Origin of the sequence: Anaeromyxobacter sp. SG64, assembly GCF_022690745.1 — a bacterium.
GTDB classification, from domain to species: domain Bacteria; phylum Myxococcota; class Myxococcia; order Myxococcales; family Anaeromyxobacteraceae; genus Anaeromyxobacter; species Anaeromyxobacter soli.
On record NZ_JALCZB010000032.1, the window covers coordinates 1 to 46,107 of the forward strand.

The window sequence follows — 46,107 nt, forward strand, 5'->3', positions numbered from 1 at the left end:
CTCGACCGCGTCTCAGCCGTGCCCGCGGGGCTCTCGGCGCGCATCGCCGTCGCGACGCGCACCGGCGGCCAGGTGGACGAGCACTTCGGGCACGCCCGCGAGCTGCTCGTCTACGACGTGAGCCGCGCCGGCGCGCGCCTCGTCGGGCGGCGCGCGGTGGACCGGTACTGCGTCGGCGGGGAGGGGGAGGAGGACGCGCTCGCGACGATGCTGCGCGCGCTCGAGGGGTGCCGCGCGGTGCTCGTCGCCAAGGTCGGGCGCTGCCCCAGGGAGCAGCTCGCCGCCGCGGGCATCGAGCCGGTGACGGAGCAGGCGTTCCGCCCGATCGAGGCGGCGGCGCTCGCCTGGTTCGAGGGCTTCGCGGCGCGAGTCGCCGTCGGCGAGGTGGCCGCCCCGCCGGCGGTCGCGGCGGCGCCGCGCGCGGAGGTCGCGTGAGCCCGCGCGAGAAGGAGGGGGCCCCCGGCGCGGCGCTGCCGGCGCTGCCGGCGCTGCCGGAGCTCGAGGGGCTCGAGTCGGCGGAGGACTTCTTCGCGGCGCTCGGCGTGCCGTTCGACTCGCGCGTGCTCGCGGTGAGCCGGCTCCACCTCATGAGACGCTTCGGGCTCGCGATGCAGGCCTTCCTCCTCGAGCGCCCCGCCGCGAGCGAGGGAGAGCGGCGGGCCGCCCTGCGCGCCGCGCTGCGGGAGGCGCACGCGCTCTTCGCCCGGTCGACGCCGCTCGAGTCCGGGGACTTCGGCGTGCTCCGCGGGGCGCGGCCGGTGAAGCTCGGAAGGCGTGAGTGAGGCCGCCGGACTAGAACCGCGGGGTGCCCGCCCCGCTTCCGGTCGACCTCCTCGCCGCCGCCGACTGGAGCGTGAGCGAGCGGAAGCGCTGGCTCGCCCTCGCGCAGCGCGGCGCCGACGGCCGCTGGCGCGCGGGAGGGGCGCGCCCGGTCGGTCGAGCCGAGACGCTCGTCGCGCGGCTCGCGCGCCGGGCCGGGACGCGGCGGCGCGCGCTCCTCGGCCTCGACCTCCCGATCGGCGTCCCCGCGGCGTACGGCGCGCGCGTCGGGGCGGACTCCTTCCTCGCGTGGGCGCCCGGCCTGGGCGCGCCGCCCTACGAGGCGTTCTTCACGCCCGCCGCGACCGCCGCCGAGATCACGCTTCACAGACCGTTCTATCCGGAGCGCGCCCGCCGCGCCGGCGTGGTCCGGCAGGCGGAGCTCTGCGCCGCGCTCGGGGTGCCGGGCTTCGACGCGCTCCGGCGTGCCTGCGACCGCGCCCGCCCGGGGCGGCGCGCGGCGGAGGCGCTCTTCTGGACCGTGGGCGGGAAGCAGGTCGGAAAGGCCGCGCTCGCAGGCTGGCGTGACGTCGTCCTGCCCGCGCTCCGCGACGCCCGCGCCGCGATCTGGCCGTTCCAGGGCGAGCTCGCGACGCTGCTGCGACCCGGCGCGGTGGTGCTCGCGGAGATCTACCCGGCCGACGCGTGGCGCCGCCTGGGCGCCGCGCCGGTCTCGAAGCGCGATCCGGCCTCACGGCTCGCCGCCTGCGCCGCGCTCGGGCGCTGGCTCCGGGCGGCGGGGGTCTTTGCCTCGCGCCGGCTGTCCACCCAGCTCGCGGAGGGGTTCGGTCGCCGACCGGACGGCGAGGACGCGTTCGACGCGGTGGTCGCGCTGCTCGGGATGCTCGACGTGGTGCTCGGCCGGACCGCGCTGTTCGAGCCCGAGCAGGAGGCGCGCGCGGTGGAGGGGTGGATCCTCGGGCTCGATCCGGGGTGAGCTCTCGAGCTCGGGCGGACGAGACGGGGCCCCGCTCAGTCCTTCAGGAGCCCCGCCGCGCGCGCTGCCTGCTCGATCGCCGCGTAGTTCCCGGGCGCCGTCGGGATGAACTTCTTCGTGCGCTGGAGGTCCAGGATCTTCCGGTGCTCGGGGTTCGCGTAGTCGAGCGCGAGGAAGGCGGCGCGGAGCTGCTCGACGACCTTCGGATCGAGGTCGCCGCGGACCGTCCAGCTGTAGTCGTGGAACTCGGGCGTGGTCCACAGCACGCGGACCTTGGTGGGATCGATCTTCTTCTCGTCGAGGAGGCGCTGCCAGATGGACTCGTTGAGCGCGCCCGCGTCCACCTTGCCGGCCTCGACCCACTTCGCGGTCACGTCGTGCGCGCCGGAGTAGGCGACCTTCGCGAAGTCCTTGTCCGGGTCGAGACCGTTCTGGAGCAGGAAGTAGCGGGGCATGAGGTGGCCGGAGGTGGAGCTCACCGAGCCGAACGCGAAGGTCGCGCCCTTCAGGTCCTGGAGCCTCTGCGCCTTCGAGGCGGCGGGGACGATGATCTTGGAGTGGAAGCGGGCGTCCTCCTCGCGCTGTACGAGCGGGATGGCGGTGCCGGTGCGGCGGCGGGCCTGGACGAACGTGAAGCCGCCGTACCAGACGAGGTCGAGCTTGCCGGCGGCGAGGCCCTCGACCGTGGCGGCGTAGTCCGTCACCGGGGTGAACTTCACCGGCCGGCCGACCGCCGCCTCGAGGTACTTCCCGAGCGGCTCGAACTTGCGCAGGAGCTCGGTGGGCGACTCGTCGGGGATGGCGGAGACGCGGAGCGGCTCCGCGCCCGCGGCGGAGAGCGGGAGGAGCGGAAGGACGAGGGCGAGGAGGCGGCCGAGACGGTGCAGGTGCATGGAAGGCTCCTGGCGCGCGGCGGACTGCCGCGCGCCGGACGAGGGTTCCGGGACGACGACGACGGGAAGGTCCTTCACCACGCGTCCACCACCGCCGGGACCGCCGGCTCGGGGCCTTCCTCGGCGCGCTCGGAAGGGCCTTCCACGAGCCGCCGCCGAAGCGCGCCGGAGAGCAGGTCGACCGCCGTGACGAGCAGCACGATCACGAGCAGCAGCGTGAGGGTGCGGTGGTGGTGGAACAGGCTCAGGGAGACGTGCAGGAGCCCGCCCAACCCGCCCGCGCCCACGACGCCGAGCACCGCGGAGGCGCGGATGTTCACCTCCCAGCGGTAGAGCGTGTAGGCGACGAGCTGCGGAAACGCCTGCGGCAGGACCGCGAGCGCCGAGGCCGCTGCGTCGCTCGCGCCCGCCTCCCGCAGGGCCGCGAACGGCGCGGTGGGGACCTCCTCGAGCGCCTCCGCGTAGAGGCGGCCGAGGACGCCCGCGGTGTGGACGCCGAGCGCGAGCGCCCCCGCGAACGGGCCGAGCCCGACCGCGAAGATGAGGACGAGCGCCCAGAGCAGCTCGGGCAGCGTCCGGCCCAGGTTCAGGATGCCGCGGGCCGTCCACGCGACGGCGGCGAGCGTCACGCCACGAGCGAACGCGGGGCGGCCGCCGCCCGCGAGCACGTGGAGCCGGAGGGCCGCCGGGTACGCGAGCAGGAGCCCGAAGAGCGCGCCGAGCGCCGTGCCGAGCACGCTCACCGCGAAGGTGACGACCGCGGCCGGCGCGAGCTGGCGCAGGAACGCGGGGTCGAGGTCGGGCGGCCACAGCGAGGCCGCGAAGCCGCCGACGCTCGCGAGGGCGGAGGGGGAGAGGACGTCGCGCCAGGACAGGTCGAGCACCCGCGCCGCTCCCCACGCGGCGAGCGCCCAGATCGCGAGGCCGAGCGCACGGGCGCGCAGGGCGCCGAGCCCGAGCGGGAACAGGCCACGGCTCCGGTGGATGCGGCGGCGCACGAGCTGGGAGAGGAGATCGACGCCGGCGACCAGCACGAACAGGGCGATCACCATCGCCGCGACCTCGTCGTACGCGAACATCTTGAGCGAGAGCTCGAGCTGCACGCCGAGCCCGCCCGCGCCCACGAGCCCGAGCACCGCCGAGGCGCGGAGCGCGCAGTCGAACCGGTAGAGCGTGTAGGAGGCGAGGAGCGGGACCGAGCCGGGGAGCACGCCGAACGCGAACGCGCCGAGGGGCGGCGCGCCCGCGGCGGAGAGCGCCGCGGCGGGTGCCCGCGGCGCCGACTCGAAGATCTCGGCCATCACCTTGCCGAGCACCCCCGCGTAGCCGACCCCGATGGCGAGCACGCCCGCGAGCGGCCCCATCCCGAACGCCCGGACGAACACGAGCGCCCAGACGAGCTCGGGCACCGAGCGCATGAGGTTCAGGAGGACGCGCGCCGCGAGCCACGCGGTGCGGCGGGGTGCGGCCGGCGGATCGCCCGGGGTGGCGAGGACGCGCGGCGAGACCGCGAGGAACGCGAGCGGCGCCGCGAGCGCGAGCGCGAGCGAGATGCCGAGGAGGGCGATGGCGACCGTCTCGGCGAGCGGGCGCGCGAGGGAGGAGAGAAACGCGGCCGAGTGGGCGGGCGGCCAGAAGCCGCGCGCGAAGTCCGCCATCGCCCGGCGCGCCCCGGGCGCGAGGAGCGCGCCGAGATCGCCGCCCGCGATGCGATAGGAGACGACGACGGCGGCCGCGAGCGCGAGCCCCGGCCAGGAGAGGAGCGCCGGGAGCGGCGGGCGCCGCGCCCTCACGCGCCGCCCTCCGCGCCGGGCCTCACGGCGGCCCGGGCGACCTCGACGAAGCGCCGCGCCGCCGGCGACGGCGTCGCGTCGCGCCGCCACGCCACGAAGAGCCGCCTCGGGATGCGCACCCCGTCGATGCGGAGCGCGCGCAGGTGCCCGCGCTCGAGCTCCTCCCGGACGGCGAGCCGGGAGGTGAACGCCACGCCGACGCCCGAGAGGACCGCCGCCTTGAGCCCCACGAGCGTCCCCACCTCCAGCGCGACCGCCGCGGGATCGAGCGGCACGCCGAGGTTCGCGAGGTGGTCCTCCACGACGGCGCGCGTGCCGGAGCCGGCCTCGCGCTCGACGCGCGGCAGCCGGGCGGCGAGCGCGGGAGGGATCGGCTCGGCCGGGAGCCCCTCCTGCGCGGGCGAGGCCACGAGGACGATCTCGTCCTCGACCAGGTCCTCGAAGTGGAGCTCGGGGTGCGGTGAGCGGGCGCCGACGAAGCCGACCTCCACGTGGCGCGCCAGGAGGTCGGCGGTAACCTCTGCCGAGTCCTTCACCGCGAGGCTCACCCGCACGCCCGGGTACGCGCGTACGAACGCGCGGACCGCGCCGGGCAGCAGGAACTCGCCCGGCGTGTTGGACGCGCCGAGGGCGAGGACGCCGGCTGGCGCGGCCGGGCTCGGGGTGCGGGGCGCCGCCGGGGATGGGCTCACCGCCGCGCCCTTGCGGGAGGCATAGAGGCGCGAGAGGTCGTCGAGCGTCAACGCCGCGACGGGCGCGTCGAACGCCACCGCCCCGTCGCGCAGCCCCACCACCCGGGTGACGATGGGGAGGAGCGGCTCGAGCCGGTGGGTGGAGACGACGAGCGTGCGCCCGGCGAACGCGCGCCCGAGCAGCGCGGCGATCTCCACCGCGCGCGCGGGGTCGACCGAGGCGACGGGCTCGTCCGCGATGACGATCTCGGGATCCTGGTACAGCGCCCGCGCGATCGCCACCCGCTGCTGCTCGCCGCCGGAGAGCCGATCCACCCGCTCGTGGAGCCGCTCGGCGATGCCGACCTCCGCGAGCACCGCGCGGACGCGCTCCGCCTCGGCGCGCGAGACGAGCGCGGCGAGCGCGCGCGCGAGCGACATGCGCCCGAGCCGCCCCGCGACCACGTTCTGCATCACGCTCGCCTGGGGGACGAGGTGGAGCTGCTGGTGGACGGTGCCGATCCGCGCGCGGACGGCGCGGAGCGCGCGCGGCGCGAGCCCCGCCACGTCACGCCCGAAGAGCTCGACCGCGCCGCACGACGGCGCGAGGGAGGTGGCGAGCAGTCGCAGCAGGGTGGACTTGCCGGCGCCGCTCGGGCCCACGACGGCCACGCGCTCGCCCTCCCGGATCGCGAGCGACAGCGGGAGCAGCGCGTCGCGGCGGCCATAGCGCTTCCCGGCGCCGGTGAGGGCGAGGGCGGGCACCGGGACGGCGGAGGCGCGCACGGGCGCGCGAGCGGGCGCGGGCGCCTCGCTCATGGCGCGCTCGCGCGCCGGGCTCGCGGCGCGTCCGGTCCGGGGGCCGCGTCCCGCCGCGCGAGGGGGCGCACGGGAGCGGCGGCCACGCGGGCGGCGAGGAGGGAGCGCATGGGACCATGTCTTATCGGGCGCCCGCCGCCCGCCGCAACCACCGCGTCGGTCCTCACGGCTCCCGCGCAGGCCGCGGGTCCCACCACACCTCTCCCTTGCCGCGGATCGCCTCCGCCGCGCGCCTGCGCGTGTCCGCGCGCTCGTCCGCGCTCATGGGCCGAAACCCCTCCGCCGCCGCGAACGCGGCGTCCTGCTCGTTCGGGAACGACAGGCCGAGCAGCGCCACGTCCGGGTCGAGCGTCAGGGTGTAGCGCAGGCACTCCTCGACGGAGAGGCGCGGCAGGGCAGGGGCGGCCGTGTCGGCGCCGCCGGAGGAGACCTTCCCCCGCGGGCGCTGGGCGAGCGGGCGACCGTAGCCCTCGGTGTCGCCGACGAGCTTCCCGGCGCCGAAGGTCTTGAAGCAGACGGTGCCGACGCCGCGCGCCTTCGCGGCGGGCAGGATCTCGTCGACGTAGCGCGGGTGGCAGTACGGTCCCACCGGGAACATGACCACGTCGCACAGGCCGGAGGCGAGCGCGTCGGCGAGCACGTCCGGGTGGTGCGACGAGATCCCGCGGAACCGCGCGCGCCCGCGGGCGATCTCCTCCGCGAGCTCCGCCATCGCCCCGCCGGGCGCCTTCGCGCGCCGCCACGCCTCGGGCTCCGAGCAGGAGTGGAGCACGAGGAGGTCCACCGACGCGACGTCGAGCCTGCGCAGGCTCTCGTCCAGCTGCGGCGCGACGGGACGGTCGAGGTGGTCGATCTTGTCGACGAGGAGGACGCCCGCGCGTCGGCCGCGGAGCGCCTCGCCGACGATCTCCTCCGAGTAGCCGTCCTCGTACATGGGCGCGGTGTCGACGACGTTCAACCCCGCGTCGAGCGCGCGCCGCAGCGTCGCGACGCAGCGCTCCTTCGGGACGGAGCGATCGGCGAGATCACCTGCTCCGAGGGCCGTGGCGACGAAGCCGGTGCGGCCGAGCGCGCGCCGGGGCGTGAAGCGGCGGGCCATGCGCTCGTCGCCGACTACTTGCGCTTGCGGAGGACCTCTATCCGGACGACCTGCAGCTCGTCGCCGGTCCGGTCGAGCGACGCCCGTACCTCCTCGCCGCGCTTCAGGTCCGAGAACTTCCCCGCGGACCCGTCGATCGTGATCTTCGCTTCCTTCGCGACCTTCACCTGCGTCGTCGCGTCGCCGGCGTCGAGCACGATCTCGCGCTGCGCCTCGTCCACGTGCGCGATTCGCCCGCGCACCTCCTGCTGCTGCCGCGGGGCGGCGCTTGCGGCGCCCGGCGTGCCGCCCTGCGCGGCGGCGGTTCGGGTCCAGCCGGCGGCGCCGAGCACCAGGGCGACGGCGACGAAGAGTCTCGCGTGCATGGGGTCTCCCTCCGAGAGGCTCACGATGCGCGCGCCGCGGAGGGCGCGCACGCCGGGGGGGAGGCGACGGGACGGACGCCCGCGCGTCGCCTCACCGCAGCATGCCGAAGAGCATCACCGCGAAGAAGACGGGCACGAGGAGCGCGACGACGCCGCCCACGACGAGCGCGGTGATGACGGCCGCGCGCGCCGGGCCGCTCGTGGGGAGCTGTCCCGGAGGCGAGCGCTGGTCGGGCTTCACGCCGCCATCCTAGCCGATCCCGGCGCAGGCGGCGGCCGGTCCTCGTGTCCCACGGCTGCTCGCTTGTGCGCCGGCGAGCCGAGCGCTCAGAATGTACGCGCTCCAGGGGGGGTGCCGTGTCCAAGTTGCTCGCGAGCCTGCGCGTTCGCCTGCTGTTCCTCGTGCTCGTCGCCGTCGTCCCCGCGCTCGGGATCCTGACCTACGCCGCGCGCGAGCATCGTCGGCTGCTGGAAACCGGGGTCGAGCAGGAGTCGCACGCGATCGCGCGGCTCATCGCCGAGCGAAACGGCCGCGTGATCGAGCGTGCGCGCGGGGTGCTCATGGGCATCTCGCGGCTGCCGAGCGTGCGCGCGGCCGACGCCGAGGCGTGCTCGCGCGACCTCGCGCCGCTGGTCGCCGGCGCGATCGACCTCGGTAACCTCGGCGTGGTCGCGCTCGACGGCGAGTACTTCTGCCGGGGCGGCGGCGGCCGGCGCGTGAACCTGCTCGACCGCGACAACGTCCGCGTGCCGCTCGAGACCGGCGAGTTCGCGGTGGGCGCGTACCGCGTCTCGCGCTCGCGTGGCGTGCCGACCGTCGGGCTCGGGCTCCCGGTGCGCAGCGACGAGGGCCGGGTCACCGCGGTCGCGATCGCGATGCTCGACGTGGCCACGCTCCAGCGCGACCTCGACGACATGGACCTCCCCGAGGGCGGGGCGGCGGTGGTGCTCGATCGCGACGGGACCATCCTCGCGCTGCGCCCGTACGACGTGCGGCAGGTGGGGACGAGGCTGCCACCCGCGCTGCACGCGGGAGCGATGGAGGACCGCGCTCGCCGCGCGGTCGGGCCGGACGGCGTGGAGCGGATCTACGGCTTCCACGACGTGTGGGCGGGGCCGGGGCCCGCGGTGCTGCACGTGGCGGCCGGCGTCCCCATCGCCGCGGCGTACGCGCCGGTGAACCGCATCCTCCGGCGGACCTTCCTCGCCTTCGGCGGGATCGCGCTGCTCGCGCTCGCCGCCGCGGGCATCGCCGGCGAGCGGCTCCTCGTCCGCAAGCTGCGGGCCCTCCTGGCAGCGGCGCGCCGGATCGCCGCCGGCGACTACTCGGCGCGGGTGGGCCTGGAGCCCGGGCGCGAGGAGCTCGGCCAGCTCATCGGCGCGTTCGACGAGATGGCCCATTCGCTCGAGTCGCTCTCGCGGCAGAACCGGCTCATCCTGGACTCCGTCGACGAGGGGATCCTGGGGGTCGACCGCGAGGGGCGCATCGTCTTCGCGAACCCCGCCGCGGCGCGCGCGCTCGGGCGGAGCGTCGAGGAGCTCCTCGGCCAGGACGGACACGCGGTCGTCCACCCGACCCGGCCGGACGGCTCGCCGATCCCCGCCGCCGAGTGCCGCGTCCTGGCGGCGATGCGCGACGGGAGGGTCCGGCACGGGGTGGACGAGGCGTTCCGGCGGCGCGACGGGAGCGCCTTCCCCGCGGAGTTCGTCGCCTCGCCCCTCGTGGACGGCGGCGCCATCGTCGGGCTCGTGCTCGCCTTCCGCGACGTGGGGGAGCGGCGCCGGCTCGAGGAGCAGCTCCGCCACTCCCAGAAGATGGAGGCGGTCGGGCAGCTCGCGGGCGGAGTCGCCCACGACTTCAACAACCTCCTCACCGCCATCGTCTCGTTCGCGCGGCTCGTCCAGGAGGCGCTCCCGCCGGGCCACGAGAGCCAGCCCGACGTGCGCGAGATCCTCGTCGCCGCGGATCGCGCGGGGACGCTCACCCGGCAGCTGCTCGCCTTCAGCCGCCGCCAGCGGCTCGCCCCGCGCGTCGTGGACCTCGCGGGGGTCGTGCGCGGGATGGAGCCGATGCTGCGGCGGATCCTCGGCGAGACCGTGGCGCTCGAGGTGGCCGTCCGCGCGCCGGGGACGGTGGTCGCCGATCCCGGCCAGCTCGAGCTCGCGGTGCTGAACCTCGCGGTGAACGCGCGCGACGCGATGCCGGACGGCGGCCGGGTCGTCATCGAGGTGGACGAGCGCGCCGCGCCCGAGCCGAGCGCCGACGACGGGGCGCTCCTTCCCGGGCCCGTCGCGCTGCTCTCGGTGCGGGACGGCGGCGTGGGCATGGACGACGCGACGAGGGCGCGCGTGTTCGAGCCGTTCTTCACGACGAAGCCGCTCGGGAAGGGGACCGGCCTCGGTCTCTCGACCGTGTACGGGATCGTCTCGCAGAGCGGCGGCGCCATCCGCGTCCGCTCGGCGCCCGGCCAGGGCTCCGAGTTTCGCATCCTCCTGCCGCTGCACGCGGAGGAGGCGGCGCCCGAGCGCGAGCTGCGCCCAGGGCCCGCGGCGGGGGGCCCCGAGACGATCCTGCTCGTCGAGGACGACCCCGCGATCCGGGCGGTCGCGCGGCGCGCGCTCGACGGAGCCGGCTACCGGGTCGTCGACGCGGCCTCCGCGGAGGCGGCGCTCACCGCCGCCGACGCGCTCCAGGGACCGCTCCACCTGCTCGTGTCGGACGTGATCCTCCCGGGACGCAACGGCTGGGACCTGGCGCGCGCGCTCGAGGAGCGCCGCCCCGGGGTCCGCGTGCTGTTCGTGTCCGGGTATGCCCGCCACGCCTCCGGCGTCGCGCTCGTGCCCGCCGACGCTCCCTTCCTCGCGAAGCCGTTCGCGCCGGACGACCTGCTCCGCGCCGTGCGGAGCGCGCTCGACGCCCCGGAGCGGCCCGCGGCCGCGGCCGGGATCAGCTAACGGCTATCCTGATTCGCGACCAGGCGAGCGAAGCGAGCCCGCCGGGGCGACGCCGCGGAAGCGGCGAAGCCGCTCGCGGCGGCGCACGGGACCCGGCTGTAGGGGTGGGGCATCGATCGGAACGCGCGCACGAGCGCGCGGAGCTTCGCTCGGCGGGGCGGGGGCGCAGCCGGCGCAGCCCCCGTTAGAAATGAGCCGTGGGGTACCGCTCTGCGGGCGCGACGAGCGCGGCCATCCGGAGCGCGTACTCCGGGCCGCGCGCCGCGTCCTCGTGCTTGAAGAACACGAACGCCTCGTCCCAGCGCTGCGCGAGCACGCGCTCCGCCCAGCCCGCGAGCTCGGCGTCGCCGTAGGTGGTGCGGCGCAGGCGCAGGTAGCCGAAGGACGCGGTCGCCTCGAGCGGCGTGGTCGCGTCGTCCGTGTCGGCGATGCACAGCGCCGCGCCCGCGTCGGCGAGCGTCCGGCGGACGTCCTCCGCCTGCCAGCTCTCGTGGCGGAACTCGAACGCGATGCGCGCGCCTGGCGGGACGAGCTCGAGGAGGTCGCGCAGACGCGCCACGTCCCGCTCGAACGTGGGAGGGAGCTGGAACAGGACCGGGCCGAGCGAAGGACCGAGCTCCACCGCGGCGCGGAAGAAGCGCGACACCTCCTCGCCGACGCCCTCGATCCGCTTCTGGTGCGTGATGCGCCGCGAGGCCTTGAGCGCGAACGTGAACCCGGCGGGGACCTGGGCGCGCCAGAGCGCGAGGGTGGACGCGACAGGCATCCGGTAGAACGTGGCGTTCACCTCGACGGTCTCGAGCCGGGTGGCGTAATGGCCGAGGAACCCGCGCGCCGGGAGCGCGGGAGGGTAGAAGCGCCCCTTCCAGGCGGGGTAGCTCCACCCGCTCGTTCCGGTGCGCACGCGCATCGCTCTCCGATACGCAGGGACGAGCGCCCCCGCCGCCCCTCGCGACGGGACGGCTCCCACGGAGCAGCGTCCTGGCGAGCAGGCGCCCGATCGCCGCGGGAGGCGGGTGGCGGCTGGACCCTCGGTAGGTCCCCCCCGAAACGCTCGACAGCGGGCCGGAGCCGGTGCAGCTTTCTTCGGATCTCCGCCTTCCAGCGGTTCGGGGGCTCGCGCCGGACGGCGCCGGCCCGCGGTCGCGTCACCACTCCCCGGAGCAACACACGTGCAGGGTCCCGACCTCTCGCCCATCCAGCGTCTCGTCCTCGCCTTCTATGCCTTCTTCGCCATCCTCTTCCAGGCCGACGTGGCGGCCGCGTTCTACCGCGTGCGCGAGGCGCGCCGAGCCGGCGCGCCGCTGCCCGAGCCGACTCCGGGGACGCCGCCGCGGGTGACGGAGCTGCCGAGCGCGCCGCCCGCGCCCGCGGGCGCACCGCCGCAGGCGAAGGCGACGGCCCCGGCGCCGGCGGCGAAGCCCGTCGAGCTGCCGAAGACCGTCGAGCCGCCCAGGCCGGCCGAACCGCCGAAGGGCATCGAGGCGCCGAAGCCCGTCGCAACGGCGAAGCCCGTCGGGGCCCCGAGGCCGGCGGAGGGCGCGAAGGTGGCGCCCGAGGCGGCGAAGCCGGCCGCCCCCGCGGTGGTGAAGGCCCCCGAGCCGGTCCGCGCGGTCGCCGCGCCCGTTGCGCCCGCTGCGCCCGATCCTCGCGGTGCGCTCCAGCTCCTCGCGGTGCTCCAGCGAGAGGGCCGCCTCGTGGACTTCATCGAGGAGGATCTCTCCGGCTTCCCCGACGCCTCGATCGGCGCCGCGGCGCGCACCGTTCACGCCGGGTGCAAGCGGGCCATCGAGGAGTACTTCCGCCTCGAGCCCGTGTTCCGGGAGCCCGAGGGCGCGCGCGTCACCGTCGCTGCCGGGTTCGATCCCGCCGCGATCCGGCTGACGGGCAACGTCGTGGGCGCCGCGCCGTTCCAGGGCGCGCTCCGCCACCACGGCTGGCGCGCCCGCGAGGTGCGGCTCCCGCTCGCGAAGGACGGGGGCGATCCGACGCTGGTCGCCCCCGCCGAGGTCGAGCTGTGACCCTCGCGGTCGGCATCGACCTCGGCACGACCCACACCGCGCTCGCGCACCGGCCGCTCGACGGCGACGGCCCCGTCGAGGTGTTCGAGATCCCTCAGCTCGTCCGGCCGGGCGACGTGCGCCCCCGCGCGCTCCTCCCCTCGTTCCTGTACCTCCCCCACGCAGAGGAGCTGCCCGAGGGCGCGACGCGCCTGCCGTGGACGCCCGAGCCTCCGGCGTTCGCGGTGGGCGAGCTCGCGCGCAGCCTCGGGGCGCAGACGCCCATCCGGCTCGTGTCGTCCGCGAAGAGCTGGCTGTCCCACGCGGGCGTCGACCGGCGTTCCGCGACGCTCCCGGCGGGCGCGCCGCCGGAGGTGCCGCGCGTGTCCCCGCTCGACGCGTCGGCGCGCTACCTCGCGCACCTGCGCGACGCGTGGGATCACGCGGTCGCGCAGGGCGATCCGGCGCGGGCGCTCGCCGCGCAGCGGGTGACGCTCACGGTGCCGGCCTCGTTCGACGCCGTGGCGCGCGAGCTGACCGTCGAGGCGGCGCGCCAGGCGGGGCTGCCGGACGTGGTGCTCCTCGAGGAGCCGCAGGCCGCCCTCTACGCGTGGGTCGAGGCGATGGGCGACCGCTGGCGCGAGGCGGTGCACCCCGGCGACCTCGTCCTCGTGGTGGACCTCGGCGGCGGCACGACCGACTTCAGCCTCATCGCGGTGGTCGATCGCGGCGGGGACCTCGGGCTCGAGCGCGTGGCGGTCGGCGACCACATCCTGCTCGGCGGCGACAACATGGACCTCGCCCTCGCGCACGCGCTCTCGGAGAAGCTCGCGCGCGAGGGCCGCAAGCTCGACCGCTGGCAGCTCGTCGCGCTCACGCACGGCGCCCGCCAGGCGAAGGAGGCGCTCTTCGGCGACGAGAGCCTCGCGGCGGCGCCGGTCGCCGTGCCGGGCCGCGGCTCCTCGCTCGTGGGGGGCGCGCTCCGGACCGAGCTCACGCGCGCGGAGCTCGTCGACGTCCTCGTGGACGGGTTCTTCCCGCGGGTGGACGTCTCGGCTGCCCCCGTCGCGGCGCGGCGCGTGGGGCTCACCACCCTCGGGCTCCCCTACGCCGCCGATCCGGCGGTGACCCGGCACCTCGCGGCGTTCCTGACGCGCCATCGCGCCGGCCTCGCGGGCGCGAGCGCCCCGGTGCCGCTCGCCGGCGAGGCGTTCCTGCACCCCACCGCGATCCTCTTCAACGGCGGCGTGATGAAGGCGGAGCCGCTCGTCGGCCGCCTCCTCGAGGTCGTCGGCGGGTGGCTCGCCGGTGAGCGCGCGCCGCCGCCGCGGGTGCTGCCGGCGGCGGATCCCGATCTCGCGGTGGCGAAGGGCGCGGCGACCTACGGCCGCGTGCGCGCCGGCCACGGCATCCGCATCCGCGGCGGCACCGCCCGGGCGTACTACGTCGGCGTCGAGGCGGCGACGCCCGCGGTGCCGGGGCACGCGCCTCCCATCCGCGCGGTGTGCCTCGCGCCGATGGGCATGGAGGAAGGGACGACCGCCGATCTGCCGGGCGAGGAGATGGGCCTCGTCGTGGGCGAGCCGGTGCAGTTCCGGCTCTTCGGCTCCACGAGCCGCCGCGAGGACCGGCCGGGCGACGCGGTCGAGGACGAGACGGAGCTGGAGGAGGGGACGCCGGTCGAGACGACGCTGCCGCCCGACGGGCGCGCGGCGGGGGAGGTCGTCCCGGTCCGGCTCCGCGCCCATGTGACCGAGATCGGCACCCTCGAGCTCGAGTGCGTGGACCGCGGCGGCAAGGCCTGGCGCCTCGAGTGGAACCTGCGCAAGGCGCCGGAGGGCGCGAGCGAGGCGGAGGCGGGCGCGCCGGCGTGAGGCGATGGCGGAGGCGCGCTACCTCGTCGGCGTCGACCTCGGCACGGTGAACTCCGCGCTCGCCGCGGTGGATCTCGCGCGGGAGGGCGACCTCGCGGACGCGGTCGAGCCGTTCGCGATCCCGCAGCTCGTCGCGCCCGGCGAGGTCCGGGAGCGCCGCCTCTTGCCTTCGTGCGCCTACCTGCCGGGCCCGGAGCTCGCGCCGGAGGCGACGCGGCTCCCGTGGGGCGAGCGTCCGGTGGTGGTGGGCGAGCTCGCGCGCGAGCAGGGCGCGCGGGTGCCGGGCCGGCTCGTCACCTCCGCGAAGAGCTGGCTCGCGAACCCGCGCGCCGATCGGACCGCGCCCATCCTCCCCTGGGGAGCGCCCGAGGGCGTGCCGCGCCTCTCCCCGGTGCAGGCGTCGGCGCTCTACCTCGGCCACCTGCGCGACGCGTGGGATCACGGCCACCCGGGCGCGCCGCTCGCCGCGCAGGAGCTGGTCCTCGCCGTCCCGGCCTCCTTCGACGAGGTCGCGCGCGAGCTCACCCTCTCCGCCGCGCGCGCGGCCGGGTTGCCGCGCGTCGTGCTCGTCGAGGAGCCGTCGGCGGCGTTCCACGACTGGGCGAGCCGCCACCGCGCCGCCCTGGCGGCCGCGGGCGCGGGCGAGCTCGCCGGCGAGGTGCGCCCCATCGCCAGCGGCGGGATCGTCCTCGTGGTGGACGTCGGCGGCGGCACGACCGACCTCACGCTCGTGCGCGCGGAGCTCCAGGGCGGGCGCCCGGTCTTCACCCGGCTGGCGGTGGGAGATCACCTCCTCCTCGGCGGCGACAACGTGGACCTCGCGCTCGCGCGCGCCGTGGAGGCGCGCCTCGGCGAGCGGCTCGACGCGAGCCGGTTCGCCTCGCTCGTGCACGCCTGCCGCCTCGCGAAGGAGCGGCTCATGACGGAGGGCGGCCCGGAGGCGCTCCCGATCGCGGTGGTGGGCCGCGGCAGCCGGCTCGTCGCGAGCGCCGTGTCCGCGGAGGTCACGCGCGAGGAGGTGCGGCGCGTCTTCCTCGACGGGTTCCTGCCTCGGACGGGCGCGGAGGAGCGGCCTCGCCGGGCGCCGCGCACCGCCGGCCTCGCCGAGCTGGGGTTGCCCTACGAGCCGGAGCCGGCCATCCCCCGCCACGTCGCCGCCTTCCTCGCCGCGCACGCAGCGGAGGCGGGCGCGAAGGGGGGGCTCGCGCGCCCCGACGCGATCCTCGTGAACGGCGGGGTCTTCACGCCGCGCGAGGCGCGCGATCGCCTCGCCGCGATCGTCTCCTCCTGGTTCCCGGGCGCGCCGCCGGTGACGGTGCTCGCGAGCCCCGCGCTCGACCTCGCGGTGGCCCGCGGCGCCGCCTACGCCGCCCTCGTCCGGCGCGGCATCGGCCTGCGCATCGGCGGCGGCAGCCCCCGGGCGTTCTACGTCGGGATCGCCGCGCCGGAGGGCGAGCGCGCGCTGTGCGTCGCGCCGCGCCACCTGGAGGAGGGGTCGCGGGTCGCGGTCCCGCGGCCGTTCGCGCTCGCGCTGGGGCGTCCGGTGCGCTTCCCGCTCTTCGCCTCCGCCCGCGCGCGGCTCGAGCGCCCGGGCGACGTGGTCGAGGTCTCGGACGACCTCGTCCCGCTGCCGCCGGTCGAGACGGTGCTCCGCGCCGAGGGGTCGGCGGCGGGCGAGGTGCCGGTGAGGCTCGAGGCGGCGCTGACCGAGATCGGCACGCTCGAGCTGTGGTGCGCCGCGACCGACCGCGACGCGCGCTGGAAGCTCGAGTTCTCGCTGCGGGCGCTCCGCCAGGCCGAGGACGAGCGGGAGGGCGGCGCGGGCCAGGCGAGGAGCGAGGTGGGGCAGGCGCCCCGCAAGCTGGAGGAGGCGCGCGCCCAGGTCGAGCTCTTCTACGGGAAGCGGGCGGCCGTCGAGAAGAAGGAGGTGAAGGGGCTGCCGCGGGCGCTCGAGAAGCTGCTGGGCCCGCGCGAGGCCTGGTCCACGCCGCTCGTCCGCGAGCTCTGGGCGGCGCTGCACGCGGGCCGGGCGCGGCGGCGGCGGAGCGCCGACCACGAGCGGGTCTGGCTGCAGCTCACCGGCTACTGCCTGCGCCCGGGCTTCGGCGCACCGCTCGATCCCTGGCGCGCCGGCGAGACCTGGAGCGTCTGGGCCGAGGGCCTGCAGTACCAGGCCGACCCGCGGGCCTGGGCAGCGTGGTGGGTCATGTGGCGGCGCATCGCGGGGGGCCTCGACGCCGTCGCCCAGGGGCGGCTCTTCGACGCGGTCGCGCCGTTCGTCCGGCCGCGCGACCCGCGCAAGCCGCCGCCGAAGGTGCCGGGCGTGAAGCCGGAGGCGGTGGACGAGATGGTCCGGCTCCTGGGCGCGCTCGAGCGGGTGGAGCCTCGCCGAAAGGTCGAGGCAGGGGAGTGGCTCCTCGCGCGCGTCGAGGCGGAGGGGCCGGCGCCGCACCTCCTCTGGTCCGTCGGGCGGCTCGGCGCGCGCGTGCCGTTCCACGCGAGCGCGCACCTCGCGGTGCCCGCCGAGGCCGCCGCCGCCTGGACCGCCCGGCTCCTCGCGCTCCCGGTCCCGCGCCGCGAGCTCGTGTTCCCGCTCGCGCAGCTCGCCCGACGCAGCGGCGATCGCGTGCGCGACGTGCCCGAGGAGCTCCGCGCCCGCGTGCTCGCGGCCCTCGCCGAAGGCGGCGCGCCGGCGGAGACGTCGCGCGCGGTCCGCGAGGTCGCGGAGGCCTCCGAGGAGGAGGAGCAGCGGATCTTCGGCGAGAGCCTCCCGGCGGGGCTGCGGCTCGTGGAAGCCGCCGCCTCCGAGGAGCAGGCGCCGGGCGTGACGTAGGGGGCGGCGTCGCCCCGTCGGGCTCGTCGTCGCGAGTATTCCCGGAGGCGCGCGTCCGATCGGGTTCACGCGGAGCGCATCGGCCCCGCGCGGGGGGATTGAGTCCGCTGCCGTCTCCCATGTCACACTGCCCGGACGCTGCTTCGCGGCAGCGCCTCGGTGAGTCGCCAGGACTCGCGCGCAAACCCTCACAGGAGAGAACACGTGAACGGACACAAGCTCTGCGGTGCAGTCGTCGCCGCGGTCCTCGCAGCAGCCGGTCCGGGCCTGGCGTCGGCGGCCCAGGCGGAGGGCCGCTACATCGTCGCCTTCAGACCGGGCAGCGCGGCCGGAGCGAACGCGGCGCTGCGCGCGGCGGGGGCGCGGGTGGTGCTGTCGCTCGGGCCCCAGAACGCGGCCGCCGCGGTGATCCCGGATCGCGCCGTGGACGCGCTCGGCCGGAACCCGAACATCGAGTACATCGAGGTGGACGCGACCCGCGAGCCGTACGCGCTCTGGAACGACGTCGCGACGGGGAGCGAGACCCTGCCGTACGGGATCCAGATGGTGCAGGCGAACCTCGTCACCTCGACGAGCGCCGCGAGCCGCAAGGTCTGCATCATCGACTCGGGCTACTCCTGGCAGCACGAGGATCTGAAGGATCCGACGACGGGTGACGTGACCGCGAACACGACCGACACGGGCTCGGGGAGCTGGGACAAGGACAGCTGCGGCCACGGCTCGCACGTCGCCGGGACGATCTCCGCGATCGCCGGAAACGTGGGCGTCGTGGGCGCGAACCCGGGCGTCCTGCTCCACATCGTGAAGGTGTTCGGTGACAACGCGCTCGTCGACGGCGGCAACTGCGGCTGGACCTACTCCTCGACGCTCGTCGACGCGCTCAACAAGTGCGTGGCCGCCGGCGCCAACGTGGTCAGCATGAGCCTCGGCGGCGGCGCTCGCAGCCGCACCGAGGACCGCGCGTTCGCGAACGCCTACAAGCAGGGCGTGCTCAGCATCGCGGCGGCGGGGAACGCCGGGAACAAGACGACGTCCTACCCGGCCGGCTACGACTCGGTGATGTCGGTCGCGGCGGTGGACGCGAACGAGACGCACGCCAGCTTCTCCCAGACGAATCGCGACGTGGAGATCGCCGCGCCCGGCGTGGCGGTCCTCTCCACGGTCCCGTGGTACGACCGGAACTCGCTCGCGGCCGACGGCGTCGCCTGGTTCGGGGGGCGCATCGAGGGCGCCGCCCGCACGACGGGCGTCTCGGGCAACGTGGTGGACGGCGGCCAGTGCACGGCGCCGGGCGCGTGGGCGGGCCGGGTCGTGCTGTGCCAGCGGGGCACCAACTCCTTCGCCGACAAGGTGAGCAACGTCCTGGCCGGCGGCGGCGTCGCGGCCGCCATCTACAACAACGTCACGAGCGACGCGACCTGTGGCGTCTTCAGCGGCACGCTCGGCACGGGCGTCACGTCGAGCCTCCCGGCGATCACCCTGAGCTGCCAGGACGGCGCCGCCGCCCTGGGTCACGCCGGCTCGAGCGGGCTCGTCGTGAGCAGCTTCGAGGCGCCCGCGAGCGGCTACGAGGCCTGGGACGGCACCTCGATGGCCACCCCGCACGTCTCTGCGGTCGCCGCGCTCGTCTGGAGCTGCAACCCGGCGTGGACGGCGGCGGATATCCGCAACGCGCTCGACGCGACCGCGAAGGACGTCGGCGCCGCCGGACGCGACACGAGCTACGGCTACGGCATCGTCCAGGCGAAGGACGCGCTCGTGAGCCTGGGGCTCGGGAGCTGTCAGGTGAGATAGCCTCGCCTCGCGAGGCGAGATCGGATCGAAGGGGCCACGCGCGCTGCCGCGTGGCCCCTTCTTCGTCCGGGCCGATCCTCGGGCGACGAGCGCCGGGGGCGTTCCCGGACCTCTCGGAGGTGCACGTGTACTCGCCCTCCGTGCCCCGGCGCGACCTCGGGAGGCCCGCCGGCGACGCACCCCCCGCGCGCGCGGCCCTCCCGTGGCGGGACCTCGCGATGGCAGGCGGCCGGGCACGGCCCGCCTTAGCTTTCCAGAGAAGGCGCGCTCCGTCGCGCCGCTTCGCCGCCGGATGCCCCGCCTCCTCATCGTCTCGAATCGCCTGCCCGTGACCGTCAAGGCCGAGGACGGCGCGGTGTCCGTCGCGCCCAGCACGGGCGGGCTCGCCACCGGCATGAGCGGCCCGCACGAGCGGCTCGGCGGGCTCTGGATCGGGTGGCCCGGGGACCTGACGGGGCTCTCGGCAGACGGGCGCGCGGAGGTGGAGCGGCGGCTCGCCGAGCTCCGCCTCGCCCCGGTGGCGCTCTCCCCCGAGGAGGTCGCGCGCTACTACGAGGGCTACTCGAACGGCGTCCTCTGGCCGCTCTTCCACTACTCGGTCGCGCGCCTCCCGCAGGAGGTGCGCGACTTCGACGTCTACGAGGCGGTGAACGCGCGGTTCGCCGACGCCGTCGCCGCGCACCACCGGCCGGGCGATCTGGTGTGGATCCACGACTACCAGCTCATGCTCGTGCCCCGGCTCCTGCGCGAGCGGATCCCGGACGCGCGGATCGGCTTCTTCCTCCACATCCCGTTCCCGTCCTCGGAGATCTTCCGCGTGCTGCCGCAGCGCGAGCGAATCCTCGAGGGGCTGCTCGGCGCGGACCTCGTCGGCTTCCACACCGCCACGTACCTGCGCCACTTCGCGTCGTCGGTGCTGCGCCTGCTCGGCGCCGCGAGCGAGGTGGACCGGATCCCCTGGGGCGAGCGCGAGGTGCGGCTCGGGGTCTTCCCCATGGGCATCGACGCGGCGCAGCTGGCGGAGCTCGCGGAGACCCCGGAGGTGCGGGCCGTCGCGCACGCGCACCGGGTGCCCGGCGAGCAGCTCCTCGTCGGCGTGGACCGGCTCGACTACTCGAAGGGCATCCCGCGCCGCCTGCTCGCGTTCGAGGCGATGCTGCGCGCGCACCCCGAGCTGCGCGAGCGCGTCCGGCTCGTGCAGGTCGCCGTCCCCTCGCGCGAGAACGTCGAGGCCTACCGCGAGTACCGCGACGAGGTGGACGCGCTGGTCGGGCGCATCCACGGTGAGTTCGCCACGCCCGCCTGGTCCCCCATCCACTACCTGTACCGGGGGCTCTCCCAGGCCGAGATCGTCGCCCTCTACCGGGCGGCGGACGCGGTGCTCGTGACCCCGCTGCGCGACGGGATGAACCTGGTCGCGAAGGAGTTCGTCGCCTCGCGGCCCGACGGCGACGGCGTCCTCGTCCTCTCGGAGCTCGCCGGCGCCGCCGCCGAGCTCGCGGAGGCGCTCCTCGTGAACCCCTACGACGTCCAGCAGACGGCGGCCGCCTTCCACCGCGCGCTGACGCTGCCCGAGGAGGAGCGCAGGACGCGCATGGCTGCACTGCGCCAGCGGGTGTTCGGCTACGACGTCCACGCCTGGACTCGCGCGTTCCTGGCGCGCCTGGAGCGGGTCGGCACGCCGGGCGAGGCGCTCGCGCTCTCGCCGCCGCAGGCGGTCCGGTCGCTCGTGGAGCGCGCCCGGGCGGCGCCGAGGCTGGCGCTGCTCCTCGACTACGACGGCACGCTCGTCCCGTTCGCGCCGACGCCGGAGCTCGCCGCGCCGGACGGCGCGCTGCTCGATCTGCTCCGTCGCCTGGCGGCGCGGCCGCGGACCCAGGTGGACGTCGTGAGCGGCCGCACGCGCGGCACGCTCCAGCGCTGGCTCGGCGCGCTCCCGCTGGGTCTCCACGCCGAGCACGGGTTCTGGTCGCGCGCGCCCGGCGGCGAGTGGCAGGGCGCCGAGGTGCCGGCCGTCGCCTGGCGCGAGCCCGTGCTCGCAGTCCTGCGGGAGTTCGCGGAGCGGACGCCCGGCTCCGTTGTCGAGGAGAAGACCGTCGGGGTCGCGTGGCACTACCGCACCGCCGATCCCGAGTACGCCGCCGCCCAGGCGAAGGAGCTCACGCTGGACCTCCGGGCGCTCCTCGCGAACGTGCCGGTCGAGATCCTCCCCGGAGACAAGGTCATCGAGGTGCGGCCCCAGGGGATCCACAAGGGCCGCGCGGTCACCGCGGCGATCGGGCGCGCCGGCCCGGAGGCGCTCGTGGTCGCGCTCGGGGACGACCGGACCGATGAGGATCTCTTCGCGGCGCTGCCGCCGGGGAGCGCGGCCGTCCACGTGGGCCCCGGGCCCAGCCGGGCGCCGCTCAGGATCGCCGACTTCCGGGCGGCGCGGGCGCTGCTCGCGGACATCGCCGACGCGCGCTGACTCGCGGGTATGATGCTGCGGCATGCTCCGCATCAGCTGGCCGCTCGCCTTGCTCGTCGCCGCCGTCATCGCGATCGTCGCGCGGAAGCCGCGGCTGTTCGTGCCGGTCGTGGTCGTGTTCCTCGTCTGGTTCCTCGTCGAGTCCGCGGCGGGCCGGCGCGGACGCTCTCGCCGGCGCTGACGGCTCGCGCGGGGAAGCCGGCCGCCACCTCCCGGGCCGGCCTGGGCCTCGTCGAGGGGTGCGTCCGGGCGCACGCCGGCAAGGGCGGCGGCCGGGCGATCCGCGTCCAGGGTGCGGGGCGCCGGTCCGGGCCGAGCGCGACCCCGGCGGGCGCGGATGACCAGATTTCCGGTGCGTCGAGGGGGGGTGCGCCGTGCGTCTGCCGGGAAAGGGAATGAGCTGGAAGGAGTTCGGGAAGGGTCTCGCGTCCGAGCTGTCGAAGGACCAGGTCACGGACATCGCCGCGACGGTCACGTACTACGGGGTGCTGTCGCTGTTTCCCTTCGTGCTGTTCCTCGTCGCGCTCGCGAGCCTCGTCATCCAGCCGTCGGACGCCGAGCGCATGGTGCAGGAGCTCGGGCGCGTGGCGCCCGGTCCGGTGACGCAGATCATCGGCGATCGGATCCGGGAGCTCGGCCAGCAGCAGAACGTCACCCTGCTCGGCTTCGGCGCCGTCGCCGCCGTCTGGGCCGCGTCGGGCGGCGTCACCGCGCTCATGCGCGCGCTGAACACCGCCTACGACGTGAAGGAGGGGCGGCCGTTCTGGAAGGTGCGCGGCCTCGCGATCCTCATGACGCTCGTGTCGGGCGCCCTCGCGCTCGTCGCCGCGCTGGTGGCGGTCGCAGCGGCGCCGCTCGCGGAGTGGCTCGGCGGGCCGATCGGCACCGCCATCACCTGGCTGCGCCTGCCGGTGGCGGGCCTCCTCATGATGCTGCTCTGGGCGCTGGCCTACTACGTGCTGCCCGACGTCGAGCAGAAGTTCCGGTTCATCACCCCGGGTTCGGTGTTCGGCGTGGTCGTGTGGGTGCTCGCCTCCTGGGGGTTCTCGAAGTACGTGACGAGCTTCGGCAGCTACGACAAGACGTACGGCCCGCTCGCCGGCGTCATCGTGCTCCTGCTCTGGATGTGGATCTCCGCGCTCGTGATGCTCGTCGGCGCGGAGGCGAACGCCCTCATCGAGCACCGCTCGCCGGAGGGCAAGCGGCAGGGCGCGAAGCGGAAGTCCGACACGGGCACGACGCCGGCCGCCGTCCTCCCGGGCAAGGAGCCCATCCCGACCGGCGCCGCCCCCGGGGCGGCCGCGGCGGCCGGGGTCGCGCCGACCGCCGAGGGCGCGCTCGCCCGGGGCGGGGTCACGGAGCCGGCCTACGCGCGCGGCGGTCCCCCGCACGATCGTCCGCGCCTGCGAGGAGTCATGGCGATCGCCACCGGCTTCGCGGCCGGGGTGCTGCTGGCGCGCCGTCCGTCCTGACGAGCCGCGGCGCGGGCCGGCGGGAGGTGCGCTCCGCGCCCGCAGCGCGTACGATCCGACCGTGAAGACGGCCCGGCCCCGCCTCGGCGTCTCCTCCTGCCTCCTCGGCCGGAAGGTCCGCTACGACGGCCAGCACAAGCGCGACGCGTTCCTCGTGGACGTCCTCGGCGACTTCGTCGAGTGGGTGCCCGTCTGCCCCGAGCTGGAGGTCGGCATGGGCGTGCCGCGCGAGCCGATCCGGCTCGTGGGGGCCGCCTCCTCGCCGCGCCTCGTCGCGGAGCGGAGCGGCGAGGACCACACGGCGGCGATGCGGCGCTTCGCCGAGGCGCGCGTCGCGGAGCTCGCGGGGCTCGACCTCGCCGGCTTCGTCACGAAGAAGGACTCGCCCTCGTGTGGCATGGAGCGCGTGCGCGTCTACCCGGCGGCGGGCGGCGCGCCTCGACGCGACGGCGTCGGCGCGTTCGCGCGCGTGCTCCTCGAGCGGCTGCCGCTCCTGCCGGTGGAGGAGGAGGGGCGGCTCAACGATCCGGCGCTCCGCGAGAGCTTCGTCGAGCGGATCTTCGCCTTCACCCGCTGGAAGGCGGCGGTCGCGGCCGGGATGCGGCGCCGGGAGCTCGTCGCCTTCCACACCGCTCACAAGCTCGCGCTGCTCGCCCACAGCCCCGCCGCCTACCGCCGGCTCGGCGCGCTCGTCGCGGGCCAGGCGAAGGCCTCCGGAGCAGCGATCGTGGAAGCCTACGGGCGCGGCTTCATGGAGGCCCTGCGGGTGCCGGCGACGCGCGGCAGGCACGTGAACGTGCTCCAGCACATGCTCGGCTACTTCCGCGACGCGCTCGAGAAGGACGACCGCAAGGAGCTCGAGGACGTCGTCCACGACTACGCGCGCGGCCTCGTCCCGCTCGTCGTCCCGCAGACGCTCATCCGTCACCACGTGCGCCGGCAGGGCGTCGCGTACCTCGCCGGCCAGACCTACCTCGATCCGGATCCGAAGGAGCTCATGCTCCGGAACCGGGTCTGAACGCCGTGGCCGTCCCCCTGGAGCGCGTCCGCGCCGTCAACGCCGCCCCGGTCCGGCGCGAGCGGACGCTCGTGCTCTACTGGATGACGGTCGCCCGGCGCGTGCGCTTCAACCCCGCGCTCGAGCGCGCGGTGGAGCTCGCCCGCGAGCTCGGCAAGCCCGTCGCCGTCCTCGAGGCGCTCCGCGCCGGTGACCCGTACGCGAGCGATCGGCTGCACGCGTTCGTGATGCAGGGCATGGCCGACAACGCCCAGGCGGTCGCCGGGCGCGCGCTCCACCACGCCTACGTCGAGGGCGCGGCGGGGGAGGGGGTGGGCCTCCTCGAGGCGCTCGCCGCGCGCGCGTGCGTCGTCGTCACGGACGACTTCCCGACCTCCTTCCTCCCCCGCATGCTCGCCGCGGCCGCGGAGGGGCTCGACGTGCGCCTCGAGGCGGTGGACGGAAGCTGCGTCGTTCCATTCCGGCTCGCGGGCAAGGACTTCCCGACCGCTCGGGCGTACCGGCGTCACCTGCAGCGGCTCCTCCCGACGTGGCTGGACCGGCTCCCCGTGGCAGACCCGCTCGCGCGGACCGGCCTTCCGTCGCTCGCCGCCCTCCCCAGGGCCATCACCGCGCGCTGGCCGGCGGCGGACCTCGAGGTGCTCGCGCGGCCGGAGCGCATGCTCCGGGCGCTGCCCATCGATCACCACGTCTCCCGGGCCGCCGCGCGCGGCGGCGCCCGCGCCGCCGGCGACCGCCTCGCGCGCTGGCTCCGCGACGGGCTGCCCCGCTACGCGGAGGGCCGCAACGATCCCGACGAGGAGGGCGTCACGAGCGGGCTCTCCCCCTGGCTTCACTTCGGGCACCTGTCCTCCTTCGAGGTGCTGCGAGCGGTGCTGCGGCACGAGGGCTGGACGCCGGCGCTGCTCGCGCCGGCCGCGACGGGCGGGCGCGCGGGGTACTGGGGCGTGTCCGAGGCGGCGGAGGCGTTCCTCGATCAGCTCGTCACCTGGCGCGAGCTGGGGTTCGCGACCTGCGCCGCGCGCCCGGATCACCGCGAGTACTCCTCGCTCCCGGAGTGGGCGCGGTCGACCCTCGCCTCGCACGCGAGCGATCCGCGCCCGCGACTCTACGGTCCCGAGGTCCTCGCCGCCGCCGAGACGCACGATCCGCTGTGGAACGCGGCGCAGCGCCAGCTCCGGACCGAGGGGATCATCCACAACGCGCTGCGTATGCTGTGGGGAAAGAAGATCCTCGAGTGGTCGCCCACGCCGAGCGCTGCCCTCGCGGTCGCGCTCGAGCTGAACGATCGCTGGGCGCTCGACGGTCGCGATCCGAATTCGGCGTCGGGGGTGCTGTGGTGCTTCGGCCGCTACGACCGGCCCTGGGGACCCGAGCGGCCGATCTTCGGGAAGGTCCGGTACATGTCGAGCGAGCGCAGCGCGAGGAAATGGGCGGTCACGCGCTACCTCGCTCGTCACGGGCCCGGGTGAGGCATGCGCGCCGCGGTCCGGGATCGCAGAGTTCCCGTGTGAGCGGGCCTGCGAAGAGGGCGTCGCGCGGGGCGAGCGGCACCGGGAACGGTGGGGGCCCCGTCCTCGTCACCGGCGCCACCGGGTTCGTCGGGCGGGCGCTCGTCCCCGCGCTCCTCGCGTCCGGGATCGCCGTCCGCGCGACGACCCGCTCCCGCCCGGTCGATCGCACCCCGGGGGTCGAGTGGGTGCGCGCGGACGTCATGCGGCCGGCGGACCTCCCGGGAGTCCTGCGCGGCGTCCGCGCGGCGTACTTCCTCGTCCACGGCATGGGGAGCGGGCGTGACGACTACGTCGAGGCGGAGCGGCGGTCCGCCGCCGCGTTCGCGCGCGAGGCCGAGCACGCGGGCGTCGGCCGGATCGTCTACCTCGGCGGCGTCGCGCCGCGTGGCCGCCCATCGAGGCACCTGGCGAGCCGGCTCGCGGTGGGCGAGATCCTGCGCGCCGGTCGTGTGCCGGCGCTCGAGCTCCGCGCATCCATGATCGTCGGCCCGGGCAGCGCCTCCTGGCGGATCGTGCGGGACCTGGCGATGCGGCTCCCGGTGATGGTGCTGCCGGCCTGGGCCCGGTCGAGGTCCTGCCCGATCGCGGTGGAGGACGTGGTCCGGGCGCTCGTCGCCGCGCTCGACGTGCCGCTCCCCGAGAGCGCCTGGTACGACCTCCCGGGCCCCGAGGTGCTCTCGGTGCGCGAGATCCTCGAGCGCGTCGCGGCCCTGCGCGGCCGCGCGCTGCCGGCCATCGATGCGCCGCTCCCGCATCCGCGGATCTCCGCGCTGTGGCTCAAGCTCGTCTCGGACGCGCCCTGGGAGGTGGTGCGCGAGCTCGTGCAGGGGCTCTCGCACGATCTCCTCCCGCGCGACGATCGCTACTGGGCGCTCGCGTCGCTCCCGCCCCGCACGCGGTTCGAGGACGCCGCGCGGCGGGCGCTCGCGACGGACGCGGGGCGGCGCCCTCGGGGCGCGCGCGGGTGGGTCGTCTCCGCCGAGGAGGCCCTCGTCGACCGCCTCGCGCCCCGGCAACGCCGGCTCGCCGCGCCGGCCGCCGCCGCCCCTCCCACCCCGCATCCGCGTCGGGGCTGACCCGATGCCTCGCGACGGCTCACCTGCGTGCGTCGCCGTGACCGCCGGCGAGGTGCTCCGCGCCCGGAGGGAGGGCATCCTGCGCGCGTGGGAGGCGGCGGCGCGCGCGCTCCCCGGCGCGCGCGGGCTCGACCGCGCCGCGCTGCGGGACGACGTCCCCTCGATCCTGGATCGAGTCGCCGCGGAGCTCGCGGGCGGCGAACCCGAGGGCGATCCCCGCGACCACGGCCGCAGCCGCGCCGCGCAGGGCGTGGACGTCGAGACGGTGATCGCGGAGCTGTCCGCGCTGCGCGGCTGCATCGTGCGCGCCTGGGCGGACGCGGGCGCGCTGGCGGTGGAGCCGCTCGCGGCGCTCGAGCGGGCGCTGCACGAGGCCGTCACCGAGGCGGCGCGATCCGCGGCGGAGGTGCGGGAGCGGTTCTTCGCCTCTCGCGCGCAGGAGCTCGCGCTGCTGTCCCGGGTGAGCGACGAGCTCGCCGCCGAGCCGGAGCTCACGGCCCGGCTCGAGCGGGCGACGGAGCTCGCGGTGCCGGACTTCTCCGACTGGTGCGCCCTCGTGCTCCTCGAGCCGGGCCCGCGGCTCGAGCGCGTCGCCGTGTACACGGCCGATCCCGACCGCCGCGCGCTCGCCCGCGAGGTGCTGGAGCGGTACCCGATCGACCTCGAGGCGCCGCGGGGGCTCGGGCGCGTCCTGCGGGAAGGCACGACGGAGCTCGTGGAGGACGCGGACCCGAGCTTCCCCGAGCGCGTGGGCGCCACCGCGGAGGGGCGGGCGATGCTCGAGCGGCTCGGCATCCGCTCCTACCTGGCGGTGCCGCTGCGCGGGCCGGCGGGCGTGATCGGCGCGTTCGCCTTCGGGATGTCGACCTCCGGCCGGCGCCTCGACCAGCGCTCCGTCCCGATCGCGCTCGAGCTGGCCCGGCGCGCCGCGCTCGCCATCGAGAACGCCCGGCTGCTCGAGGCGGCGCGGCGCGAGACGCGCGCGCGCGAGCAGATCCTCGCGGTGGTGTCGCACGATCTCCGGACGCCGCTCTCCGCGATCAGCATGAGCGCTCACCGCCTGAAGGTCATCGCCGCCACGGCCTCGCCCGAGGCGGTGCGCTCGATCGCGGAGGTCGTCCGCAGGTCCGCCGGCCGGATGGAGCGGCTCATCGGGGATCTGCTGGACGTGGCCGCCATCCAGGCGGGTCGCCTCTCCGTCGCGCCGGCGCCCCAGCGCCCCGGCGAGCTCGTGCGGGAGGCGGTCGAGTCCATGCAGGTCGTCGTCCGAGAGCACGGGGTCGAGCTCGACGTCGACGCCGCTCCGGACCTCCCGCTCGTCCGCGCGGATCACGATCGCGTCCTGCAGGTCATCGGGAACCTCGTCTCGAACGCGGTGAAGGTGACGCGCGCGGGCGGGAGGATCGGGGTCCGCGCCGACGTGCAGGAGGCGGCGGTCCGGTTCGCCGTCGCCGACACCGGGCCCGGCATCGCCCCCGAAGAGCTCGGGGAGATCTTCGAGCCGTACCGCCGGGGCGCAGACGCGGCGTACCGCGGGACGGGCCTCGGCCTCGCGATCTCGCGCGCGATCGTGGAGGCGCACGGCGGGAGGATCGGCGTCGAGAGCCGGCTCGGCGCGGGGAGCCTCTTCTGGTTCACCCTGCCGGTGGCGGGCCCTCCGCGCGGCGCCGCGTGACGCGGCCCGCGGCCCGGCGCGGCGCCGCGGGTCCGCGCGCAGCCCTCGTGATCACACGGGCGGGGCGAGCGAGGCGACCAGGACGCTCCACGTCGCGTGGCTCACGATGGCCGGCACGAGGCTGCCGCGCCACGCGGCGAGCGCGCCCCAGAGCGCGTAGGTCGGGAGCGTCGCGAGGGCGAGGAACGGCTCGCCGCTCACGAGCGCGACCACCACCGCGAGCGCGGTCGCGAGCGCCACCGCCCGGCCCGCGCCGAGCCGCGCCGAGAGCCGGGCCTGCACGACCCCTCGCCAGAACAGCTCCTCGGCGGGCGCGACGAGCAAGAGGAGCGCGAGCGCCGGGAAGAGCGCGCGCGTCTCGAACCGGACGTACATCTCGACGAGGGGTCTGCAGAGCGCCTCGGAGAGGCCGCCGCACGTCACCCAGAGAAACGCACGCGTGAGCCCGTACAGCAGGGCGCCGGTCCCGAGCCCGAGCATGACGTCCGCGGCGCGCGGCCGCAGGCGCGCGGAGAGGCCGGGCGGCGCGGCGGTCGCGGAGAGGGCGATCCAGGCGACGCTGAAGGGCGCCGCGATCCTGAAGAAGTCGGGCGGGCTCCAGGCGACGAGCCCGGCCCACAGCGCGGTCGCGGCCGACGCCGCGATCACGTGCCAGGGGCGCGGCGACGTCGCTCGCTCCGTGCTATGGGACACGCACCGACATTACCGCCGAAGTTCGACGCGCGGAAAGGAAGGGATCTCATGGCCACGATGTCGTCCGTGAACCCCGCCACGGGCGAGGTGCTCGCCCGCTTCGACGAGCTCACCGACGCCGAGCTCGAGGCGAAGCTCGCGCGGGCCGCCGACACGTTCCGGAGCTGGCGCCTCCGGCCGCTCGCGGAGCGCGCGGCGCTCATGACCCGCGCGGCCGACGTGCTCGACCGTCGCAAGGATCACTGGGCGCGGACGATGACGCTCGAGATGGGCAAGACGCTCCGCTCGGCCGTCGGCGAGGCGGAGAAGTGCGCCTGGGTCTGCCGCTATTACGCCGAGAACGCGGAGCGCTTCCTCGCCGACGAGGAGGTGAAGGCCGCCGCGACGCGGTCCTTCGTCCGCTTCCTCCCGATCGGCCCGGTCCTGGCGGTCATGCCGTGGAACTTCCCGTTCTGGCAGGTCTTTCGGTTCGCCGCGCCCGCGCTCATGGCCGGCAACGTCGGGCTCCTCAAGCACGCCTCGAACGTGCCGCAGTGCTCGCTCGCGATCGAGGAGGTCTTTCGCGAGGCAGGCTTCCCGGAGGGCGCGTTCCAGGCGCTCCTCGTCGGCTCCTCCCGCGTCGCGCGCATCGTCGAGGACGACCGCGTCGCGGCCGCGACCCTGACCGGCAGCGAGGCGGCGGGGGCGGCGGTCGCCTCGACCGCGGGGCGAGTCATCAAGAAGACCGTGCTCGAGCTCGGCGGGAGCGATCCCTTCGTGGTCATGCCGAGCGCGAACCTCGAGCACGCGGTCGCGACCGCCGTGACCGCGCGGACCATCAACAACGGTCAGTCCTGCATCGCCGCGAAGCGCTTCATCGTCCACGACGCCGTCTTCGATCGCTTCGCGCAGGCGTTCGTCGCCCGCATGGCGGAGCTGAAGGTGGGCGACCCGATGGAGCCGGGGACGGACGTCGGGCCGCTCTCGAGCCAGGCGGAGCGCGACAAGCTCGTCGCGCAGGTGGCCGCGGCGGTGAAGGCCGGCGCGCGCGTGCTCGTCGGCGGGGCGCCGCTCGCGCGCCGGGGCGCCTACTATCCGCCCACCGTCCTCACGGGCATCCCGCCGTCGTCGCCCGCCTACCGCGAGGAGATCTTCGGGCCGGTCGCGGCGCTGTACCGCGTGCGGAGCGTGGACGAGGCGATCGCCGTCGCGAACGACGTCCCGTTCGGCCTCGGCTCGAGCGTGTGGACGAACGACGCCGAGGAGCGCCGCCGGTTCATCGACGACCTCGCGGCGGGCGCGACCTTCGTGAACGCGATGGTCGCCTCCGACCCGCGCCTCCCCTTCGGCGGCGTGAAGCGCTCCGGCTACGGCCGCGAGCTCGCGCGCGAGGGCATCCGCGAGTTCGTGAACGTGAAGGCGGTGGTGGTACAGGAGGATCCGGCGCACCCCGTCTCGAGCGGCGAGGCGATGGAGTAGTCGCTCCGGCCGCTCATCCGTCCGAGCTCGCCCCCTCGATCCGGAACACCGGCGGGTCGATCCGTGTGCTGCGGCACCTCGGGCAGGCCCCCGGGCGCGTGAGGCGCGAGCGGTCCTCGAACACGAAGCCGCAGGCGACGCAGGTCGCGGGCTCGACGACGAGCTTCTCCCCGCGGTGCTCGAGCGACCGCGCCAGGTGGGCGAGGTGCTCGGCGACGTCACGCTCGCGCAGCCCCACGTCCATCGACAGCTCCTTCGCCGTGGCGGGGCCCGCGCGGAGCGCGCGGCGCAGCGCGTCGCGGAGGGTCGCGGCGCGGGGCGGGGGGCCCGAGGAGGGGAGCGGGTCGCGGGGCATGGGAATGCCAGCGTAGCAGGGGAGAGGAGGGGTCGAGAGGGGAGCGTCTTCGCGCGCTCAGCCTGCGCCCCCGTCCGCGGCCGGCCCGGTGAGCAGCGCGAGCTCCTCCGCCCCCGGCTCCTCCGCGACGAGGTCCACCCCGTGCCGCGCGAGGCGACGCGCCGCGGCCGCGGCGCGCGGGCCGCGCCCGTGATCGAGGCACCACTGGGCATGGGACACGAGGAGCGCGAGCTCGAGGGTGCGGCCGAGGGTGAGCGAGAACCGGCGGGCGCCCGCCTCGAGGGCGGGGCCTGCCGCGGCGCCGAGCCAGGCGCGGGCGTGCTCGAGGGCGGCGCGGCCTGCCTCCACCGCGGGTCGGAGCGCGGGATCCCGGGCCGCCTCGAGGTGCCCGACGATCTCCGCCGTCAGGGCCTCCGGGACGCCCTCGCCGGCGAGCGCGCGCAGGACGTCGAGCGCGAGCACGTTCGTGGTCCCCTCCCACACCGGGAGCACCTGGGCGTCGCGGAGGAGCCGCGGCAGCCCCGTGTCCTCCACGTAGCCCGCACCGCCGAAGCACTCGAGCGCCTCCGAGGCGATCGCGACCGCCTGCTTCCCGGTCGTGAGCTTCGCGAGCGGCGTCAGGGCGCGCAGCGCGAGCTGCTCCGGGGGGCTCGCCGCGCCCGCCTCCGTCGCGCCGAGGAGCGCCGCCGCGCGGAACGCGAGGAGGGCCGCCCCCTCGCGCTCCGCCTCGAGGCCGGCGAGCGTGTCGGCGTGGAGCGGCTTCTGCGCGAGCGGAGCGCCGAAGGCGGTCCGGCGGCGGGCGAAGTCGCGCGCGAGCGCGAGCGCGCGCTGCATGCCGGCCACCGCGGCGATCGCGTTCCAGGTGCGGGTCACCGTGAGCATCGGCGCGATGGCGCGGACGCCGCCCGACAGCCCTGCCACGGGAACCGCGCGGGCGCCGTCGAGCGTGAGCTCCGCGGTGGGGAGCTTCCGCGTGCCGAGCTTGTCCTTCAGCCGGTTCACGAGGACTCCGTTCGTCGTCCCGTCCGCCTCGCGGGTCTCCAGGTAGAAGAGCGCGAGCCCCCGCGATCCCGCGGGCGCGCCCTCCGGCCGGGCGAGCGCGAGCGCCACCTCCGCGGTCGTCGCCGACGAGAACCACTTCGTGCCGAAGAGGCGCCAGCCGTCGCCGTCGCGGCGCGCGACGGTCTCGGTGAGGGACACGTCGGAGCCGCCGGTGCGCTCCGTCATCCACTGGCCGCTCGTCCACATGCGGTCGGGATCGCGCGAGGTGAGGCGCGGCAGCGCGCGCTCGACGAGCGCGGCGTTGCCCCCGTCGAGGAGCGCCCGCGCCGCGCCGTCGGTCATGGCGAGCGGGCAGGCGTACACGTCGAGCGACGGCTCGAGCACGTGGACGAGCGCGAGCTGGTACACGCGCGACGCCGGCCCGTGGGGCCGCTCGTACGCCGCGGCGACGAGGCCGTGCCGCGCCGCGAGCGCGGCGGCCTCGCGCCAGAGCGGGGTGACCTCGATGCGGTCCACCCGCCGGCCCCACGCGTCCCAGTGCTCGACGCGCGGCTCGAGGTGCCGCTCCGCGGCCTGCTGAGCGAACAGCCGGCCCGCGGAGAGCTCGCCGAGGTGCGTGAGCTCGGGCTCGACGTCCTGGAGCGCCCCGGGGAGCGCGCGGGCGACGAGCTCGCGCAGCAGCGGGTCCGCGAGGTACGCGTTCGAGAGGCGAGGTGGGTCCTGGTAGAAGGCCATGGTGAGCGGTCTGTAACGCCAGGGACGGGGAGCGGCGCGCGCCGCGCGGGCGCGCCGGGGGGCAGAGCCCGATCAGGACCGCTGGCCCTCTCACGGACCTGATAATCCTGCGGCAGGTGGTGCCGCGCTCCCCCAGCAACTCGTCCGATTCCCTGGCGCAGCGCCTCGCTCGCTACGAGGAGCTGCACGCGCTCGGCGTGGCGCTCGCGGGGGCCATCACCCGGGAGGACGTCGCCGCGATCGTGCTCGAGCGCGGGCTCGCGCTCGTCGGGGCCCGCGCGGTCTCCCTCTTCCTGGAGCGGGAGCCGGAGGTGCTCGAGCTCGTCGCCTCGGTCGGGCTCTCGGAGCGCTTCCGCGACCGGTACCGGAGGGTCGGTCCGGACGCGACCGTGCCGCAGGTCGACGCCTTCCGCACCGGCGCGCCGGTGTGGCTGCGCGACCCCGCGGAGATCGCGGCCCGGTATCCGGCGGCGGCGGACCTCGCGGCGGAGGAGGGGGATCGTGCCTGGGCGTCGGTCCCGCTCGTGCTGGACCGCCGGCGGGGCGCGATCGGGCTCCGGTTCTCGCGGCCCCGCGCCTTCGACGCGGACGAGCGCGCGCTCATCGAGGCGGTGACGCAGCAGTGCGCGCAGGCGCTCGACCGGGCGCGCCTGTACGACGTCCAGCGGCAGCTCACCGAGCGCATCACCCGCCTCCAGCGCGCGACGTCGGAGCTGTCGGCGGCGGTGACGCCCGAGGAGGTCGCGGCCATCGCGCTCCGCGAGCTCATCGCGATGGGCGCGCGCGGCGGGGCGGTGCTCCACCGGGGCGCGACGGGTGAGCTCGAGCTCGTGCTGGCGCAGGGCGTCGCCGGCGCTGCGCTCGCGCGCGTGGCGGCGCCGCCACCGGAGGACGCGCCGCGCTGGATCGCGGGTCGCGAGGCGATCTCGGCCGCGTCGCCGGCGCTCGGGGCTGCGCTCGATCCCGCCGGGGAGCCGTGGGCGGCGGTGCCGCTGCGGGTCGAGGGCCGGGACGCCGGCGTCGTCGTCCTCGGGCTCGACGTGGCGCGCCCGCTCGGCGAGGACGCCCGCAACGACGCCCTCGCCCTCATCCAGCAGTGCGCCCAGGCCCTCGAGCGGGCGCGCGTCTTCGACGCCCAGCGGCGGCTCGCAGGCCGGCTCGCGCGCGTGCAGTCCACGGCCTCCGCGCTCTCCGGCGCGGCCACGGCCACCGACGTCGCGGAGATCGCCGCCGGCTCCATGGCGGCGATCGGCGCCGCGGGCGCGGAGCTGCACGCCCTCGACCGCGCCGACCGGCTCACGCACGTGCCGCGCGGCGGCGCGGCGCGCACGGTCTTCCCGATCGACGCGCCCACCCTGGCGGCCGAGGTGGTGCGCACCGGACGCGCGGTGTGGCTCTCGTCGCGGGCGGAGCTCGAGGCGCGCTTCCCGGCGGAGGCCGCCGATCCGGCGCGAGAGGCGCAGGGCGCCTGGGCGGCGGTGCCGCTGCTCGCGTCGGGCGAGACGCTCGGGGCGCTGACCGTGCCGTTCCCGGAGGAGCGCGCGATCGACGACGACGATCGCGCCTTCGTGCGGCTCGTCGCGTCGCCCTGCGCGGAGGCGCTGGCGCGGGCCCGGCTCTACGAGGCCGTGGCGAGGAGCCGGCTCGAGACCGAGTGGAGCGCGGGGGTGCTCGACGCGCTGTTCGGCGCGGCCCCGGTGGCGCTCGCGCTCTTCGACCGCGAGATGCGCTACACGCGCGTGAACGCGCGCCTCGAGGCGATGAACGGCGTCCCCGCGGCCGCGCACCTGGGCCGGACGCCGCTGCAGGTGCTGCCGGGCCTCCCCGGAGAGCAGCTCGCGGTCAGGTTCAGGACGGTGCTCGAGACCGGGCGGTCGATCGAGTCGGTGACGCTGGGGGAGACCCCCGCCGCGCCGGGCACGAGCCGCCGCTGGCGAGAGAGCTGGTTCCCGGTCCGCGTCGGCGGCGCGATCGTGGGCGTGGGGGTCCTCGTCGTCGAGGAGCCGTTGCGCGCCGGGTGAGCGTCGCCGCTCCCGGCGGTCTACGACGGGCGCTTCCCGGCCGGGAGCCTTCGCGGCGGGCGGAAGGCCGGGGTACTGGCGAGCGCAGGCGCAGCCGGATGAGGCTGCGCCGGAGCGAGCGGGGGACCGGGGGGACGCGGCCTCGTGCGTCCCCCCGGCATGACCGCTGGGACCCCGTCGACGGCGGTCAGCCGTCGACGACCGCAGGGAGGGGCCCCGTCGCGAAGCGACGGGGAGGGACGCAGTCCCTCCCGGCGGGGAACGGTCGCGAACCCGCGAAGCGGGCGCGACCGTTCACGGGCCCCGCCGAGCAGGGGTGGGGACCCCGGCGACGGCGGTCAGCCGTCGACGGGGCGGGGGCGCAGCCCCCGTGAGATCAGATCAACCCGTGCGCCACCATCGCCTTCGCGACCTTGATGAAGCCCGCGATGTTCGCGCCGACGACGTAGTTGCCCTTGGCGCCGAACTCCTCGGCCGTCTCGAAGCAGGTCTGGTGGATGTTCTTCATGATGTTGGCGAGCCGCTTCTCCGTGTACTCGAAGGTCCACGAGTCGCGGGACGCGTTCTGCTGCATCTCGAGCGCGGAGGTGGCGACGCCGCCGGCGTTCGCGGCCTTGCCCGGGCCGTAGGCGATGCCCGCCTGGAGGAACACCTGGATGCCCTCCGGCGTGGTCGGCATGTTCGCGCCCTCGCCGACGGCGATGCAGCCGTTCTTCACGAGCAGGGCGGCGTCCTTGCCGTTGATCTCGTTCTGCGTCGCGGACGGCATGGCCACCTGGCAGGGGACCTCCCAGATGTTGCCGCCGTCGACGTAGCGCGCGTGCTTGCGGTACTCGACGTAGTCCTTGATGCGCCGGCGCTCCTGCTCCTTGAGCTGCTTCAGGAGCTCGACGTCGATGCCCTTCTCGTCGAGGATGTAGCCGTTCGAGTCGGAGCAGGCGACGACCTTGCCGCCGAGCTGGTGGATCTTCTCGACGGTGTAGATCGCGACGTTGCCGGAGCCGGAGACGACGCAGCGCTTGCCGTCGAACGAGTCCTTGCGGACCTTGAGCATCTCCTCGACGAAGAAGGTGGCGCCGTAGCCCGTCGCCTCGGTGCGCACGAGCGAGCCGCCGTAGTCGAGCCCCTTGCCGGTGAGGACGCCCGCCTCGTACCGCGAGGTGAGCCGCTTGAACTGACCGTACAGGTAGCCGATCTCGCGGCCGCCCACGCCGATGTCGCCGGCGGGGACGTCGGTGTGCTCACCGATGTACCGCCAGAGCTCGGTCATGAAGCTCTGGCAGAAGCGCATGATCTCGTCGTCCGACTTGCCCTTCGGGTCGAAGTCCGAGCCGCCCTTGCCGCCGCCGATGGGCAGCCCGGTGAGCGCGTTCTTGAAGATCTGCTCGAACCCCAGGAACTTGATGATCCCGAGGTAGACCGACGGGTGGAAGCGGAGCCCGCCCTTGTACGGGCCGAGCGCGCTGTTGTACTGCACGCGGAACCCGCGGTTGACGTGGACCTCGCCCTTGTCGTCCTGCCACGGCACGCGGAAGATGATCTGCCGCTCGGGCTCGATGATCCGCTCGATGATCTTGCGCTCGCGGAACTCGGGGTACTTCGCCAGCACGGGTCCGACCGACTCGAGGACCTCCCGCGCTGCCTGGTGGAACTCGGCCTCGCCGGGGTTGCGACGCAGCACGTCCTGGTAGATCGACTCCAGCTTCTCGTCCTTCATGACCATTTGACTGCTCCTTGGGGCTTGGGCGCGATCCCTGCCCGGAAGCGAGGCAGTCTGCCCGAATCGCAGGCGCGGCGACCACGGACTCTGTGTCCGGGGTCACGCCGCGAGAATGCAAAGCGTGCGTGCTCAGCGGTGCGCGCTGGAGCGCACCCGAGCCGAGCCGGGCGCCGCGGGGACGCAGCACAGGACAATTCGCGGGAGGGCCCCGCGCGAAGCGCGGGAGGGGCGAAGCCCTCCGGCGGGGAACCTGCGCGCACCCGCGAAAGCGGGCGCGCAGGTTCACGGGCCCCGCCGAGCAGGGGCGGGGGACGCAGTCCCCCCGTGTCAGAAATGCACCGCCGCCGCCCGCGCCGCCTGCGCGCGGAACCGCTCGCGCCAGTCCGGCCCGGTGAGCCGCTCGGCGAGCGCGATCGCGAGGTGCTTCGGCTCGACGCCGAGCGCGGCGTTGCGCCCGAGCCCCTGCACGCAGGAGGGGCAGTTCGTCAGCACCACCGCGCCGCGAGGGCGACCCTCGATCGCCTCGGCGATCGCCTCGCGCTTGCGGTGGAGCATGGCGTCGGTGATGTCGGGCCGCGAGAGGGCGAGCGTCCCCGCCTCCGAGCAGCAGTGCGGCACCGCCTCCACCTTGCCGAACCCGCCGATGCGCGCGAGCACCGCGCCCGCCTCGCCGTCGAGCGAGTCGTGGCAGGGCGCGTGGTAGAGGACCGGCGCCTCGCCGGGAGCGGCCGGCGCGAGCGAGAGGCCGCGCTCGGCGGCGTAGCGCGCGACGTCCACGATGCGCCCGCCGAAGAGCTTCCCGGCCTCCATCGCCTCGAGCCCCTCGCGGCAGGTGCCGCAGGTGACCACGCAGCCGTCGAACGCGAGGTAGCTGAACATCTCGCGGATCTGGCTGAAGAGGATGGTGTCGCGGAGCACGGTCTGCGAGTGCTGCTCCGCCTTCGCGTTCGCGTGGGCCGGGAAGCCGCAGCACAGGAACGGCGGCGGGACGACGACCCGCACGCCGAGCGAGACGAGCACGTGCAGCGCGGCCATCGACACGTGCGAGTAGAGCCGCTCCGAGCCGCAGCCCGGGAAGTAGAAGACGCTCCGCTCGGCGTCCCCGCCCTCCGGCTCGAGCACGAGCACCTGATCCTGCTCGCAGGGCGGGAGCACGTCGCGCAGCGTCTCGGCGGGCACGGGGGGCACCGGCGAGCGCAGCACCTGGAGCGCGTACGGGGCGCGGCGGGCGTCCTCGGGCTGGAGCGGCGCCGCGACGGCGCAGGCGGCGCGCTGGATCGCGCCGCCGAGCCGCACGAGACCGCCGTGGAAGGCGGCGTTCGCGGCGGGCGACCGGCTGTCGAGGTAGGCGAGCGTCGCGCGCGTCGCCACGCTGGTGCGCTTGTAGCCCCAGCTCGCGAGGATCTCGCGCTCGAGCACCGACACCTCGCCGGAGTCGATGTCCACCGGGCAGGGCTTCGCGCACTTGTGGCAGATGGTGCAGTGGTCGGCCACCTCCTCCAGCCAGCGGAGGAGCTCGAACTGGGTCGAGCGCTCGCGCTGCGCGTCGTAGAGGAGCGCCTCGATGAGCGCGCCGATGGCGAGGTTCTTGTTGCGCGGGTGGAAGAACATCCCGCGCGCGGGGTGGTAGACGCAGCAGTCCGCCTTGCACTTGCCGCAGCGGACGCAGTGCGCGATGGCCTTCGCGAGCGCCTCGAGCTGGCCGTGCTGGAGGATGCGCGCCTCGAGCTCGAGGAGGTTGAACGAGGGGGTGAACACCTGGCCGAGGACGTCGAGGTCCTCGAGCTTGCCGGGGTTCATGAGCCCGCCCGGATCGACCTCGCGGCGGTGGGCGGCGAGCTCCCGGATGCGCTCGGGCTCGAGGTACTTGAGCTTCGTGACGCCGATGCCGTGCTCGCCGGAGACGACGCCGCCGAGCGCGATCACCTTGGCCATCACGCCGTCGATGACCTCCTCGGCGCGGCGGAGCATCGGCCGGTCGTTCGAGAGCACCGGCACGTTCACGTGCACGTTGCCGTCGCCGGCGTGCATGTGGGTGGCGAGCACGACGAGCCGGTCGCGCACCTCGCGGTGCGCCTTGTCGAGCGCGGCGAGGAGCCCGGCGTAGCCGCGGACGAGCTGGCCGAGCTCGCGCCTGAGGGCCTCGATCGCCTCGAGCGCGCGGAGCGCCCGCGCGTCCGCGCCGTCGAGGGCCGCCATCGCGGCGGCGCAGCGCGCCAGCGCCGCGGGGATCTTGCGCGCGAGCCACTCGGGGTCGTCCTTCGGCGGCGGGGCGACGCGCAGGATCTCCTCGGCGCGCTCGACGAACCGCCGCTGCGCGTGCCGCTCCTCCTCGACGTTCGTCGCCTCGATGAAGCGCGCGAACTCGGCGAGCGCCTCGAGCGGGAGGACGACGTCCTCGTTCATCTTGAAGGCGTTCGTCCGGCGGGCGATCGCGCCGAGCTTCTTGCGGTCCGCCCAGAAGCGCTTCGCCTCCGCCGCGTCGCGCGCCTCGAAGAGCTCGGTGTTCGGGTGCTCGTCGAGGATGCGGCGGATCCGGTCCACGCCGCGCGCGGCCTCCTCGCCCGAGTGGCCCACCACGTCCACGAGCAGCACCGCCTTCGGCGTCTCCGGCCGCGGCGCCTTCACCTTGTAGTCGATGGCGCGGACGTACTCGTCGTCGAAGTGCTCCAGGGCGGTGAGGGCCTCCTTGCCGCCGTCGGGGAAGGGGAAGGCCCGGGCGAGCTGGAGGATGACGCGCGAGGCCTCGTCGAAGTCGGGCCCGAAGAACTCGAGGCAGAGCGTGCGCTTCGCCTCGTACTCCGGGTAGAGGACGAACTCGGCGGAGGTGATGACGCCGTCGGTGCCCTCCTTCTGCAGGCCCGGGACGCCGCCGAGCGCCTTGTTGGTGATGTCCTTCCACAGCCCCTTCTTGCGGATGTCGGCGCCGGTGAGGGCGATCCGCTTCACGAGCCGGCCATCGTCCTCGACGACGTCGAACGTGACGGGGTCCTCCGGCAGGATCTTGCGCAGGCGGTGATCGACGCGGCGCACCGTCCACTGGCGGCCCGAGGGCATCGCGATCCGCCACGACACCAGGTTGTCGATGCAGGTGCCCCACAGGACGCAGTCCTTGCCGCCCGCGTTCTCCGCGATGTTGCCGCCGATGGTGCAGGCCCACGCGCTCGTCGGGTCGGTCGCGAACACGAGGCCGCGCTCGCCGGCGTGCTCCATCGCGCGCTCGGTGACGACCCCCGCCTCGAGCTCGACCACCTTGGCGGTCGCCTCGCGCCCGTCGCCGAGCCGGAAGGGCCGGTCCGCGATCCCGCGGATCCGGTTCAGCTTCTCGGTGTTCACGACCACGCAGCCGGGCCGCAGGGGGACGGCGCCGCCGGTGAGGCCGGTGCCGGCGCCGCGCGGGATCGCCTTGAGCCCGAGGCCGCCGATGGCGGCGAGGAGCGGCGCGACCTGCCGCTCGTCGTCGGGCATCACGACGGCGACGGGCAGGTGGAGGCGCCAGTCGGTCGCGTCGGTCGCGTGCGAGACGAGCGTGAACGGGTCGAAGAGGACGTTGTCCTTGCCGACCACCGCGCCGAGCACGCGCAGCATGCGGCCGCGCAGCTCGCCCGCGCCCTCGACGTCCGCGCGGAAGGCGACGAGCAGCTTCCGGCAGGCGCCGAGCACCTCCGTCACGCGCGGCTCGCCGTTCGCGTTCCGCCCGACGAGGCCGAGGTCCTTCTCGATGTTGCGGAAGAACCGGCGCCGGCGCGCCCCCGAGTCCACGAGCTCCTGGAAGAGGAACGCGTTCCGCCGATGGATGAGCAGCTCGCCGAAGAACCGCATCAGCAGGCGGGCGCTGCGCCCGGTGACGCGGAGGCTGCGGAGCTCCTCGAGCTTCGCCCACAGCTCCGGGCCGAGGAGCTGGGAGATCGCCGCCCGGTCGTCGGCGGACGTGTAGTTGAAGGGGATCTCCCGGACGGCGGGAGCGGGGGCGAGCGCGGCTTCGAGGATGGGGCGCTGCATGTGAAGCACCTCAAGGTAGCAGGTTTTCCGCCGCCCGTCGCCCCGTCCGAGTACCTCCCTGGCCACGCTGTCATGCAGCCTCGGGCTGGAGGAGACCTGGATGCGCGAGGCCCGACACCTCGCGTGCCTGGCCCGGCTGCGAGCTCGGACGCTGATTCACCAGGCGGAGCGACGAGCCGTCGGCCGGAGGGACTCTTTCGCCGGAGCACTGCCCGCTCGCGGCCGCGTCCGCCTGCGGGGGTCTCCGGGCAACTCCCCCGCCGCGGCGCCCGCGCGTCCGCGGTGGGGCCCGTGGCGTCTCACGCGGAGTCCGAGCGCTGCCCGGGGTGCCGGCGGCTCCCTAAGATGAATGCCGGCTGCCGTCCGGGTCGGCCGATGGGGGGCGCACATGAGGGCTCTGAGCGCGATCGTGCTCGTCGCCGCGGTGAGCGGCTGCACCTCGGTGAAGGTGACGCAGCGGGACGGCTGCTGGGTGCGCCGGACGGAGAAGATCTTCGGCCAGGTCCGCGAGGACGTCGGCCCCTGCGCGCGGACCGCGTCCCCCTGGTCGGACGACCGCCTCACCCGCCTCGTGCAGGAGTGCGTCGCCCGCGAGGACTACCGCTGGCAGATGCGGGCGCTCGCCGCGTGGAGCCGCGGCGAGCCGATGCCGCAGGACCGCGAGGCGAACGTGCTCGCCACGTGCGCGAGCGACGCGGCGCGCGCCGGTTTCGCCGAGAACGACGCGCTGAAGGGCAGGCTCGAGGCCGCGGACGAGCGGCTCTCCTTCGCGAAGGAGCGCCTCGCGGACGTCGCCGGCGATCGGGACGCGCTGCGCAAGCGCTCCGAGCTCGAGCACGACCGGATGTACGCGAGCCACGAGCAGCTCGCCGCGGCGCTCGGCGAGGCGGCGAAGAAGGCCTCCCCGCCGGCGACCGCGACCGCCACCGCCTCGAGCGACGGGCGTGCGCAGATGGACAGCAAGGAGCGTACGGAGCGCGCGAGCCCGGCGACCGCGCCCGTGGCGTTCGCGAACGCGACGCCCTGGCTCGCCGCCCCGGCCACGCCCGCCGAGCCCGCCGCCCTCGCGTGCGCGCCCGCTCCGTCGCAGCCGGCGACGACCGCGACGAAGCGCAAGGCGACGTCGAAGAAGACGGTGATCGCGGCGAAGGTCCCGGAGTGCGTCCCCGCGGCCACGGCGGCCACGGCGGCGCAGCCGGCGGCTCCGACGATCGAGCCCGGCAGCGGCGTCGCCGCGCCGGCGCCGGGGCAGGTGGTGAAGGCGGCGGAGGAGAAGCCCGCGATCGCGCCGTCGCCGCGGACGGGGACGGCGAACGGAGAGTGAGCGCGCTTCGCCCCGGGAGCGGAGCTCGCCCCGAGCGTGGCGCTGCGGACACCGCAGTTCACGTGCGCCCGTCCATTCGTGTATTCTGTATGCTGTGGACGGCGAGAGGGGCGCATTGGAACAAGTCATCGGAACGAAGCTCTCGGAGCAGCTCCGGGAGCGGATCGAGGAGCGGATCGTCGTCGGCGAGTACCCGCCGGGCGCGCGCCTCGACGAGATGGACCTCGCGAAGACCTTCGGCGTGTCGCGGACCCCCATCCGCGAGGCGCTCATCCAGCTCGCGTCGGCGGGGTTCGTGGAGATGCGTCCGCGGCGGGGCTCCGTCGTCGCGGAGATCCCTCCCGAGCGGCTGCGCGAGATGTTCGACGTCATGGCCGAGCTCGAGGCCGCCTGCGCGCGGCTCGCGGCGGGGCGCAGCAGCGACGAGGACCGGGCGGTGCTCCGCGCGACGCACGCGGCCTGCGAGCAGGCGATGCGCGCGAACGATCCCGACGCGTACTACCGGCTGAACGAGCAGTTCCACCTCGCGCTGTACGCCGCCTGCCACAACGGGTTCCTCGCCGAGCAGGCGACGCAGCTGCACCGGCGGCTGCGCCCGTTCCGGCGCCTGCAGCTGCGCGTGCCCGGGCGGATGGAGTCGTCGTTCGCGGAGCACCAGCTCGTCGTCGAGGCGATCGGGCGAGGCGACGGGGAGCTCGCGGCGAAGCACGTCCGGGCCCACGTGGAGATCCAGGGCGCGCGCTTCGCGGACGTCGTCGCGAGCATGGCGGCCGCGGCCCGCAGCGCGGCGCGCAAGGTGCCAGGCTAGAGGGGTTCCAGGCGGCGCTCGCGCCGGGCGAGCGCGGCCGCCGCGGCGGCGCCGGCGTCCTCGACGGCGACCGCCCGCGCCTCGGGGAACGCCTCGGCCGCGAGCGTCGCGAGGGTGCGCCCCGGCGGCACCTCGAGGAAGAGCCGCACCCCGAGCTCGACGAGCACCGTCGTCGCGTCGTGCCAGCGCACGGGCTCCATCACGTTCCGGGCCAGGTCGTCCCGGATCCGCTCGCGGTCGCGGGTCGGGCGGGCGCGGCCGGAGGTGACGTACGGCACGCGCGCGTCGGAGAGCGCGACGTCGCGCAGCGCTGCGGCGAGTCGCGCAGCGACCGGCGCGAGCAGCGCGCAGTGCGACGGCACCGCGACCGCCATCCGCTCCGTCCTGCGCGCGCCCGCCACCCGGGCCCGGTCCAGCACCTCGTCCAGCGCCGCGTCGGCGCCGGCGAGGACGATCTGCGCGGGCGCGTTCACGTTGGCGACGTGCAAAGGACCTCGCCCGGTCACCTCCGCGACGAGCGCGGCGACGCGCCGCTCGGGCAGACCGACGACCGCGGCGAGCCCGAAGCCGCGCGGGAACGCGCCCTCCATCAGCTCGGCGCGGAGGCGCACGGCGCGCACGGCCTCGGCGAGCGGCAGCGCGCCGGCGAGCACCGCCGCGGTGAACGTGCCGACGGACAGGCCCGCCACCGCGTCGGGCGCGCCGTCCTCCGCCGCGAGCACGCGGCCCGCCGCGACGCCGGCGACCACCGTGGTGAGCTGGACGGCGACCGTGGACTCGAGCGCGGCCGCGTCGTCGAGCGAGCGGACGTCCTGCCCGAGCGCCGCGCTCGCCTCGTCGAGCGTCGCCGTGACCGCCGGGTGGCGGGGGAGGCGATCCAGGAACCCCGGCGACTGCGCCCCCTGGCCCGGGCAGAGGAGGGCGATGCTCACGGGAGGCGCTCCGCGCCCGCGCCGGGCTGCCAGGGATCGGCGACGCGGCGCGGCCCGGCGGCGGTCCGGGCGACGACCGTCCGCGGCTCCGCCGCGAGCTCCGCGAGCGCCACGCCGCCCGCGGGCGTCTCGAGCTGCACGTCCACGCGGGCCGCCAGGCCGGCGAGCGCGGCGAGCAGGGCGCGCGCGCTCGCCGCGGGGACGCGCGCAGGGGCCCTCACGAGCACGTCGAGGTCGCTCGTCGCCGAGACGGACGGGACGCCGCTCGCGAGCTCGAACCCGACCGCGCCGACGGGTCCCCACCCGAGCCCCGTCGCCGCAAGGATCTCGAAGGCGGCGTCGAGCGCCGCGAGCGCGGGCAGGCGTGAACGCCGCTCGCGCCAGCGCGCCGCGCGGGCGAGCTCCTCGGGCGTCACCCGGGCCGCGACGGCCTGGGGCGCGAGCCACGCCGCGAAGCGCTCGCGACGCTCCGCGCCGCGCACGCCCACGGGGATCGCGGTCCCGCGTGGAGCCGCGCGCCGGACGACGACGAGCGGCGCGAGGCGCAGGCGCGCCGGCGCCCACGGCGGCAGCGGGGACTCGGGCTCGAGGGCGTCCGGGCGCGCGAGCACGAGGAGATCGTGCGGGAGCACCGACCCCTCGGGGCGCGCGGGGCCGGCTCGCCCGCCGGGCTCGGCGTGACTCATGCCTCCCACCTCGCGGGCCTCGCGCCCCTCATGCACCCGACCACTGCTCCACGAGCCTGCGCCGCACCTCGATCGACGCGGCGCGCGTCTCCCGCGCCGCCGCGGAGGTGAGCCTGCAGCCGAGGTGGCGCGCCCCGGAGCGGGCGCTCGCGACGGCGGCGACGAGGGATCGCCGGACGCGCGCGGCGTCGTCGCCTGTCGGTGCGTCGGCGTTCACGCCGCCGACGAGCTCGTCGACGAGGCCGAGCCGCGCGAACGCACGGACGTCGTAGGCCATCGGCAGGATCTTCTCCCCGAGCGCCTCCACCTCCGCGACGGAGCGGCGCGTCACCCTCGCCGCCGAGCTCTTGCCCATGGCGTGCACGAGGACGCCCGGATCGTCCAGGGCCACGATCCGGTTCGCCTGGTACCCGTGCGCCAGGAACGCCCCCGACATGGCGGACCCGACGAGCAGCGCGACGACGGGGTGGCCCGAGAGCCTCGCCGTCGCGTAGGCGTCGACGGCGGCCGCGCAGGCGAGGTGGATCCCGAGCAGCTCCTCGCACCGTCCGTACGCCTGGCTCGTCACGTCCACGATCGCGACGAGCGGGCGGCGCCCGCCGTCGGCGTCGGCGGCGATCGCCTCGCGGACGTGGCGGGCGAGCGCCCACGCCTCCGCGAGGCCCACCTCGCCGCTCCGCGCGCGCGGGAAGCGGCTGCCCGGGTCCGGCACCACGGCGAGGAACCGCGCGCGCTCCTCGCCGAGCGGCGCGTCCACCACCCGCACCGACGCGGGGCCGCCCTGCACCGCGCCGTCCGCGCCGGTGAGCGCCGCGAGCCACGTCGCGCCGCGGCTCGCGCTGCAGCTCGATCCGCTCATGCGCCCTCCTCGTTTCCCCACGCCTGCCGGAGCGCCGCCGGCTCCGGCGGTCCGGCCGGGTCGATCGCCGCGAGGCGATCGAGGAAGAGCTCCACCTGCTCGGTGCGGTGCCGGGCCGGGCGCCCGCTCCGGAACGCGGCGCGGACCGCGGCGGCGACTGCGGCGACGTCGTCCTCGACGAGCGCGTCGGCGAGGCCCGTCGCGTGGCGCTGCTCGCCGCCCACGAGGCTCCAGACGAGCCGGCGGTCCGAGGCGTCGAGCTCGTCGAGCCCGGCCTCCTGCTCGATCACCTCGGGGCCGTTCATGCCGAGGCGCGCCTGGCGAGTCATGACGAGGTGGCTGCAGAGCGCCGCCGCGAGCGACATCCCGCCGAAGCACCCGACCATCCCCGCCACGACCCCGACCACCGGCACGCGAGGACGGAGGGCGACGATGGCCGCGTGGATCTCCGCGATGACCGCGAGCCCCAGGTTCGCCTCCTGCAGCCGCACGCCGCCCGTCTCGAGCAGGAGGACGGGGCGCGTCGGGACGCCGCGGGCGTGGTCCCGCGCCACGAGCTCCAGGGCGCAGGCGATCTTCGTGCCCGCGACCTCGCCGATGCTGCCGCCCTGGAACCCGCTCTCCACCGCCGCCACGACGGCCGGCTCGCCGTCGATCCGGCCGCGCGCGAGCACCACGCCGTCGTCCTCCTGGGGCACGACCCCCTGCCGCTCCAGCCACGGTGAGTGGAGCCGGTCGAAGGGCGAGAGCAGCTCGCGAAAACGCCCCGCGTCGAGCACGGCCCGCACGCGCTCGCGCGCGGTGAGCTCGATGAAGCTCTCGCGGGCGAGGGGTCGAGGCTCCGTCACGGGGGCGCTCATGGCGCGCTCTCCTCGATGGCCTGCTCGAGGCGGAGGAGCACCATCCCCGGGGTGGCGCCGAAGTCGTTCACCTCGATGGCGGCCGCGCCGTGGTAGCGCGAGAAGAGCCGGTCGAGGACGTTCCGCCAGACCTGGCCGTAGCCGTCGACGGTCGTGCGGATCCGGACGCGCGCCTCGCCGTCCCCCGAGGGCTCGAGGAGCACCTCCAGGTCGCCCGAGCCGACGACGCCGACGTGCGCGCGGCGCCCGACGGGATCGCGGGCGGGGTAGCGGAACTCGAGGGTCTCCATGCATCACCTCCGCGGCGGCGCGAGCTCGGCGCCGACGCCATCGAGGAACAGGACCGCGGCGAGCAGATCGGCGCTCCCGCCGGGCGAGACGTTCAGGGCGAGGAGCTCGGCGTCGAGCGCGAGCAGCGCCGCCCGGCCGGCCGCGGTGCCGGGTCCGCCCGCCCGGAGCGCCGCCGCGGCGCCGCGCTGGGCGACTTGGAGCGCGCGCGGCCCGCCGCGGTGCAGCAGGCACGTGTCGTCGAGCGTCGACATCACGGCGAGCAGCGCCTCGAGCCGCGCGTCGTCCTC

At 75.9% G+C, this 46,107-nt stretch carries 37 protein-coding genes; 19 read left to right on the top strand and 18 right to left on the bottom strand.

Features of this window, described 5'->3' with window-relative positions:
* From MNZ29_RS11645 to MNZ29_RS11655, 3 genes are all read left to right on the top strand, one after another.
* Positions 1-435: NifB/NifX family molybdenum-iron cluster-binding protein (locus MNZ29_RS11645; RefSeq protein ID WP_277957263.1), on the top strand; the 435-nt coding region annotated here is incomplete at its 5' end.
* On the top strand, positions 432-782 hold the full coding sequence (locus MNZ29_RS11650) for a nitrogenase-stabilizing/protective protein NifW (protein WP_242355312.1): 351 nt from the start codon (positions 432-434) through the stop codon (positions 780-782). The genes MNZ29_RS11645 and MNZ29_RS11650, both read left to right, overlap by 4 nt.
* Positions 783-805: 23 nt before the next feature.
* Positions 806-1,756 carry a hypothetical protein gene (locus MNZ29_RS11655; protein WP_242355313.1) on the top strand — a complete coding sequence of 317 codons (951 nt, stop codon included), beginning with the start codon at positions 806-808 and terminating at the stop codon, positions 1,754-1,756.
* A gap of 35 nt (positions 1,757-1,791) precedes the next feature.
* Here the strand turns inward: MNZ29_RS11655 and MNZ29_RS11660 are convergent, their stop codons facing one another.
* From MNZ29_RS11660 to MNZ29_RS11685, 6 genes are all read right to left on the bottom strand, one after another.
* Positions 1,792-2,649, bottom strand: coding sequence for a putative selenate ABC transporter substrate-binding protein (locus tag MNZ29_RS11660; protein WP_242355314.1), 858 nt, complete (start codon positions 2,647-2,649; stop codon positions 1,792-1,794).
* A 74-nt stretch (positions 2,650-2,723) separates the two neighbouring features.
* Positions 2,724-4,442, bottom strand: a complete 1,719-nt coding sequence (locus MNZ29_RS11665; RefSeq protein ID WP_242355316.1) for an ABC transporter permease — start codon at positions 4,440-4,442, stop codon at positions 2,724-2,726.
* Positions 4,439-5,932 carry a LysR substrate-binding domain-containing protein gene (locus MNZ29_RS11670; RefSeq protein ID WP_242338599.1) on the bottom strand — a complete coding sequence of 498 codons (1,494 nt, stop codon included), beginning with the start codon at positions 5,930-5,932 and terminating at the stop codon, positions 4,439-4,441. Before MNZ29_RS11670 ends, MNZ29_RS11665 begins: the two co-directional genes overlap by 4 nt.
* A gap of 163 nt (positions 5,933-6,095) precedes the next feature.
* Entirely contained in the window at positions 6,096-7,031 is a 936-nt protein-coding gene (locus MNZ29_RS11675; protein ID WP_242355318.1) for an aldo/keto reductase, read from the bottom strand.
* Between the two features lie 14 nt (positions 7,032-7,045).
* On the bottom strand, positions 7,046-7,396 hold the full coding sequence (locus MNZ29_RS11680) for a hypothetical protein (RefSeq protein WP_242355320.1): 351 nt from the start codon (positions 7,394-7,396) through the stop codon (positions 7,046-7,048).
* 91 nt (positions 7,397-7,487) lie between these two features.
* The gene (locus tag MNZ29_RS11685) at positions 7,488-7,637 is read right to left on the bottom strand and encodes a hypothetical protein (protein ID WP_242338605.1); all 150 of its coding nucleotides are present in this window, start codon (positions 7,635-7,637) and stop codon (positions 7,488-7,490) included.
* Positions 7,638-7,753: 116 nt separating this feature from the next.
* On the opposite strand from MNZ29_RS11685, the gene MNZ29_RS11690 reads away from it, so the two are divergent.
* A complete protein-coding gene (locus tag MNZ29_RS11690; protein ID WP_242355322.1) occupies positions 7,754-10,351 on the top strand; it encodes an ATP-binding protein in 2,598 nt (865 codons plus the stop codon).
* A gap of 184 nt (positions 10,352-10,535) precedes the next feature.
* Here the strand turns inward: MNZ29_RS11690 and MNZ29_RS11695 are convergent, their stop codons facing one another.
* Positions 10,536-11,261 carry a DUF72 domain-containing protein gene (locus tag MNZ29_RS11695; protein WP_242355324.1) on the bottom strand — a complete coding sequence of 242 codons (726 nt, stop codon included), beginning with the start codon at positions 11,259-11,261 and terminating at the stop codon, positions 10,536-10,538.
* A gap of 262 nt (positions 11,262-11,523) precedes the next feature.
* Between MNZ29_RS11695 and MNZ29_RS11700 the strand changes: the two genes are divergently transcribed.
* From MNZ29_RS11700 to MNZ29_RS11750, 11 genes are all read left to right on the top strand, one after another.
* Complete coding sequence (locus MNZ29_RS11700) at positions 11,524-12,372, top strand: DUF2760 domain-containing protein (protein WP_242355326.1); 849 nt, start codon at positions 11,524-11,526, stop codon at positions 12,370-12,372.
* Positions 12,369-14,225, top strand: a complete 1,857-nt coding sequence (locus tag MNZ29_RS11705; protein WP_242355327.1) for an Hsp70 family protein — start codon at positions 12,369-12,371, stop codon at positions 14,223-14,225. Before MNZ29_RS11700 ends, MNZ29_RS11705 begins: the two co-directional genes overlap by 4 nt.
* Before the next feature lie 4 nt (positions 14,226-14,229).
* Positions 14,230-17,058, top strand: a complete 2,829-nt coding sequence (locus MNZ29_RS11710) for a hsp70 family protein (RefSeq protein WP_242355329.1) — start codon at positions 14,230-14,232, stop codon at positions 17,056-17,058.
* A gap of 204 nt (positions 17,059-17,262) precedes the next feature.
* Entirely contained in the window at positions 17,263-18,852 is a 1,590-nt protein-coding gene (locus tag MNZ29_RS11715; RefSeq protein ID WP_242355331.1) for a S8 family serine peptidase, read from the top strand.
* A 292-nt stretch (positions 18,853-19,144) separates the two neighbouring features.
* A complete protein-coding gene (locus MNZ29_RS11720) occupies positions 19,145-21,319 on the top strand; it encodes a bifunctional alpha,alpha-trehalose-phosphate synthase (UDP-forming)/trehalose-phosphatase (protein ID WP_242355333.1) in 2,175 nt (724 codons plus the stop codon).
* 22 nt (positions 21,320-21,341) lie between these two features.
* Positions 21,342-21,500 carry a hypothetical protein gene (locus MNZ29_RS11725; RefSeq protein ID WP_242355335.1) on the top strand — a complete coding sequence of 53 codons (159 nt, stop codon included), beginning with the start codon at positions 21,342-21,344 and terminating at the stop codon, positions 21,498-21,500.
* A gap of 214 nt (positions 21,501-21,714) precedes the next feature.
* A complete protein-coding gene (locus MNZ29_RS11730) occupies positions 21,715-22,791 on the top strand; it encodes a YihY/virulence factor BrkB family protein (protein ID WP_242355337.1) in 1,077 nt (358 codons plus the stop codon).
* Between the two features lie 61 nt (positions 22,792-22,852).
* Positions 22,853-23,809, top strand: a complete 957-nt coding sequence (locus MNZ29_RS24945; protein WP_242355339.1) for a DUF523 and DUF1722 domain-containing protein — start codon at positions 22,853-22,855, stop codon at positions 23,807-23,809.
* A gap of 5 nt (positions 23,810-23,814) precedes the next feature.
* Entirely contained in the window at positions 23,815-25,281 is a 1,467-nt protein-coding gene (locus tag MNZ29_RS11740; protein ID WP_242355341.1) for a deoxyribodipyrimidine photolyase, read from the top strand.
* A 38-nt stretch (positions 25,282-25,319) separates the two neighbouring features.
* The gene (locus MNZ29_RS11745; RefSeq protein WP_242355342.1) at positions 25,320-26,399 is read left to right on the top strand and encodes an NAD(P)H-binding protein; all 1,080 of its coding nucleotides are present in this window, start codon (positions 25,320-25,322) and stop codon (positions 26,397-26,399) included.
* A gap of 4 nt (positions 26,400-26,403) precedes the next feature.
* Positions 26,404-28,074, top strand: a complete 1,671-nt coding sequence (locus MNZ29_RS11750) for an ATP-binding protein (protein ID WP_242355344.1) — start codon at positions 26,404-26,406, stop codon at positions 28,072-28,074.
* 51 nt (positions 28,075-28,125) lie between these two features.
* Here MNZ29_RS11750 and MNZ29_RS11755 read toward each other — a convergent pair whose 3' ends face one another.
* Positions 28,126-28,767, bottom strand: a complete 642-nt coding sequence (locus tag MNZ29_RS11755; protein WP_242355346.1) for a type II CAAX prenyl endopeptidase Rce1 family protein — start codon at positions 28,765-28,767, stop codon at positions 28,126-28,128.
* Positions 28,768-28,815: 48 nt separating this feature from the next.
* Between MNZ29_RS11755 and MNZ29_RS11760 the strand changes: the two genes are divergently transcribed.
* Positions 28,816-30,225 (top strand): NAD-dependent succinate-semialdehyde dehydrogenase, encoded by a 1,410-nt coding sequence (locus MNZ29_RS11760; RefSeq protein ID WP_242338632.1) that lies wholly within the window; start codon positions 28,816-28,818, stop codon positions 30,223-30,225.
* Positions 30,226-30,238: 13 nt separating this feature from the next.
* Here MNZ29_RS11760 and MNZ29_RS11765 read toward each other — a convergent pair whose 3' ends face one another.
* Positions 30,239-30,580 (bottom strand): transcriptional regulator, encoded by a 342-nt coding sequence (locus MNZ29_RS11765; RefSeq protein WP_242355349.1) that lies wholly within the window; start codon positions 30,578-30,580, stop codon positions 30,239-30,241.
* A 57-nt stretch (positions 30,581-30,637) separates the two neighbouring features.
* Entirely contained in the window at positions 30,638-32,317 is a 1,680-nt protein-coding gene (locus MNZ29_RS11770) for an acyl-CoA dehydrogenase family protein (protein ID WP_242355351.1), read from the bottom strand.
* A gap of 116 nt (positions 32,318-32,433) precedes the next feature.
* On the opposite strand from MNZ29_RS11770, the gene MNZ29_RS11775 reads away from it, so the two are divergent.
* The gene (locus MNZ29_RS11775; protein WP_242355353.1) at positions 32,434-34,338 is read left to right on the top strand and encodes a GAF domain-containing protein; all 1,905 of its coding nucleotides are present in this window, start codon (positions 32,434-32,436) and stop codon (positions 34,336-34,338) included.
* Between the two features lie 376 nt (positions 34,339-34,714).
* Here the strand turns inward: MNZ29_RS11775 and gdhA are convergent, their stop codons facing one another.
* Together gdhA and MNZ29_RS11785 are read right to left on the bottom strand one after the other, a co-directional pair.
* Complete coding sequence (gene gdhA, locus MNZ29_RS11780) at positions 34,715-36,061, bottom strand: NADP-specific glutamate dehydrogenase (RefSeq protein ID WP_242338639.1); 1,347 nt, start codon at positions 36,059-36,061, stop codon at positions 34,715-34,717.
* A gap of 324 nt (positions 36,062-36,385) precedes the next feature.
* Complete coding sequence (locus MNZ29_RS11785; protein WP_242338641.1) at positions 36,386-40,060, bottom strand: DUF3683 domain-containing protein; 3,675 nt, start codon at positions 40,058-40,060, stop codon at positions 36,386-36,388.
* A 388-nt stretch (positions 40,061-40,448) separates the two neighbouring features.
* On the opposite strand from MNZ29_RS11785, the gene MNZ29_RS11790 reads away from it, so the two are divergent.
* Positions 40,449-41,384 (top strand): hypothetical protein, encoded by a 936-nt coding sequence (locus MNZ29_RS11790; protein WP_242338644.1) that lies wholly within the window; start codon positions 40,449-40,451, stop codon positions 41,382-41,384.
* Between the two features lie 115 nt (positions 41,385-41,499).
* A complete protein-coding gene (locus tag MNZ29_RS11795; RefSeq protein WP_242338645.1) occupies positions 41,500-42,192 on the top strand; it encodes a GntR family transcriptional regulator in 693 nt (230 codons plus the stop codon).
* On the opposite strand, the gene mdcH is transcribed toward MNZ29_RS11795, so the two are convergent.
* The 6 genes from mdcH to MNZ29_RS11825 form a co-directional block, all read right to left on the bottom strand.
* Positions 42,189-43,124, bottom strand: a complete 936-nt coding sequence (gene mdcH / locus MNZ29_RS11800) for a malonate decarboxylase subunit epsilon (protein ID WP_242338647.1) — start codon at positions 43,122-43,124, stop codon at positions 42,189-42,191. The genes MNZ29_RS11795 and mdcH overlap by 4 nt on opposite strands.
* Positions 43,121-43,810: a malonate decarboxylase holo-ACP synthase gene (locus MNZ29_RS11805; RefSeq protein WP_242338649.1), complete on the bottom strand. Its 690-nt coding sequence runs from the start codon at positions 43,808-43,810 to the stop codon at positions 43,121-43,123. The genes mdcH and MNZ29_RS11805 overlap by 4 nt, the downstream gene beginning before the upstream one ends.
* A gap of 28 nt (positions 43,811-43,838) precedes the next feature.
* Positions 43,839-44,669, bottom strand: coding sequence for a biotin-independent malonate decarboxylase subunit gamma (gene mdcE / locus MNZ29_RS11810; protein ID WP_242338651.1), 831 nt, complete (start codon positions 44,667-44,669; stop codon positions 43,839-43,841).
* Positions 44,666-45,529, bottom strand: a complete 864-nt coding sequence (locus MNZ29_RS11815; RefSeq protein WP_242338653.1) for a biotin-independent malonate decarboxylase subunit beta — start codon at positions 45,527-45,529, stop codon at positions 44,666-44,668. The genes mdcE and MNZ29_RS11815 overlap by 4 nt, the downstream gene beginning before the upstream one ends.
* The gene (locus tag MNZ29_RS11820; RefSeq protein WP_242338655.1) at positions 45,526-45,819 is read right to left on the bottom strand and encodes a malonate decarboxylase subunit delta; all 294 of its coding nucleotides are present in this window, start codon (positions 45,817-45,819) and stop codon (positions 45,526-45,528) included. Before MNZ29_RS11820 ends, MNZ29_RS11815 begins: the two co-directional genes overlap by 4 nt.
* Before the next feature lie 3 nt (positions 45,820-45,822).
* The coding region (locus tag MNZ29_RS11825; RefSeq protein ID WP_242355355.1) for a triphosphoribosyl-dephospho-CoA synthase at positions 45,823-46,107 on the bottom strand (285 nt) is incomplete at its 5' end.

Bases quoted from the DNA above. Each gene is read 5' to 3' on its own strand.
- MNZ29_RS11660 (WP_242355314.1), bottom strand. From the start codon at position 2,649: ATGCACCTGCACCGTCTCGGCCGCCTCCTCGCCCTCGTCCTTCCGCTC.
- MNZ29_RS11670 (WP_242338599.1), bottom strand. From the start codon at position 5,932: ATGAGCGAGGCGCCCGCGCCCGCTCGCGCGCCCGTGCGCGCCTCCGCC.
- MNZ29_RS11675 (WP_242355318.1), bottom strand. From the start codon at position 7,031: ATGGCCCGCCGCTTCACGCCCCGGCGCGCGCTCGGCCGCACCGGCTTC.
- MNZ29_RS11680 (WP_242355320.1), bottom strand. From the start codon at position 7,396: ATGCACGCGAGACTCTTCGTCGCCGTCGCCCTGGTGCTCGGCGCCGCC.
- MNZ29_RS11695 (WP_242355324.1), bottom strand. From the start codon at position 11,261: ATGCGCGTGCGCACCGGAACGAGCGGGTGGAGCTACCCCGCCTGGAAG.
- MNZ29_RS11710 (WP_242355329.1), top strand. From the start codon at position 14,230: ATGGCGGAGGCGCGCTACCTCGTCGGCGTCGACCTCGGCACGGTGAAC.
- MNZ29_RS11720 (WP_242355333.1), top strand. From the start codon at position 19,145: ATGCCCCGCCTCCTCATCGTCTCGAATCGCCTGCCCGTGACCGTCAAG.
- MNZ29_RS11725 (WP_242355335.1), top strand. From the start codon at position 21,342: ATGCTCCGCATCAGCTGGCCGCTCGCCTTGCTCGTCGCCGCCGTCATC.
- MNZ29_RS11730 (WP_242355337.1), top strand. From the start codon at position 21,715: ATGAGCTGGAAGGAGTTCGGGAAGGGTCTCGCGTCCGAGCTGTCGAAG.
- MNZ29_RS11750 (WP_242355344.1), top strand. From the start codon at position 26,404: ATGCCTCGCGACGGCTCACCTGCGTGCGTCGCCGTGACCGCCGGCGAG.
- MNZ29_RS11760 (WP_242338632.1), top strand. From the start codon at position 28,816: ATGGCCACGATGTCGTCCGTGAACCCCGCCACGGGCGAGGTGCTCGCC.
- MNZ29_RS11765 (WP_242355349.1), bottom strand. From the start codon at position 30,580: ATGCCCCGCGACCCGCTCCCCTCCTCGGGCCCCCCGCCCCGCGCCGCG.
- MNZ29_RS11770 (WP_242355351.1), bottom strand. From the start codon at position 32,317: ATGGCCTTCTACCAGGACCCACCTCGCCTCTCGAACGCGTACCTCGCG.
- gdhA (WP_242338639.1), bottom strand. From the start codon at position 36,061: ATGGTCATGAAGGACGAGAAGCTGGAGTCGATCTACCAGGACGTGCTG.
- MNZ29_RS11785 (WP_242338641.1), bottom strand. From the start codon at position 40,060: ATGCAGCGCCCCATCCTCGAAGCCGCGCTCGCCCCCGCTCCCGCCGTC.
- MNZ29_RS11790 (WP_242338644.1), top strand. From the start codon at position 40,449: ATGAGGGCTCTGAGCGCGATCGTGCTCGTCGCCGCGGTGAGCGGCTGC.
- MNZ29_RS11805 (WP_242338649.1), bottom strand. From the start codon at position 43,810: ATGAGTCACGCCGAGCCCGGCGGGCGAGCCGGCCCCGCGCGCCCCGAG.
- mdcE (WP_242338651.1), bottom strand. From the start codon at position 44,669: ATGAGCGGATCGAGCTGCAGCGCGAGCCGCGGCGCGACGTGGCTCGCG.
- MNZ29_RS11815 (WP_242338653.1), bottom strand. From the start codon at position 45,529: ATGAGCGCCCCCGTGACGGAGCCTCGACCCCTCGCCCGCGAGAGCTTC.
- MNZ29_RS11820 (WP_242338655.1), bottom strand. From the start codon at position 45,819: ATGGAGACCCTCGAGTTCCGCTACCCCGCCCGCGATCCCGTCGGGCGC.